The sequence below is a fragment of the Flavobacterium plurextorum genome (assembly GCF_024638035.1).
GTDB lineage: Bacteria > Bacteroidota > Bacteroidia > Flavobacteriales > Flavobacteriaceae > Flavobacterium > Flavobacterium plurextorum.
Map to the genome: position 1 here is coordinate 3,862,713 of NZ_CP100442.1, position 57,671 is coordinate 3,920,383.

The following is a 57,671-nucleotide window of genomic DNA, read 5'->3' on the forward strand; positions in this document are numbered from 1 at the left end:
CGTAATAAACTTTGGATGAATTAAATTTTCTAATGAATAAATTTCATCCCATTTTTCTTGTGTTATCAGCTTTCTTTCTAAAACAGCAATTTGATGTACACTTTTGTTTGTTTTCAAAGCTTCACCAGCAATACTTGCGCTTTCTTCGTAGCCAATAATTGGATTTAATTGTGTTACAATTCCGATACTGTTCATTACCATATTATAACAGTGATCAACATTTGCCGTAATTCCGTTGATACATTTATCAATTAAAGTCTGAATTGCATTTGAAAGATAATCAAGCGACGTAAACATTGCAAAAGCGATTACAGGCTCCATAACATTCAATTGCAATTGTCCTGCTTCTGCGGCCATCGTAACCGTTAAATCCTGACCAATTACATAAAAACAGGTTTGGTTTACTACTTCTGGAATTACAGGATTTACTTTTCCTGGCATTATAGACGAACCTGGCTGACGTGCAGGCAGATTAATTTCGTTTAAACCTGTTCTCGGCCCTGAACTTAATAATCTTAAATCGTTACAGATTTTAGAAATCTTAACTGCAGAACGTTTTAATGTTCCCATTATCTGTACGTATGCTCCAGTATCAACTGTTGCTTCGATTAAATCTGGAGACAGCGTTAATGCAATTCCAACTTCTTCAGCTAGATATTTCACGCATATTTCAGGATAACCTTCAGGTGCATTTACTTTCGTTCCAATTGCAGTTGCTCCCATATTGATTTCCAATAATAATTCCTGAGCATTTCTTAAACGCTGAATATCTTCACCAATCGTAGTCGCATATGCTTTAAATTCCTGTCCTAAAGTCATTGGTACAGCATCTTGCAGCTGCGTTCTTCCCATTTTTAGAACTTCTTTAAACTCCTCACCTTTCTTTGCAAAAGCGATTTCTAATCCAGAAAGCGTTTTAATGAAACTTTCCATTTTTAGAAACAATGCAATTCTAAATGCTGATGGATATGCATCGTTTGTAGACTGTGAACAATTTACATGATTATTTGGATGTAAAAAGCTGTATTCGCCTTTTTTATGTCTCAAATATTCAAGTCCAATGTTTGCAATCACTTCATTAGCATTCATATTTACAGATGTTCCTGCACCCCCTTGAATTAAATCGCTCACAAATTCGTCATTAAATTTACCAGCAATTACTTGATCACTTCCATAACAAATCGCTTCGGCAATTTTAGGATCTAATGCACCGCAGTCTTTGTTTGCCAAAGCAGCAGCTTTTTTTACATATCCTAAAGCTTTGATGAACAAAGGCTCTTTAGAAATAGGAATTCCTGTAATATTAAAATTCTCTACCGCTCTAAAAGTCTGGATTCCGTAGTATAAATGATTAGGTATTTCCAGCTCTCCCAGAAAATCATGTTCCTTTCTTGTTGATTCCATATAATAAAATTGCTATGTTTTTAACTTAAAAATAAATGTAAAGCTACATCAAATTATGCATTAAAAATGTGAATGAAATCAAAATGATTTACGATTTGCATAGAATATTTTATTCTAAATTATTACCTTTTCACTCTCAAACAATTATCAAAACAGAGTTGAAAAAAGAAAGCGAATATTTTCTTGATAAAGAGTTCAATACCATTATTTACGACAAAGACGATCTGAATTTTAAAGATTTTGAATGCTGCGTTTTTAATAATTGTAACTTTTCTGCCTGTACTTTTCTTGCTGTTACTTTTATTGACTGCGTTTTCAACGATTGCATTTTTAATGAAGCAAAGATTAATTATGTTGCTTTTAGAACTGCTTCTTTTAATCGATGTGAAATTAAAGAAGTAAACTTCGCCATGTGTGACAAACTGATTTTTGAAGTCAGTTTTACTGATTGCATTTTGGATTTTTCAAAATTTTATACTTTAAAAATAAAGGGGACTCCATTTGTCAATTGCAGTTTAATTGCAGTCGATTTTATGGCGGCCGATTTAACCAATGTTATTTTTGACAATTGCGATTTATACCGCTCCGAGTTTGATAGAGCTATTGCCAACAAAGCCGATTTTAGAACGAGTTATAATTATACAATTGATCCATCAAAAACGAAGCTTAAGAAAGCCGTTTTTGCTTTAAAAGAATTGAAAGGTTTATTGTTTAAATATGATGTACTTGTGAGTTAACTAAGTAACATTAATCTGTTTTTTTTTAGGAAGTACTGAATTTGGCAATAAGAATAAAATCAACAAAACACTTGTCAAACAGAATAAATGGATAAGCGTACCATAGAAAAAAGCATTATAAAAATGTAGAAAGTCTGTGTTTCCTTTTGTTAAATAGTAAAACACACTTCCAGTAATAGTAATTCCTAAAGCACCAAACAATTGCTGCAATGTAGAATAAACTCCTGAAGCATTTCCTATTAGATTTTGAGGTAAATCTTTCAAAGCAATATTAGCAAATGAGGGCAAAACCAATGCAACGCCGGCACCATGTAAAAACATTACAAAATATCCTCTAAAATCAAATGTTTGGCAATAAAAAAGTACAAGTTGTAAAATAAGTGCAACTATAAGCAGCAGTGCACCAATAATCAATACAACTTTTCCATAACGCAGTACTAGTTTAGCAGAAAAAAAAGAGGACAGAATAAAACCGCTCCCTTGAAATACAATAAAATATCCTGCGTGCATTGGAGAAAGTCGAATTCTTTCTTGTAAATAAATCGCAAGTACAAAAAAATAAGCATCGAGCATCAACATAAAAAGTGCAGATGCTGAAACTGCCATATTAAAATTTCTATTGGCAAAAAGTTCTAAGTTTAATAAAGGTTCTTTTTTCTTAGATTTTCTTCTTATTTGTCTAATAATAAAAATAAGAATTAATATAGTTGACACAGGCAGACTAATGACAGCCTGACTGCTTTGTTCTAATCCTACAGCCATAGAAAAAACCAGCATTGCAAGACCTGCGCATAATATACAAGCACTCAAATAATCCATTTGCAAGGAAGAATAGTCTCTAGAATGATTAAGAAAGCGAATCGCGAGCAAAATACCTGCAGCACAAATAGGCACATTTATTAAAAATATATAACGCCAAGAATGATCAATAAATAAAGGCTTTAGCTCTACAAGAAAACCTCCTAAAAATTGCCCCAGCATAGTACCAATACCAATTGCAATTCCGTACCAACCCATTGCGTACGTACGCTCCTTATGATCAGTAAAAAGAACTTGTATATAAGATAAAACTTGCGGCGACATTAAAGCTGCACTTATTCCTTGAAAAAATCTAAGTAAAATAAGTTGGTCTGTAGTTCCTGCAAAACCACATCCTGCAGAGCACACCATAAATAGAATCATTCCTATAATAAATAATCTTTTTCTTCCGTAATAATCCCCCATTTTACCTCTAATTATTAAAAAAGATGCAAACCCAACCATATACATCGCAACCACTAACTGAATTTTCGCATTACTGGAACCAAGTCCGCGTTGAATTGACGGAATAGCAATGTTAACAATAAAAATATCCAAAATGGTTAGCAAATGCCCAAGTAATAATATAAGTAATGAAATATATTTATTTTTCATAATATATAGAATGATCTATCTATTTAAGGTTAAAAAAAATTAGAGTAGCTGTTTTAAAGTGTTTTTTACAGCTTTGAGATCGTCAGTGTTTCCGTGTATACTTGCAGAAACTACTGCTCCTTCTATCATTAAAAAGATTGTATTCTGCAATGCATTTTTTTCTAACGGCAGATTTTTAACTACACTAATTTTAGTAATTAGAGTATCAATATAATCACTTTGACGCTTTTTATGCGAAATGATAAACTGCTTTATTTTTTTATCTTCCCGTCCAATTTCAGCATTTACTTTGATAAAATGACAACCGGAACAATTAGACTCGTCTTGCAATTTAATACGGTAATCTATTAGTTTAAGTAATTTTTGTATTGGGTCTTTCTCCTCTTTTAAGAAGTCATCGAGGTTAGTAAAATACTCTATTTCTTGCTGTTCAAGATAATGGTATAACAAATCGCTCTTTGATTGATAATGCTTATAAAGAGAACCAATAGCAATACCTGCTTCAGCAATAATTTGGTTAATTCCCGTGCTGTTATATCCTTGATGATAAAACAAACGAGAGGCCGTTTCAAGTATCCTTTCTTTTACGCTGATTTTCTGTTCCATTCTCTTTTTTTTCAAAGATACAACAAAATAGATAGATCTATCTATACAATGCTTTTCTAATGAATAAAAACTTGAAGTTTGAATTTAATTAATCAAAGATTGCAACGATTTTCCCATCACAAAATCTTCCATTAAATAGCCATTTCCAATTTCGATATCCACTTCTTCCTTCACATCGAAACCTATTTTTTTATAGAAATTCAATGCTGTGTTGAAGCGGTTTACATTTAATAAAAGCGCAGTAGAGTTATTTTCTAAAGCTAATTTTTCAATTAAATCGAAAACTATTTTCCCATAACCTTTTCCTTGAGTTTCTGGCAAAAGATATACTTTATGAATTTTAGTTACAGTTTTATTTTTGTAATTATGCTCAATTCCAATGAATCCTATTGTTGATTCTGAATCTAAAATTAAGTAAAACAATTGTTCTTTATCTTCTATTTGTTTGATTAAAGCTTCATCTGAATAAAACAATCCTAACATGTAGTCTAACTGTGTTTTAGATAAAATACTGCCGTACGTAATTGGCCAAGTGATATTTGTAATTTCTTGAATTATTTTAACATCGTTTATTCCTGCGTCTGAAATTGTAATCATATTATATTCTGAAAATTCTTTTAAATTGTAAAAACTTGATTTTCCTGTTCGCTTACTCTAATAAATGTAGTTCGCTTAGAAAGTTCTTTTAATCTTGGAGCTCCTACATAAGTGCAAGTGCTTCGTAATCCTCCTAAAATATCCAAAACAGTTTGAATGACATTCCCTTTAAAAGGCACCTGAACTGTTTTTCCTTCGCTTGCTCTATATTCTGCAACACCTCCAACGTGTTTGTCCATTGCGGTTGTTGAGCTCATTCCGTAAAATTGTTTAAATTTTTCACCATTTATTTCAATCAGCTCCCCTCCGCTTTCAGTATGTCCCGCGAGCATTCCGCCTAACATTACAAAATCTGAACCTGCTCCAAAAGCTTTTGCAACATCGCCCGGAGTTATACAGCCGCCGTCACTTATAATATGTCCGCCTAAACCATGAGCAGCATCGGCACATTCAACAATTGCAGAAAGCTGCGGATAACCAACACCCGTTTTTACTCGTGTTGTACAAACAGAACCTGGTCCAATACCAACTTTTACAATATCGGCACCAGCCAAAAGTAATTCTTCTACCATTTCGCCTGTAACGACATTGCCAGCAATAATAACTTTATCTGGATATTGTTTTCGTGTTTGTTTTAAAAACTGGACAAAATGTTCTGAATATCCATTTGCAACATCAATACAAATAAATTTTAAGAGCGGGTTTGCAGTAACTATTGTTCCAATTTTTTCGAAATCTTCTTTTCCTGTTCCTGTACTTATGGCAATATAATTATAGAAATCTGGAGTAACATTTTTTAGAAAACTATTCCATTCCTCTAAAGTATAATGCTTATGAATTGCGGTAAAAAGTTTTTCTTTTGCCAAAACCTGCGCCATTTCAAAAGTACCAACTGTATCCATATTTGCTGCCATAATTGGAATTCCTGTCCAATCTGCTGTACTGTGCAAAAACTTGAAATTTCGTTCGAGAGAGACTTCAGATCTGCTTTTTAGTGTAGACCTTTTCGGGCGAATCATTACATCTTTAAATCCTAGTTTCAGATCAGTTTCTATTCTCATAGTTCAAGATTTTGGTTACTCTCAAATATAAGGAATTTTAGATTGCAGGCTTTAGATTTTAGATTATAAAATCCTAAAATTCTGAATGCTGATTAACCTGATTCGCTATCGTGAAAACGCGGATGGAAACGGATTTTTTCTTTCTATACTTTTAATAGGTTTCTACTTCGTTCAGCCTGACAAACGTAAAAACTAAAAAAAAACTGCAACTGAACACTAAAATCTGAACACTGAATACTTAAAAAATCTACCCGTGAATAGTTTCTCCTTTTCCGTAATTGGTAATAATTGATTCTTCAAATTCCAACCATTCTCTCCAGCGTTTTTCAACATCTATTCCAACTCCGTATTTTCTTGCATAAGTAATAAAGGTTGTATAATGACCTGCTTCACTTTCCATTAATTCTCTGTAAAAAACGGCTAGTTCTTCATCTTTAATATTTTCAGAAAGCACTTTGAAACGTTCACAGCTTCTGGCTTCGATCATTGCAGAAAATAATAATCGCTCTACTAAACCTGAAACACGGCTTCCGTCGCCGCTTTTCTTCATATATAAATAAAGTTCATTTACATAATCGTCTTTGCGTTCTCGTCCAAGTTTTAATCCTCTTTTAATAATGATATTGTGAACTTGCTCAAAATGATCGATTTCTTCTTTGGCTAAAGCCAATAAATCCTGAACTAAATCTTGATGTTCTGAGTTATTGGTGATAATTGTAATCGCATTTGTTGCTGCTTTTTGCTCGCACCATGCATGATCTGTCAAGATTTCCTCTATATTTTTCTCAACAATATTTACCCATCTAGGGTCGGTTGGCAATTGTAATCTTAGTACGCCCATGGTTTTTTTGTTTTTTTTGTTTCAGGTTCTTTTAGTAACGAAAAAAGTTTAAAGTTCTAAACCGTCTTTTGAACAGTCCAAAACTTTAAACTTGAAACTTTAAACTTGAAACTATTTTTTAGTAAGCAAAAATTGGTCTTTCGCTCATCATTTCGTTTACTTGTTCAGCAACTTCTTCGATAACATCTTCATTTGTATGATCTGTAAGAACTTTATCAATAAGTGCAACAATAGTTTCCATGTCTTTTTCAACTAAACCACGAGTTGTGATTGCAGCTGTTCCTACACGGATTCCAGAAGTTACAAATGGTGATTTATCATCAAATGGAACCATATTTTTATTTACAGTAATTTCTGCTTTTACTAATGCATTTTCAGCTTCTTTACCAGAAATATTTTTATTTCTTAAGTCAATAAGCATCATGTGATTATCTGTACCGCCAGAAATAATATTGTAACCTCTTTTTACGAAAGCATCAGCCATTGCATTTGCATTTTTTTGTAATTGCATTGCGTATGTAAAGAATTCATCTTTAAGAGCTTCACCAAAAGCAACTGCTTTTGCTGCAATAATATGCATTAAAGGGCCTCCTTGATTTCCAGGGAAAACAGCTAAATCTAATAATGAAGACATCATTCTGATTTCTCCTTTTGGAGTTTTTAAACCTTGTGGGTTTTCAAAATCTTTCCCCATTAAGATCAAACCTCCACGAGGTCCGCGTAATGTTTTGTGAGTTGTTGTTGAAACAATATGACAATGAGGGATTGGATCATTCATCAAACCTTTTGCAATTAAACCTGCAGGGTGAGAAATATCAGCAAATAAAATTGCTCCTACGCTGTCTGCGATTTGTCTGAAACGAGCAAAATCCATATCACGAGAATAAGCCGAAGCTCCTGCGATGATTAATTTTGGCTGTTCTTTTGTAGCAATTTCTTGGATTTTGTCATAATCTAAACGACCAGTTTCAGCATCTACACCGTAGAAAACTGGACGATACAAACGACCAGAAAAGTTAACTGGTGAACCATGAGTTAAGTGACCACCATGAGATAAATCAAATCCTAAGATTGTATCACCAGGATTTAAACAAGCATGATATACAGATGTATTTGCTTGTGAACCTGAGTGAGGCTGTACGTTTGCATATTCAGCACCAAACAATTCTTTTGCTCTGTCGATAGCAATTTGCTCAATAACGTCAACTACTTCGCAACCGCCGTAGTATCTTTTGCCAGGATACCCCTCGGCATATTTATTAGTTAAAACAGACCCTGCTGCTTGCATTACTTCATCACTTACAAAATTTTCTGAAGCGATAAGTTCTAATCCGTGAATTTGTCTATCTTTTTCCTCTAGGATAAGATTAAAAATTTGTTCGTCGCGTTGCATTTTTTCGTTTTTCGTTAATTTCCTGCAAAAATACAAAAAAACGTTTGTGATACTGTTAGATTATGATATATTTGACAAGTAATTTTTCAACAAATAATTAACATTCAACATGCCAATAACCGCCAACGATACCAAAAGAAAATCATGGTTAGAAGTACCAGAAAATAGCGACTTCCCTATTCAAAACATTCCTTTCGGTGTATTTCTTACTAAAGAAAATATCGTGACTGTAGGAACAAGAATTGGCGATTACGCTATAGATTTAGGGGCTTTACAACAATTGAACTATTTCGCAGGAATTGATTTGACTGACGATATGTTTATACAAGATACGCTTAATGATTTTATTTCTGACGGAAAAAAAACATGGCGTTTAGTTCGAAATCGCATTGCAGAGATTTTCGACGAAACTAATCCACAACTTAGAGATTCAACAAAAGACAGAGATATTGTTATTTTTAACATCGATGATGTAGAAATGCAGCTTCCAGTTTTAATTGGTGATTATACTGACTTTTACTCAAGCAGAGAGCACGCTACAAACGTAGGTAAAATGTTCCGTGATCCTGAGAATGCACTTCTTCCAAACTGGTTGCATATTCCAGTAGGTTACCACGGTAGAAGTTCAACAATTGTTCCGTCAGGAATTCCGGTTCACAGGCCAATGGGACAAACTTTACCGGCAGGTGAAAAATACCCTGTTTTCGGACCGTCTCGTTTAGTGGATTTTGAATTGGAAACTGCTTTTATTACGACTGACGTGAATGTAATGGGTGAAAACATTTCAACCTATGAAGCCGAAGATTATATTTTTGGTATGGTTTTACTAAATGACTGGAGCGCACGTGATATTCAAAAATGGGAATATGTGCCACTTGGACCATTTCTAGCTAAAAACTTTGCGACTTCAATTTCTCCTTGGATTGTGACTATGGATGCTTTAGAGCCTTTTAGAACAAAAGGACCTAAGCAGGATCCTACTCCGCTTCCTTATTTACAAACAAAAGGAAAAAAAGCATTTGATATTCATTTAGAAGTTTCAATAAAACCTGAAGAGCAAGAAGAAACTGTCGTTTCTAAATCAAACTTCAAATATTTGTACTGGTCAATGAGTCAGCAATTAGCACATCATACTTCAAACGGATGTCGCGTTAATTCTGGTGATATGATGGGTTCTGGAACTATTTCGGGACCAACTCCTGATAGTTTTGGTTCTATGTTAGAGTTGACTTGGGGCGGAAAAAATCCTCTTAAGTTAAATGACGGTACTGAACGTAAATTTATTGAAGATAACGACACGGTAATTATTAGAGGTTTCTGCGAAAATAATGAAGTACGAATTGGATTTGGAGAAGTTTCAAGTCAATTATTACCTCCATTCATCAGACAATGAAGAGCGGATCAATCTGAAGATATACAGTAATAAAAAAACCTTGATGAGAGCCAAGGTTTTTTATGCTTTATATTTAATCTTGAAAAAAACGGAAAAAAAAGCAATTTATTCCAAGATCACCTTTACCCAAACCAAACGATGATCTGAACTTGACTCCCGTTTTTCGACTAATTCTGACATTGGTTCACCTTTTGCAGGCCAGAATACACCGCTATCGACAACCTTAAAACCAAGTCTGGATGGTAATACGTAATCAGCTCGCATTCTCCAAAAGGCTGTATGATTAACTCCAAAAGGGTTTTTAGGACTATATCCCGCACCACCTTTACTAGCAGGCGTAAAATCGTTATTAATTTTCGGGCTCTCTATTAATGACTTTATACCTTCTCTAATAGCATCCCTCTCAACTGGTGAAGCATTTTGATCACCCAATATCACAAATCGAGAATCCGGAGGCAAACCACCTTTTTTCCCTTTATCATCATAAATATACGAAGCTGAATTGTCTAAAATATAATCTCTCCAGAATCGGATTTCATCATGATTTCTTTTTCCATTTCGATCTTCATCACCATCAAAAGTAGGAGGAGTTGGATGACTGACTAAAAAATGAACTGTTTTATCACCAATCTCTACAGGAACATCCCAATGAGATTTTGAAGATAATGGAAATTCCTTCCATGCTTTCTTACTGTACCAATCCGATCCATCGGCTTTTTGAGTAAGCAATGCTCCTGGCATATCTTTCCATTTAAAATATTGAAAAGTACGAACCGCCTTAACATCAATAGGATATTTAGACAAAAGCACCATCCCATATTGCCCAGGATACATACCATATCCCCATGCATCATTTCCAAAATTGTTAAACTTTCCATCATTGTTCAAATCGTACGGACTTGGCTGACCAGTATTTACTGTGGAATAATAGTAGTAAGGATAGTCAATAGCCGTTGCTCTGCCTTGGCTCACATTTAAATAGTTTTTTATAAACGCCTTTACACCAGGTTCAGGATCTTTAATATAGTCAAATTCGTTTAGTAAAATAACGTCCGGCCGAACAGTCTGAATAATCTCGGCAATATTTCTGATTTGAGTATTAAGCCCTGAATTAAGCTGATAAATCAATATTTGCTCCGATTTTCCCATTGCGCCTTTGGGAGAATAATTATCAGATTCCATACTCACATTGTAGGTCGCAAATGTAAGCTCAGTTTTTTTCTGCGATTCTGACTGTGAAAATAGAACTTCGGAAGAAAGTATGAGAAGGATGAAAAATATTTTCTTCATATAAAATTAAATCTGCATTTCTGCATTGTTAAACATAAGTATAATAAGAAGGATACTGAGACACAGAACAAATTTGTCTCTTAAAAATACAACAAAAAAAGCTGCCACTTTTGATGACAGCTTAAATAATATAAGAAAGTCTCTTTGTATCTGATAATTTCATCACAGATAAAAAAAACAAAACGATTATTTTAGAATCTGTGGCTGCTATTTTTATGCAGGAATCTGCTGACTTAAGCAATGCAAAGTTCCAAATCCCCAAATAAAATCAATACAGCTTATTCCGATTACTTCTCTATCAGGGAAACATTCGGCTAAAATATTTAAAGCCACGCGATCGTTGCTGTCGTTAAATGTTGGTACTAAAACGCAATTATTTAAGATTAAGAAATTAGCATAACTCGCAGGCAATCTTAAATCCTCGAAATCTACACGTTTTGGCATCGGAAGCGCCACAATAACAGGAGATTTTCCGTTTTCTAATTTTGCATTTTGCAAGCGTTTCAAGTTATCCTGTAAAGGTTTGTAATTTGAATCATTTTTATCTGTTTCGACAATGGTTACAATCGTATCTTCATTTACAAATCGGCATAAATCATCGATATGACCATGAGTATCATCGCCTTCGATTCCGTCACCCAGCCAAATTACATTCGTAACACCTAGATATTCTTTAAAAACAGCTTCGTAATCTTCTTTTGTAAAACCTTGATTTCGAACCTGAATAGTAGGATGCATCAAACACTCTTCGGAAGTAAGTAAAGTTCCTTTTCCATTTACATCAATTGCACCACCTTCTACAATTACTGGTTTTCCTTTGTACGTAACTTGAGTTAAAGGCACGTCAATAAAATCAGCTATTTTACCAGGAACAAACTTATCCAATTGATAGTTTTTGTATTTCGCCCATCCATTGAAATTAAAGTTCAATGCTTCTCTTTTTGAACCATTTTTCACAATAATCGGCCCAGAATCACGCATCCAGCTTCTGTTGGTTTTATGAATGATAAATGAGACATTATTAATGTTTACACGAGCTCTCTCAAGCATATCGGCAACTTTTTCTTTTAGTTTTTCATCGGCCACAACTAAAAAAACAGTTTCAAATGTTGCTGCTTTTTTTATAAATTCTACAAAAGCCCATTGAACAGCTTCATATTTTCCCGGCCAGTCATTACCATTATGAGGAAAACACAATACAATTCCTTGCTGCTTTTCCCATTCTGCTGGAAATCTTCTATTATTTGTTGACATAAAAAGGTTCTATTTTGAAAGAGTACAAAGATAAACATTCGTTAGGATTTTAAAACATTTGAATAGAAATCATCTGATATTTCATCATTATTATCTTCTAAAAATTAAGTTAAAGATTAAATAATGAAGGCTTAATATTCTGCCGAGATTCGCTAATTACATTTGGCGAAACTAAAAAACTAACAAATGAAAAAATTAAGTATCACATTATTAGCAGCATTAGCTCTTATGACAAGCTGTAATAACGATGAAAACTCAAAAAATGAAGAAAACGAAATTGTTGCAAATGAAAACCCAGCAACCTTTAAAGAAATTGGGTCAATCACAATAGGTGGAGAAGCTGCTGCAGAAATTTCTGCTTACTGCGAGAAAACTAAGAAACTTTTTACGGTAAATAATAGTGGAACAAATCAAATTGATGTAATTGATTTATCAGATCCAAGTAAACCTGCAAAAATTGGAAAAATTGATTTAACACCTTACGAAGGCGCATCAAACAGCGTTTCTGTGTATAATGGAAAACTTGCTGTTGCTTTAGAATCAACAACAAATAAACAAGGAAACGGAAAAGTTGTAATTTTCAATACAAGTGATTACAGCTTAATAAAACAAGTAACTGTTGGAGCTTTGCCAGATATGATTACATTTTCTCCTGATGGCAAATATATTATGACTGCAAATGAAGGAGAGCCAAATACAGATTATTCATTGGATCCTAATGGAACAATCTCGATTATAGATACTAGCACTTATAATGTTACAACCCTTGATTTCAGCTCGTTCAGCAGTCAAGCTGCAGCATTAGCAAAAGATGGATTTAGGATTTCTAAATTTGTAAAAAGTTTCGCTCAGGATATTGAACCAGAATATATTACCATTTCTGATGATTCAAAAACTGCATGGGTGACTCTTCAAGAAAATAATGGTGTTGCGAAGGTAGATTTAACTTCAAAAACAATTACAGCTATCTATCCGCTTGGTTTAAAAGATTTTAATACTGCTGAAAATGCGATTGATGTAAGCGATAAAGATGATAAAATTGCCTTTAATCCATGGAAAGTAAAAGGAATGTATATGCCAGATGCAATTAGTCATTTTTCAGCAAACAACGTTCCTTACTTTGTTACAGCTAACGAAGGAGATGCGAGAGAATATGCGGCTTACTCAGATATTAAACGAATGAAAGATATGAAGCTGGACGCTGCTGTTTTCCCAGATGCTGCAACTTTAAAATTGGAAACAAATTTAGGAAGACTTAATCTTGTTACTGATATGGGTGATACTGACGGAGACGGCGATTTAGATCAAATGGTGAGTTTTGGTGCTCGCTCTTTCTCTATTTGGAATGGAAATACTGGAAAAATTGTTTACGACAGCAAAAATGATGTCGATAAAAAAACAAATGAATTTGGAACTTATGATGATAAACGAAGTGATGACAAAGGATCTGAACCTGAAGCTGTAGTTGTAGCTAAAATGGGAAATCAAAATATTTTGTTCGTTGGACTTGAAAGATCTGATGCTTTTATGACTTACGATGTAACAAATCCTGCTTCACCGCAATATTTGCAAACGGTAAAAACCGGAGATGCTCCTGAAGGGCTTCTTTTTATTCCAGCTTCAAAAAGCCCTAATAAAAGAAGTTTAGTTGTAGTAAGCAGCGAAGGTGATGGAACCATAAAGATCTATCAGCCAGATCTTAAGTAGTTAATTTTAACAAATTTATTAAGAGGGTGAAATATTAATTTTACCCTCTTTTTTTATCAAAAATTGAGTTTTTATTAACTAATTTACATAATTAAATGCCAAAATATGGGAATTATGTAAGACCTAATAGAACACAATCTAAAACATGAAGCATAATTTTGTCAGGAGTTTAATAATAAAAACAACTAAATTTTTGATATCATGAAAAAGAAATTAGCTTCCTTATCACTTTTATTCTTAGCATTTGCGGCAAGTGCTCAAAATATGGCAACGACCTCTGCGCAGTCAACTGTTGATCAACCTGCTTATAACAAATGGTCTATCGAACTTAATGGCGGTGTTAATAAACCAACACGAACAATGACTTCTGGTTATTCTACATCAACTTTGAACCCATTTCATGCTGATTTAGGCGTTCGATATATGTTTAGTCCAAAATTTGGTGTTAAACTTGATGTTGGATACGATCAGTTTACAGAACGTGACAATACTCCGAATTTTGAAAGCAGATATGTTAGAACAAGTTTACAAGGTGTTGTAAATATTGGACGAGCTTTAAATTTTGAAACCTGGACTAATACTATCGGAATCTTAGCTCATGGTGGATTTGGTGTTTCGCAAATAAGCACTGAAACTGGTTTTGGTGGTCAAGATTATATGGCACACGGAATTATTGGTTTAACGGGACAAATTAAAGTAAGTAACAGAGTTGCTTTAACTGGTGATCTTACGGGAATTGTAAACGGAAGACAAAATTGGAATTTTGACGGAATGGGCAATACTACAACTGGATCTTTTGACGGTGTTTTATTAAATGCTTCTGTAGGTTTGACGTTTTACTTAGGTAAAAATGAAAAACATGCAGACTGGGTAAGCGAAGAAGATCGATACGGAAAATTGGAAAAAAGAGTGGACTTGATAGAAAGCGGTCTTTTGGACACGGACAAAGATGGTGTTGCTGATTTATACGATTTAGAGCCAAATTCTATTGCTGGTGTTGCGGTAAACACAAAAGGACAGTCAATTGATACAAATCAAAATGGAGTACCTGATGAAATGGAAAGTTACTTAGACAAAACTTACGAAAAGAAAGGCAATGGAACTGCAACTAATAATACTGTTGAAGAACTAATTAACGGTGGTTATGTAAATGTTTACTTTGACTTTAATTCGTCTAAACCGACAAACGCTTCATTATCTGGTGTTGATTTCTTAGTTAAATATCTAAAAAATAATCGAGGAAAATCAGCTGATATTATTGGTTATGCTGACGAAATTGGAAACACAAGTTACAATCAATCACTGTCTCAAAAAAGAGCTGAAGCTGTCAAAAAAGTAGTTATTAACGCTGGTATTGATGCTTCAAGATTAAATGTAATTGGTAATGGTGAAGACACTTCTGTAAATAAAAAATCAAAAGAAGCACGTCAAATCGTGAGAAGAGTTACTTTCCAAGTAAAGTAATTTACCTATAAAGCTAAAAACCAGAAAAGGAGCTGTATCATTTTTGATACAGCTCCTTTTTATTATTTTAGAAAAACTCCTTACGAAGCTTTTCACAGCAAATTTTTGTTAATTAAATGCACAATTTGATAAAGCTCCACAGGAGTAAAATAGTTATAGCAAAGGATATACATTTGCACTATAAAGCTCCAGAGGAGTTAAATATTTATAGCATATCAATAAGACAAATAAAAAAAGCTCCAGCGGAGCGACATTTGTTAGGTAAAAAAAGATGTCACTCCGCTGGAGCTTTATATTGTAACCATTAATTCTTTGTTATAAATATTTCGCTTCTCTGAAGCTTAAAAAAGGGCAAAATAATATTATTTTGCCCTTTTTATATTTATGATAAATCTAATTATCTATCTATTGCTCTTTTTGTAATATCTCCGAAAGCATCAATTCTTCTATCTCTAAAAAATGGCCAGTTTTGACGAACATTTTCTTGTAAATCTAAATCAACTTCGGCAATTAGAATTTCTTCTTGATCGTGAGAAGCTTGCGCTAAAATTTCACCTTGAGGGCCAGCAATGAACGATGCTCCCCAAAACTGAATTCCTTCTGTTCCTTCAATGTACTTTTCAAGACCAATTCTATTTGCTGCCGCAACAAAAACACCATTTGCAACTGCATGCCCTTTCATTACATTCATCCAAGCGCCATATTGATTTTCACCATATTGTTCTTTTTCTTTTGGATGCCAACCGATTGCAGTTGGATAAAATAAAACTTCTGCTCCTTTTAAAGCTGTAATACGTGCTGCTTCTGGATACCATTGATCCCAACAGATTAAAGTTCCTACAGTTCCTTTTTTAGTTTCAATTGCTTGAAAACCTAAGTCTCCAGGTGTAAAGTAGAATTTCTCATAAAAATGCGGATCGTCTGGAATGTGCATTTTACGGTATAAACCAGCTTCTGTTCCATCAGTATCAATAATATAAGCACTATTGTGGTAAATACCAGCCATTCTTTTTTCGAAGAATGGAACGATAATAACTACTCCCAACTCTTTTGCCAATGCGCTAAAAGCAATAAATGAAGTGCTGTAAAGTGGTTCTGCTAATGCAAAATTATCTACATCTTCGCTTTGGCAGAAATAATGACTGCTATATAATTCTGGAAGCAAGATAACCTCTGCTCCTTTTCCGGCAGCATCTCTTACCCAGCTGATACATTTTTTAAGATTATTTTCGGCTACGTCATTCAAATTTAATTGAATAACCGCTATTTTATACTTTCTTTTCGGCATGACATAAAATTTAGAGTGCAAAAATAGTAAATTTTAGAGGAATGACAAACCAAGCGTATCGGGCGTTTCTAGAAAACTACAATCAAACTTTTCTAAAATTAGAAACTTTGTAAAGTTTATTTAAAAAAGAAAACCATTTCACATCAACTTAAAAAAATTAAATCTCTGCAAAATGGCTTCTCAACCTATTTTTCTTATTAGAAACTATTCAATAACCACTTTTTGAGTCAGGAATTCAGTTTCAGATTTTTTGAATTTAATTTCAAAAGTTCCTTTTGCGGTAGATTTAAATTTATAAACAGTTTTCTTTGGTTCTGGAACTTGTAGTGTACAAACTCCTGTTGGGTATTTTACATCTATCTGCAAACCTTTTACTTCACCAATAGTTGTTTCAGAAATTTTTACAAATTCACCACAAGCATTATCGATAAGATAAGTTACATCATAACTTAATTCTTCATTTACTTTTCCAGTTTCTGGTCCTTTAATTTCTGTTGCAAATGCCGCTTTTGTTTTTTCTGGAGCTGTTGCTTTATCGTCATCGTTACTACATGAAACAAATGCAGTTGTTAAAAATAATACTACTAATGCTGATGTTAATCTAATACTTTTCATATAAAATAATAATTAATTGTTAATTACTATGAAGATGTCTCAAAATTGAGATGGTTGCTTTTATAAAATGTTAAAAAACGCACCAACAAAATAATACACTAGTAATCAAGTATTTATTTTGGAATAATTTTTTGAAAAATAATGAGATTTTCTAATAAAAAGCTAAATATCTCGCATAGCCCCGGTAGAAACGGCATCCTTTTTATCCGCTTTTTAGCGGCTGAAAAGATACAGTGGATAACGGGACAAATGGTCTGGAATAAAACTTAGAACTGCTTCAAAAAAAAAACATCAGCCTTTCGACTGATGTTTTTTATGATAACTAATCTAAATTTTATTTCTTCTTTTTAAATATCATTTTAAAAAGATTCACAACACCTAAAACAACAAGTCCTAAAGCAAGTCCAATTACAAACTCTTTTATAATTGTTGGGATATTTATTGTTTCTGATAAATGGTGAAAATATGGAATATAGTGTACAAAGATACCGCCGGCAACTAATAGCAAGGCTATTGTACCAATTACGGTTAAACTCTTGATCACTAATGGAAGTCCTTTTACTAAAAGATTTCCAATGAAGTTTGATATACTTTTTTCTCCTTTGCTAAATTTGATCAGTTTATAGCCAGCTTCATCCATTCTAACGATAAGAGCAACAATACCATAAACTCCAATTGTTGCCACCAAAGCGATTATTGACGTTACAGCGATTTGCTGTGAAATTGGTTTTCCTATAACAGTTCCAAGTGCAATAATTACGATTTCAACTGATAGAATAAAATCGGTTACGATTGCTGATTTTATTTTGCCTTTTTCGGCTTCTATAATTTGTTCTTCTGTAAAAGTTTCTTCTGTAATTCCTTCAGATTCTTCATGACTGTGAGGGAAAATAAATTCGTAAATCTTTTCTGCACCTTCATAAGCTAAGAAAAGTCCGCCTAGAACAAGAATTACAATGATTGCAATAGGAAAAAATGCACTTAACAAAAATGCAATTGGCAAAATGATAATTTTATTAAGAAGTGAACCTTTACTGATTGCCCACAATACAGGAAGTTCTCTTGAAGAAGCAAATCCCGATGCTTTCTCTGCATTTACAGCTAAATCATCGCCTAAAATTCCTGCTGTTTTCTTTGCTGCAACTTTACTCATTACGGCTACATCATCCATAATTGCTGCAATATCGTCTAGTAATACGAAAAAACCTGATGCCATTGATATTTGTTTTTGTTTAAATTTAGTTGTGCGAATCTAAGACTTTTTATGCTAATCTTAATGATGTAAAATCACAATTAATTCCTAACTGCACTGTCCTAACAGCACCCAAATAATTATAAAAATAAATACTGTGCTAAAACAACCGCATCCTAATTTCTTAGCACCATAACCTGCAATTAATCCTCTAACTATATTATTCATATCTTTTATTTTTAAACTACTGTAAATTTGATAATTAAAGATGAGATTGACTTACATTACTTATAAAAAAAGTTTCATTATTTTATGGACATAAAAAAAACACCAGCATTTCTGCTGGTGTTTTTCTGGTGAGTAAAAAGATGCAAATATGCGCATCTCTTCATTATTTTCAACTACTAAATTATTTTACTTCGTGGGTTTGGTTTCTGAAAACCAATTTTCCATCGAAAGCATCAATTAAAATAATACTGTCTGTTGTAATATTGTTTGCCAAGATTTCTTTTGACAACTGGTTCAGCACTTCTCTCTGAACAATACGTTTCACTGGTCTTGCACCAAACTGAGGATCATATCCTTTTTCAGATAAGTAAGCAACAGCTTCTGGCGTAGCATCCATTGTGATACCTTGCAAAGCAAGCATTTTTGTAACACTCTTAAGCTGCAAGCCTACAATTTTCGAAATATTATCAACTGTTAATGGCGTAAACAATACAATTTCATCAATACGGTTTATAAATTCCGGACGAACTGTTTGTTTCAATAAGCCTAAAACTTCAACTTTAGCAGCTTCAGTAGTATCTTCAATACTTCCTTTTAGATTCTCAAACTTTTCTTGTATAATCTGGCTTCCCATGTTAGAAGTCATGATAATAATTGTGTTTTTAAAATCGGCAAGACGACCTTTATTGTCCGTCAATCGACCTTCATCTAAAACTTGCAATAAAATATTGAAAGTATCTGGATGTGCTTTCTCTATCTCGTCTAATAAAACTACAGAATATGGTTTCCTGCGAACAGCTTCTGTTAACTGACCACCTTCATCATAACCTACATATCCTGGAGGTGCACCAACCAAACGGCTCACGCTGTGACGTTCTTGATACTCACTCATATCGATACGAGTCATAGCATTTTCATCATCAAAAAGATATTCAGCCAATGCTTTTGCAAGTTCTGTTTTACCAACACCGGTAGTTCCTAAAAATAAGAATGTACCAACAGGTTTTTTCAAATCTTGCAAGCCTGCACGACTTCTGCGAACAGCATCACTTACTGCTTCAATTGCCTCTTCTTGTCCTACAACACGTTTGTGCAACTCGTCTTCAAGATGTAAGAGTTTCTCTCTTTCAGTCTGAAGCATTTTCATTACAGGAATACCTGTCCATTTTGCTACAACTTCGGCAATATCTTCTCTTGTTACTTCTTCTTTAATTAAAGAAGTTCCTGATTGAAATTCTTGCAGTTGTTTTTGCAATGCTTCAAGACGTTCTTGCGCTTCTTTTATTTTTCCGTAACGTATTTCAGCTACTTTTCCATAGTCACCGTCACGTTCAGCACGTTCAGCTTCATATTTAAAATCTTCAATTTCTAATTTTACAGCCTGAATTCCGTCCACAATATCCTTTTCAGATTTCCATCTTGCATAGATCTCGTTACGTTCTTCTTTCAGATTTGCTAAATCCATGCGAAGGATTTTCAGCTTACTTTCTTCTTTCTCACGCTTTATCGCTTCAATTTCGATTTCAAGCTGCATAATTTTACGATCCAAAACATCTAATTCCTCAGGTTTTGAATTGATTTCCATACGCAGTTTTGAAGCAGCTTCGTCCATTAAGTCAATAGCTTTATCTGGTAAGAAACGGTTTGTAATATAACGCTGCGAAAGTTCAACAGCCGCAATAATAGCTTCGTCTTTAATTTGAACTTTATGATGCGTTTCGTACTTTTCTTTAATACCACGTAAAATTGAAACTGCACTTTCGGTATCTGGCTCATCAATTAATACCTTTTGGAAACGTCTTTCTAAAGCTTTATCTTTTTCAAAATACTTTTGATATTCATCTAAAGTAGTTGCTCCAATGGCTCTTAACTCACCACGAGCCAAGGCTGGTTTCAAGATATTAGCCGCATCCATTGCTCCTTCTCCTCCACCCGCACCTACAAGTGTATGAATCTCATCAATAAATAAAACGATATCACCTTCGGCAGATGTAACTTCTTTTACCACCGATTTTAAACGTTCTTCAAATTCTCCTTTAAACTTAGCTCCTGCAATCAAAGCTCCCATATCTAATGAGAAAACGATTTTATCTTTTAAGTTTTCAGGAACGTCTCCATCAACAATTCTGTGCGCTAAACCTTCTGCAATTGCAGTTTTACCAACTCCGGGTTCTCCAATCAACATTGGATTGTTTTTCGTTCTTCGAGTTAGAATCTGCAATACGCGTCGAATTTCTTCATCGCGCCCAATAACTGGATCTAATTTTCCTGTACGAGCTAATTCGTTTAAGTTTTTTGCGTACTTATTTAATGAATTATAAGTTTCTTCGGCAGATGCTGATGTTACTCTTTCACCTTTTCGAAGTTCTTCGATAGCAGCTTTTAAGCCTTTTCCTGTAACACCTTGATCTTTTAAAATTTGTGAAACTTTGCTTTTTGAGTCGAAAATAGCTAAAATTAAATGCTCGATCGAAACATATTCATCGTTCATTTTTTGTGCTATAATTTCGGCTTCATTCAAAGCTTTGTTTGCGTCTCTTGAAAGCAGAATATCGCCTCCTGAAACTTTTGGAAAGCTTTCAATTGTGCTGTCTAATATTTGTAAAAACAACGGCACATTTACATTGAGTTTTTTCAAAATAAACGGTGCAACATTTTCATCTACTTCAAAAATAGCTTTAAAAATGTGTTCGTTTTCTATTTGCTGCTGACCATTTCGTTGTGCCAACTGTTGTGACAGCTGAATGGCTTCCTGCGATTTAATTGTAAACTTGTTTATGTTCATATTTTTTCGATTTGATTGATTTATTTGCTTGATTTTCAATAGGATTAAAGTTACAATTTATTAAGTTACATTTTTAACCTAAATAATTTAACTTTGCATTTTAACAAACAAATTATATTCCATAGTAAAAAAGCAGACAAAACGACATGAAAAACAACTAAATCGCTTATTTTAAATGTCAAAAAGTCATAAAACAAGTCAAATATGAGTTTTTTAAATTCAATCTTCGGAAGTTCAGAGAACTCAGAAGCACCAAAAAGTAAAGTAAACTGGACAGAATTAACAGATATTCTTCAATTAATGGAGATCGAAGCGATCTCAAATGAAAAACCAGTAGTTATTTTTAAGCATAGCACAAGATGCAGTATCAGCCGTATGGCACTGAAACAATTTGAAAGAGATTTTGATCTTGAAAATGTAGTCGATGCTTATTTTCTTGATTTAATTGCACATCGTGATATATCAAATGAAATTGCAAGCAAATTTGGTGTTTATCACGAATCTCCACAATTGATTTTAATCAAAAATGGAAAAGCCGTTTATGATGTTTCGCACAGCGATATTGATGCTGAAGCATTGAAAAGTAAAGTATAAATTGATGTGAAATGATTTTTGTAAAAAGTGAAATGTGAGATGCAAACTTATTGTTACATCTCACATTTCACTTTTTACATTTAACAAATAACACAATTAAAAACTTTCCCCAGATCCACCGCCGCTAAATCCACCGCCGCCAAAATCCATCGGAGAATCTGTTTTTACTTCTGGTTTCATACCAAAAGTTGAAGCCACAATTAAAGCTTCGGCATTTAAAATTGCATTAGAATTATTTATTCTGTCTGGTTTAAAAGTTAATCCTTCTTCTTTATTTTTCAACTTTTGAATAGATAAATACGCTATCGCAAACATCACTAATCCGCCAAGCGTTAATGCCACTTCGATTGGTAAAACAGAGTAATAGAATCGAATCGTAAAAATAGAAAATCCTATTGCCGCAAAGCTAATCCAAAGCATGATTCTGTCTCTTGTTCTCAAAGCTTGAACCAAGTAAACAATTGGCACTATAAAAGTAAAGGCATAAAAGAAGAAAGCAAACGGAATATCCTGACCAGGAAGAACATCTACTCCTAAAAGCTCAAAAGAAAGCTCTCTTACAACTAAATAATTGCAAGAAAGATAAAATAGAATCAGACAAAAGCTGTTTGCTAAGATGAGTCCATCACGAAAATAAACTTCGGTTAGATTTTTTATTTTTCCTTTAGTTAAGAAATAAAAACCAGCCGAAACTAACATTGCAACGAAAGGCAAGATCGTTTTTCCAATATCGCCAATTTCAAACATTCCATAAAATAAAACGGCGGTACTTGCGATACAAAAAACCAGCATAGAAAGTGGATGCAAGTATCTTCTATAGGTTAAAAATGAAGCAATAGCAACAAAAACAGCAATACTAATTTCTTGCCCTTCTGTGCTGATTGCGACTGCAAAACCAATATTTAATGGAATTCCCAAAATAAAAGCATCATCTAAACCATGTCTGTAATAATTTTGATTACCCAAAAGTTCTGCTCCTGCAATACCAACTCCTGCAAAAAGATAACAGCAAATTTTAAAATAGAAATCTTCACCGCTGAGTCCAATTAATGAAATGGCGCCGCAAATCGACGAGTACAAGAATGATCCTAATAGAAAAAATCCTAATCGAACCAAAATATTACTTTGACTTCTAAATGCCGGTAATACATTCTTAATTATCTTTTTTTGCTCTTTACTAATAAAACCTCCGCTTTCCAAAGTTTCCGCTTCTTCAACTAGAGCTAAATTATTCAGTAGATTTTTGTTGTGTAGTATCATTCGGCTATTTCTTTATGGAAGTTTTTAATCAGTTTTATAAATAGCACAATTGAACCAATGAAATAGGCCGGCAAAAGGAAAATAAAAAGTTCCCAAATGTCTGAAAAATCTATGTGTTCAAAAATTCTAAATAAGACAATATTCAATCCGATATAAGCGTAAACAATCATAAAAACATACAATGACATTGCTTTTAAATCATGACTGACTTTATAAAAATAATACGATGAAGCCGCTAAAATACAGGCAAAAATCATCCAGAAAAATTCGTGATTAACTAAATTACTTATTGAAGCAATTGCTATAATATGCAAAGCAAATGTTTGATAAATTATAGCAAAATGAGTTTTTAAACTGATTCTAAAGCTATAAACTGCCCACAAAATAAGCAGAACTCCAAGCATAATTGCCGAATAACTTAAGGTTTGATTGTCATAGAAACTATTATTCTCATTAAAAATATCCTGCGGTGTTACCGAAAGCCCTACGTAAGCAGCTAAACCAGTCACTGCAATCGTTAAAACACTTTTATTATCAAAATAATAAGCACAAACAAAGCTGACAATCGTTGGTACTAAAGTTGCCAAACCATAATGTGTTCCAAAAGTTTTATATTGAAACTGAAGATATCCAATAAAAATGCAAGTCAAAATATTCGCCAATAGAACCAAATACTCTAAAACAGGATTATCAAAAGTAGTTTCTGTTTTTTGAAAACCTTTTGAATTTTTAAAACAGTAATAAAAACAACCTGCTATAATTATGAGCAAGATCGAAAGAAGAGCAATATGCCCAATAGTATCAATATTATTATAAATCAAAATTCCAATTCCAGAAGTAAAAAGCAAAACCGAAAAATAGAGCAATAATTTTAACTCTGCATTTAGAGAAAATATTTTCAAACTTCGATATTTATTAATCTCCTGAAACTGATTCTCAGTAATAAGATTTTTCTCAAGAAGAGCTTGAGCAGCCTGTTCATCAAATCGCGTCATATCTTTAATTTAAAAATAATAGATTCTCAAATTTAAAGAATTAGGTCGAAATTTCTTAAATTTCAAAAATATATTTTGCTGCATAAAAAAAACCGATTTGTAAGTTTTACAAATCGGTTCTATTATTTTGAAAGAAGATCTTTTAAAAAGCATTTTTCATTTTATCTTTAATCGCATCTAAACATAAATTATTGATGCTTCCTTCATGTGTGTGTTTGGTCTCTTTTGGAGATTTATACGTTCCTGCTTCCAATTGTTCGGCAACAGCTTTGTAAGCGTCTCTAAAAGGCATTCCTTCTACAACCATTTCATTTAATGTATCGACAGTAAACAAGTAATCGTATTTTTTATCTTCTAAAATATGATCTTTTACAGTAATGTCTTTTATAGAGAAAATAGCAATATCTAAACAAGATTTTAAAGTTTGAATTGCAGGAAACAATCCTTCTTTTAAAAGCTGTAAATCTCTGTGATAACCACTTGGAAGATTATTGGTAATTAAAGTAATTTCGTACGGAAGCGCCTGAATCTTATTGCATTTTCCTCTTATTAATTCGAAAACATCAGGATTCTTTTTATGAGGCATAATGCTTGAACCTGTTGTAAGATGTGCTGGAAGACCAATAAAGTCAAAGTTTTGACTCATATACAAACAAACATCCATAGCAAACTTTGATAGTGTTCCTGCAACGCTTGTCATAGCAAAAGCAACTGTTTTCTCTGCTTTTCCGCGGCTCATTTGCGCAGCAACGACATTGTATTTCAAGGTTTCAAAACCTAATTCCTGCGTTGTAAATGTTCTGTTGATTGGGAACGAGCTTCCGTAACCTGCAGCAGATCCTAACGGATTCTGGTCTACAATTTTTGAAGCTGCGTTCAACATCGTAACATCATCAATTAAGCTTTCGGCATAAGCAGAAAACCACATTCCGAATGATGATGGCATTGCGATTTGTAAATGCGTATAACCTGGCAATAATACATTTTGATGTTTCTCTGCTGATTCCATCAACAAGTCAAACAATGTTTTTACTTGCTCTTTTATCGCTTTTAACTCGTCTTTTAAATACAAATGAACATCTACTAAAACCTGATCGTTACGAGAACGTGCGGTGTGGATTTTTTTTCCAGCATCGCCTAGTTTTACTGTTAGAAGATATTCGATTTTAGAATGTACGTCTTCGAAACTGTCTTCGATTTCGAAATTTCCAACTGCGATATCTGCGATGATTTCGTTTAAAGCATCAACTAAAGAAGTTGTTTCTTCTTGAGTTAGCAAACCAATCTGTCCCAACATTTTGGCATGTGCAATAGAACCTAGAGCATCGTATTTTGCTAAAACCAAATCTAGTTCACGATCGTTTCCAACGGTAAATTGTTCGATTTGTTTATCTGTTGGTATTCCTTTTTCCCAAAGTTTCATAAGATGTATGTTTTTTTGCTTCACAGAGATACTCAAAGTATGCTCAGAGATTCACAAAGTTTCTTTTTTTTCGTTTCTTTCTTAGTTTCCGAATGCCCTAGCCCCGATAGTAGTGGAAATCCTTTTGTGTCCGCCGCGGCGGATAGAAAAGATTGGAACGGATAGCGGGATTAGCTCCTAATCTTTCGACTAAGCTCAGGATTCTTTATAATTTAAAGAAATCTGTTAGTATTTTTATATACAAGTCGACTCCTTCTTCAATTTCATTTACAAAAATAAATTCGTCTGCTGAATGTGAACGCAATGTTTCTCCTGGTCCTAATTTTAAAGACTGACAACTTAAAACTGACTGATCTGAAAGTGTTGGCGAACCGTATGTTGTTCTTCCTAAAGCAATCCCTGCCTGAACTAAACCGTGTGCAACTGGAATAGAAGATGCGTTTAAATGCATGGATCTTGGTGTTACTTCGGCGTTTACATTTGCTTTTACCACTTCAAGAATTTCTGCGTTTGTATAACGATCTGTTACACGAATATCAACTACTAAATCACATTCTGAAGGCACTACATTATGTTGCTTTCCTGCATTAATCTGTGTTACGGTCATTTTTACAGGACCTAAAACATCTGAGATTTTGTCGAATTTATAGTTTTTAAACCATTCCATTACCGGAATTGATTTGTATAAAGCATTATCGTCGTTTTGATGTGCGGCGTGGCTTGCGGTTCCTTTTACTTTTACATCAAGAACCAAAAGACCTTTTTCGGCAACTGCTAATTGCATTAAAGTTGGTTCTCCAACAATGGCGCAATCTAATTCTGGTAAACTTTTTAAAACGCTGTTTAAACCGTTTTTTCCGCTGCTTTCTTCCTCGGCGGAAGCCACAATTACGATATTATGCGATAAGTTTTGATTTTCGTAAAAATGCACAAATGTTGCTAGTAATGAAACCAGACAACCGCCTGCGTCGTTGCTTCCTAAACCAAATAATTTGCCGTCTTTTTCAATGGCTTTAAATGGATCGTTTGTATAAGCTTGGTTTGGTCGTACAGTATCGTGATGTGAATTTAGTAAAAGTGTCGGCTTCTTTTCGTCGAAGTATTTGTTGAAAGCCCACACATTATTGTTTTCTCTTTTGAAAGGAATCTCGTTTTGATTGAACCAATTTTCGATTAACAGAGCCGTTTGATCTTCTTCACTTGAAAATGAAGGGGTTTCGATAAGACTTTTTAATAAACTAATTGCTTCTTGAGTAAGCGTTGCAATATTTTTCATAGTTATGGTTTCTTTGCCACGATCCCGATAGCTATCAGGACGAAGTCACAAAGTTTTTTTAATTAAATCGTGACATTTTTAATTTGCGCAAATTTCTTAAATTAAATTTTAAAAGCACTGCGCAGTCATGTTTTTTTGCCACTAATTGCACGAATTTTCACAAATTATCTTTTTGTCACAGATTTAAAATCAAAATAAACTTTTTACTGTACTTCTAAAATTATTTTCTCTTTTAACAGAAAAAATTAATGTCAATTTGTGTAATTCGTGGCAATACGTTTTATAATGTTATGGTTGTATGCAGAACATCTGGATTTTGGAGCATTTTGTGATGCCCAATTTTGATTTTCTGTACACCTCTTGATAAACTATTGAAGCAATTGTCTAATTTTGGAATCATTCCAGAATGGATTACTTTTTCTTCTTTTAGTCTATTATATAATGCTTCGTTGATTTCTTTTATAACGGAAGAATCGTCTTCTGAATCTTGCAAAACGCCTTGTTTTTCAAAACAATACGCGAGTGTAACATCAAAAAATTCAGATAAAGCAATTGATAATTCACTTGCAATAGTATCAGCATTTGTATTTAGTAATTGTCCGTTTTTGTCGTGTGTGATTGCACAGAAAACAGGTACAATTCCAGCTTCCAATAAAGTCGCCAGTAATTTGGTATTAACTTGTTTTACATCGCCTACAAATCCATAATCAATAGTTGGATGATTTCTTTTTACGGATTGAATTAAATTTCCATCGGCTCCAGAAAAACCAACTGCGTTATTGTCTTTTGCCTGCAATTGAGCAACAATATGTTTGTTGATTTGCCCTGCGTAAATCATGACCACGACATCAAGCATCGGAGCATCAGTGATTCGGCGTCCGTCAATCATCTGCGGAACCAAACCAATACTCTGCGCCATTTTTGTAGCCGATTTTCCACCACCGTGAACTAAAACTTTATAACCTTCGATTTTAGAAAAATCGGCTAAGAATTGTTCTAATTCTGCTGGATTATCAATGATGTTTCCACCTATTTTTATTACTGATACGTTCATTTCTTTTAAGGTTCAAAGAGACAGAGGTTCAGAGGAACAAAGGCTTTGTTACGGTTTTAAAACCTTTGAACCTTTGTCGCTTTGTACCTTTGCGTCTAAATTTACAATTTCTTAAGAATCTTCTGTAAAACTAATTGTGCTGAATACGTTCTGTTATTTGCCTGTTCAATTACGATTGAACTTTCTCCGTCTAGAACTTCATCGCTTACAATTACGTTACGACGAACTGGAAGACAGTGCATAAACTTTCCGTTATTGGTTAAAGCCATTTTTTCGGCTGTTACAGTCCAATTTGAATCGCTGTTGGTTACTTTTCCGTAATCGTTGAAGTTACTCCAGTTTTTCACGTAAACGAAATCAGCATTCTCAAAAGCTTTGTTTTGATCGTATTCTATTTTGCACTCTTGCGTGATTTCCGGGCTTAATTCATAACCTTCAGGATGTGTGATTACAAAATCCATATCTTTTTGCATCTGCATCATTTCTACGAATGAATTAGCCACTGCCTGAGGCAAAGCTTTTGGATGTGGTGCCCAAGAAAGAACCACTTTTGGTTTGTGTTTCGTTTTGTGTTCTTCCATTGTAATAGCATCTGCCAAAGATTGTAACGGGTGACGAACTGCACTTTCCATATTCACAATTGGCACGGTAGCATATTTCAAAAATCCTGAAATTACAGTTTCTTGATAATCTTTTTCTTTATCAATTAATCCTGCAAAAGCACGGATTGCAATAATATCACAATATTGAGAAACTACTTCTGCAGCTTCTTTAATGTGCTCTGAAGCACCAGAATTCATAACTGCGCCGTCTTCAAACTCTAATGTCCATCCTTCGTTGGTAAAATTCATTACCATAACGTTCATTCCTAGATTTAAAGCCGCTTTTTGAGTACTCAAACGCGTTCTTAAACTCGGATTGAAGAATAACATTCCCAGAGTTTTGTTTTTACCTAATTTTTTATTTTTAAGCGGATCCTTTTTGATTTTGATCGCACTTTTAACCCATTTTGATAATGAGTCGATATCTTTTATTGAAATATAATTCATTTGTTTTCTGTTTAATCGGTTAATCGTTAAATTGTTTAATCGGTTTACCCACTTAACAAATCTAACTTATATACTTTTATTAAAAATAGTTCTGGATTGTTTTTCATTTATATCGATTAACCGATTAAACAAATAAACAATTAAACAATCTTTGTAAACGGAATTTCATCTTTTAATGCTTTTAAAATAAAATTATCATTTAATCCGTTGACGATCCAGGTTTCAATATTAGCAGCTTTTGATATTCCTGCCGCTTCTATTTTTGATTGCATTCCTCCTGTTCCGTGCGATGATTTCGATTCTCCGATTTCTTTTTCCAATGTTTTTAAATCAGTCACTAATTTAATCGTTTCCGGAACTTCATCATAAATCGATTCTTTGGTGTAAATTCCGTTTGTATTGGTCGCGATTATCAGAATATCAACATTTAAAAGAACCGCTGTTAAAGCTGCTAATTTATCGTTATCCCCAAACCGAATCTCATCTGTGGCAACAGTATCATTTTCATTAATAATCGGAATGTAATTGTTTTTAACCAATACATTAATTGTATTTACAATGTTCTTTTTGGTCTGCTCTTTTTCAAAATCAGAATATGAAAGTAAACACTGTGAAGTATTTAACCCTAAATCCTTAAAATTTTCATTGTAAATCCGCATTAAATGAGGCTGTCCAATAGAAGCTAAAGCCTGTTTCACAAAAACATCTTTATCTTGATTATCCAGTTTTACAAATTGTTTTGCGGCTGCAATTGCTCCTGAACTAACTATGATAAATTCATATTTATCGTTTAGCGCTGCAATCTGTATTCCAAGGTCTTCAATCTTTCCCCGCGAGATATGATTGGTTTCTTTGGTTAAAGTATTACTTCCTATTTTTAATAAAATCCTTTTTTTGCTCATTTTTTTTAAGGTGCTAAGGTTCTAAGATGCAAAGATTCTAAGTTTTTTCACTTAGAATTTTCTAATTATCTAATTGCCTTAATTTTCACATTATTTCAATTACCTAATCTGTCCTTCTCCGTAAACATACCATTTATTAGTAACCAAATGCTGCAAACCAATTGGACCTCTTTGATGCAGCTTATCTGTGCTTATTGCAAGTTCTCCACCTAAGCCAAATTGTCCGCCGTCTGTAAAACGGGTTGAAGCATTTTGGTAAACTGCCGCCGCATCTATGGCTTCCATAAATTGCTGTGCAGCATCATTATCTCTTGAAATAATAGCAGCAGAATGCCCGCCGCAGTATTTATTTATTTTTTCAATTGCATTTTCCTGAGAATCAATTGTTCCAATTACGATTTTATAATCTAGAAATTCTTCATACCAAATATCTTCATTTTGAAGTGTTTTCGTATTTTCAAAATTCTCTAAGGACTTATCAACAATAACTTCAACTTTTGCTTCAATCAAGGTTTCAATCAACATTGCTGTAAAACCTTCAAAATTTGGCAGTTTAGAATCTATTAAAACCTTATCAACTGCATTACAGGCCGAAATTTTTGCTGTCTTTGCATTCAAAATAACTTTTAAAGCTAAATCTGTGTCTGCTTTCTCATGAACGTAAACAAAATTATTTCCGCGTCCGCTTACAATAACTGGACAAGTTGCATGAGCTTTTACGAACTCAATTAGTTTCTCTCCGCCTCTTGGAACTATTAAATCAACTTTTTGAGTTGGTTTTTCTAAAAACGCCTGAGTTTCTGTTCTATTATAATTCAGATATTCTACCCAGTCCTTTGAAACTTCATTTTCTTCTAAAGCTTGATGCCAAAGACTTACGATTTTCAAGTTTGACTTTAAAGACTCTTTTCCTCCTTTTAATAAAATCTTATTTCCGGACTTAAAAGCGATTCCACCGGCTTCTATGGTAACATCAGGACGTGATTCGTAAATAATTAAAATCGTTCCGAAAGCAGCGGTTTTATTAATAACTTTAATTCCATTATCGTGAGTAAAATGAAAACGCTCAACGCCAACAGGATCTTCCTGAGAAGCTAGTTGGTTTAACGATAAAATCATTTCGTCGACCTTTTTATCATCTACTTTTAAGCGTTCTTCCATAGCTAAATCTGAGCCGTCGTAATCAGCAAGATCTTCTTGATTAGTCAAGATAATTTGATTCCGCTCCTGCTCGACCAGCTTTGCCATAGATCGCAAAACGAGATTGCGTTTTTCAATTGATAATGGATTCATTTTTTTGGTTTAATTGGTTAATTAGTTTAACTGTTTAATCGTTAATTCGTTTAATCGATTAAACGAATTAACATTATAGTTCTTCCAAACTTTCTTTTAACGCTTTCACAAACGTATCAATATCCGCTTTTTTCACAGTCAAAGGCGGTAAAATTCTTAATAGATTTTTATTGTTTGCGCTTCCTGTAAAAATGTGTTTTTCGATAATTAACTTCTTTCTTAAAGCAGCTACATCAAAATCAAACTCTACTCCAAGCATTAAGCCTTTTCCTTTTACTTGTTTGATACCTTCAACTTCTTTGATTTTTTCTAAGAAATACTCATAAACTTCGTTTACATTTTTCTGTAAATCCAGTTTTTCAATTACATCTAAAACGGCAATTCCTGCTACACAAGACAAGTGGCTTCCGCCGAAAGTAGTTCCCAATAATCCGAAACTTGCTTCAAATTTTGGAGAGATTAAAATCGCTCCAACCGGGAATCCGTTCCCCATTCCTTTTGCAACTGAAATAATATCAGCGTTGATTCCGTGATGTTGGAATGCGAAGAATTTTCCGCTTCTTCCATATCCTGATTGTACTTCATCTAAAATCAAAACAACATCGTGTTTCTTACATGCTTTTTCTAAAGCCTGAAAAAATTCAGTTGTTCCTTGATCTAAACCTCCAACTCCTTGAATTCCTTCGATAATTACTGCTGTAACATCGCCTTTAGCCAATTCAGCTTCAACTAATTCAATTTGGTTTAGTGGTAAAAAAGTAACTTCTTGCTGTGCATTTAGCGGCGCAACGATTTTCTTATTATCTGTAACGGCAACTGCTGCAGAAGTTCTTCCGTGGAAAGAATTATCAAAAGCGACAACTCTCGATTTTCCGTTATGAAAAGACGCTAATTTTAAAGCATTTTCATTTGCTTCAGCACCTGAACTGCATAAAAACAATTCGTAATCTTCAAGACCAGAAAGCTTTCCTAATTTCTGAGCCAATTCCACCTGCAAAGGATTCTGAATCGCATTTGAATAAAATCCTAAATGGTCTAATTGATTTTTAAGTTTTGCTACATAATCCGGTTGAGTGTGTCCAATAGAAATCACACCATGTCCGCTGTATAAATCTAAATATTCTACTCCTTTGTCGTCAATAATTGTACAATCTATTGCTTTTACTGGAGTGATGTTGTATAATGGGTAAACGTTGAATAAGTTCATTTTGTTTTTTGTTTATTTTGTTTCAGGTTTCAGGTTTCAAGTTAACTTGCAACATGAATCTTTAAACTTGAAACTATTATTAAAATCCGCTTGGTTTCAAATGTAAACCTGTGGTTTCTTCTAATCCGAACATTAAATTCATGTTCTGAATCGCTTGTCCTGAAGCACCTTTGGTTAAGTTATCTATAATTGATGTTATGAGAACCCGGTTTCCTTTTTTCAATAAACTAATTATACATTTATTCGTCTGCACCACTTGTTTCATATTGATGTTTGCTGTGGTAACGGTTACAAAAGGCTCATTTTTATAGAAATCCTCATATTTAGCAACCAATTGCTCTAAACTATCATCAGAAAGTGTATATAATGTTGCAAAAATTCCTCTTGGAAAATCTCCTCTATTCGGAATAAAAAGCAATTCGCTGTCAAAATCGTCTTGTAACTGAACCAAACTTTCTGAAATCTCTCCTAAATGCTGGTGTTCAAAAGCTTTATAGTGTGACATATTATTGTTTCTCCAGCTGAAATGAGAAGTTTCTGAGAGACTTACTCCTGCTCCTGTACTTCCAGTTGTAGCATTAATATGAACGTCGTTATTCAACAAATTATGTTTTGCTAATGGTAATAAAGCTAATTGAATAGCTGTGGCAAAACAACCTGGATTTGCGATATAATTTGCTTTTTTGATTTCAGCTTTGTTTATTTCAGGCAATCCGTAAACAAAATCTTTTCCTTCGAAATGAGCGTCTTTGTTCAATCTAAAATCATTTCCTAAATCAATGATTTTAGTATGGCTTGCGAATTTGTTTTCTTTCAAAAAAGAAATAGACTTTCCGTGACCTAAACACAAGAAAACAACATTTACATTTGGATTTATTTCATCCGTGAAATTCATTTCAATATCTCCCATCAAATCTTGGTGCGCCACAGTAAGTGGTTTTCCAGCATTTGTTGTGCTGTAAACAAAATCAATGTTTACTTTGGGATGATACATTAAAATTCTGATGAGTTCTCCGGCCGTGTAGCCCGAACCACCAATTATTCCGACATTAATCATGATCTAATTGATTTACAGATGAAAATATGTTTTGTGCATTACCAAGAATTTTGATAAATCCTTTTGCATCATCAGATGTCCATGCATTGTTCATTTCTCCATACTGACCAAAACCTGTGTTCATCAAATCATTTTTAGATTCAATTCCGTCAAGTGAGAAATGATATGGTTTTAATGAAACTGTAACAGTTCCATTTACTGTTTTTTGAGTGTCTTGCAAGAAAGTTTCAATGTTTCTCATCACTGGATCTAAGAATTGACCTTCATGAAATAACATTCCGTACCAGTTTCCTAATTGTTCTTTCCAGTATTGCTGCCATTTTCCTAGAGTGTGTTTCTCTAATAAATGGTGTGCTTTTATGATAATTAAAGGCGCAGCCGCTTCAAAACCAACTCTTCCTTTAATTCCGATAATTGTATCTCCAACATGAATATCTCTACCAATTGCGTAAGCATTTGCTAGTTTTTCAAGAACTACGATATTATTAGATGGTTTATCTGTTTTACCGTTTATTCCAACTAATTCACCTTGTTCAAAATGAAGTGTTACTTTTTCTTCTCCTTCTTTTTTTAATTGAGAAGGATAAGCTTCACTTGGCAACGGCTGACCTGAAGTTAGAGTTTCTTTTCCTCCAACACTTGTTCCCCAAAGTCCTTTATTGATAGAATATTGCGCTTTTTCCCAAGAATAGTGAACTCCGTTTTGAGCCAAATAATCTACTTCTTCTTGTCTTGATAATTTTAAATCTCTAATTGGAGTAATGATTTCAATTTCTGGAGCAATAGTTTGGAAAATCAAATCAAAACGAATTTGGTCATTTCCTGCACCTGTACTTCCATGTGCAATCGCGCTGGCTCCTACTTTTTTAGCATATTTTATTGCTTCAATCGCCTGAAAAACACGCTCCGCACTTACTGATAATGGATAAGTATTATTTTTTAATACGTTTCCAAAAATCAAATATTTTATAGCTTTATCATAATATTTGTCAACGATTGTAAGATTTGCGTGTTGCGCACTTCCTAATTCGTAAGCTCTTTTTTCTATTGCTGATAATTCTTCTGCATCAAAACCTCCTGTATCAACAAGCACAGTATGAACTTCGTATCCTTTTTCGTTCTTTAAATATTTCAAACAATAAGAGGTGTCTAATCCTCCGCTATAAGCTAATACTACTTTTTTCATAATGTTACTTTTTTAAAAATAAGGCTTGTTTAATGGTTCTCAGTCTATTAAGAACTTTTTCGTTAAAAGGGTGTTTTGGCGGTATTTTTTGTTTTTCCTTTGGATCATACAACATACCTGTGCATAAACACATTTTGTTTTCTTTACTTTGTAAAATTTGATAATTGGTACAGGTTTTACAGCCTGCCCAAAAACTAGGATCAGTTGTAAGTTCTGAGAAAGGAACTGGTTTGTAACCTAAATCCGAATTGATTTTCATTACAGCTAAACCAGTTGTAATACCAAATATTTTAGCGTCTGGATACCTTTGCAGTGAATAATCAAAAACTTTAGACTTGATTTTTTTTGCCAATCCTAAACTTCTATAATCAGGATGAACAATTAAACCAGAATGCGCCACGAATTTTCCGTGCTGCCAGCTTTCGATATAACAAAAACCTGCAAATTTCCCGTCTGCCAGAGCAATCATTGCATCACCATTCGACATTTTTTTCTGAATATACTCAGGAGTTCTTTTAGCAATCCCCGTGCCTCTTAACAAGGCCGATGATTCTATCGTATCGCAAATTTCTTGTGCGAATTTGAAGTGTTCTTCCTGAGTAACAACAATAGAGATCTTCATTTCAATAATTGAAGTTAGAGTTAAAAATTAAAGCATACTGTTTGGTTTGAAATTCAGAATTGAATCCAATAAAATTAAGCAAAATAGAAGTAACATTCTCAAAATCAAAATATTGATTAAGAAAATTCACAAAATAATAAATACTTTTAGGATATGTTTGTCCAATGGACAAATTATGTAATTTCAAAATGAAAAAGGAGTATGAATAAATATACGGCTAAAAACTCAATGAATACTATATAGATAGTATCCGTACTTCGGGAGAAGTACTAGGTGAGTTTGTCCGTGACAAAGAAGTTATATGTAAACTTATTTTATTCATTGGGGCAAAAGTACACAAAAAATTAATTCACAAAACAAAATTTTTAAAATATAACATTTTTTTAGCGAAATGTTAATTACCTAAAATAAAAAACCCGATAGCCATTAATAACTATCGGGTTTTAAACATTTTAACTTTTACGTTCTTTAGTCCTTAGTAAACGGTATTACTTGTCCGTTAGCCAAAAGTATCATATCAACTCCTGTTCTAGCTTCGTTAAATTTAAATTTTACTCCCGCACCAGTAGACTGAAATGAATCTTTTTCATTTTCAACTGCTGTTAAAGGAAATTTAGGATAATTAGTAATTTCAACATTTAAGGTATTACTTTTTTCGCTGAAAATAAGTTTTAATGGTGCTTTGCTTGTTGAGAAATTCCCTAAATAACTATCTAAAATTACATCTTTCTCAATTTTACCTTTTCCTGCTGTCCAAACATTGTTTGCATCGTTGTTATCTGGAAAAAGATGTTCTGGATCAAGTGTAATACTCTCAATTTCTTCTGTAGAGTTATGTTTAAAAGTCCACACGTTATTACGCTGCCAAACTTCGACAGGCAATTGCACTCTTGAAACTTTACCGCTTTTTGTTTTTACATCTAAAATAATAGGCATTGGCATTTTATCGAAGTTTTCAACGGTAATTGCAATTCCTTTTGAAGGATCGTTTTTGATGTATTTTACCGAATTAATTCCTTGATCGAATCTCCAGTTATTTACAAACCAGCTTCTCCAGAACCAGCTTAAATCTTCACCTGTCACATTTTCCATTGATCTAAAAAAGTCATCTGGCTGCGGATGTTTGTATGCCCAACGTTGGATATAAGTACGGAAAGCATTGTCAAAACGCTCTTTTCCTAAAACTTGCTCTCTTAAGATAATTAAAGCAGAACTTGGCTTAAAATAACATAACATACCAATATTTGCTTCTTTCATATTATCTGGAGAACTCATTACAGTTTCTAAATCTGCACGTGTAAATGATTCTGCTCTTTTATGAAAATCTGTTGGTTCTTCTTTATATTCACCATTATTAAATGCCGCTGTACTTAATGAATTTATAAAAGTATTAAATCCTTCATCCATCCAACCGAACAATCTTTCATTTGAACCAACAATCATCGGAAACCAAATATGTCCGAATTCATGATCTGTAACTCCCCATAAATCTTGTCCTTTCGATTCCCATCCGCAAAAAACAATTCCTGGATATTCCATTCCGCCCTCATTTCCTGCAACGTTTGTTGCTGCTGGATAAGGATATTCAAACCATTGTTTAGAATAATGTTCAATCGATGCTTTTACATATTCTGTCGAACGTCCGTAAGCACCTTGACCAGCACTTTCTACTGGATAAGCTGATAATGCTAAAGATTTTTTACCGCTTGGTAAATTAATCTTTGCTCCATCTAAAATAAAAGCAGGAGAAGATGCCCAAGAAAAATCACGAGCATTTTTAATTTGGAAATGCCACGTTTTTTCACCTGCAGCATTTTTATTCGCAGTTGCAGCAACTTCTTCGGCAGATCTAATGGTAACCGTTTTATCACTCAAAGACGCTTCTTTATAACGCTTAAACTGATCTGCTGGTAAAACTTCAGCTCCATTTAGTAATTCTCCAGAACCTACAACATAATGATTAGCTGGCACGGTAAGTTTTACATCAAAATTTCCGTATTCTAAATAAAACTCAGAAGCTCCTAAATAAGGTGCAGTATTCCAGCCTTTTACATCATCATACACACACATACGAGGGTACCATTGTGCGATCGTGAAAATTTTACCATTTTTAGTTTCTAAAACTCCCATTCTATCTGATCCTTCAAAAGGAGAAATGAATGAAAACTCGATCTTAATTTTTACTGTTCCTCCTTTAGACGCTAAAGCTTCTGGAAGAAACACTTGCATTCTAGTGTCGGTAACTATATATTTTGCATCAACCGTCGTTGGTTTCTTACCTCCAGTAATTACCTTTACAGATTTTATTTTATTTCCTCCTTCGAAAACCTGACCTTGAGCACCGTTACGACTTCCCGTTAAAGGCACAACTGAATTTCCTCTAGAATCTTCTTTAAATAAGTTTTGATCTAAATTCAACCAAACAAATGATAATTTATCAGGGCTGTTGTTGGTATAGGTGATTTCATCTGTACCTACAATTTCGTTTGTGATTCCGTTTAACTTTGCTGTTATTTGATAGTCAGCTCTATTTTGCCAGTATTCAACTCCAGGCTGCCCGCTTGCCGAACGGGTTGCAGTACCATTTTTAGTATAAAAATTTGGCCCAAATGCATCATGGTAATTGTAATTATTAACCGGATTTACTGCTGTTGTTGCCGGCGTTTGTTGCGCCCAAACAGAAGAAATCCCAACAAATAAAGCCATGGTTAATAAGGCTTTTGAAGATTGTATTTTCATATTTTTTAGCTGTTTATGTAGCAAATTAATGAAAAAAAAAGCTATTTATCGAGAAAACTATATGCCTAAATTTAATTTTAGTAAAACTTTATCAAAAAAAATATTTTAAGGTTTTTTCTTAAAAAAACGAATTTTATAAAATACATTTACATCAAGATTAAGTTTAATTTTATTCAACATTATTCCATTGAACACAACCATCTCAAACTCAACACTTAAAGCTTCTATCAATCACGCGGGAGCAGAATTATTTTCATTAAAAAATAATCAAGAGAAAGAATACATATGGGAAGGCAACCCTAATTTTTGGGGCAAACACTCTCCTATTCTTTTTCCAATTGTTGGAACATTAAAAAACAACACTTATACGATTGATCAAAAAGAATATCAGTTGTCAAGACATGGTTTTGCACGGGATATGGAATTTCAATTGATTGAAAAAACAGAGAACAGTGCAGTGTTTTCATTAGAATCAAACCACGAGACTCTAAAAAAATATCCTTTCGAATTTGAATTGCAACTTATTTATTCACTGGAAAAAACATCATTGAATATTGAATATATCGTAATTAATAAAAGTGAAAGAAAAATGCCGTTCTCAATTGGCGCACATCCAGCGATTGCTTTGCCCGAAAATTTTGAGAACTATTCTTTTAAATTTGAAAAAGAAGAGCTTTTAAAATTTAATCTTTTGGAGAATGATTTAATTTCTAATAAAACTGAGGTTTTAAAAACCTTAGACAATTTAGTTCGATTGAATTATAAACTTTTTGAAAATGATGCTTTAGTTTTCAAAACATTAGAATCGAATTCACTAACTATTCTAGAAAATGAAAAACCTTATATTGAGGTTGACTTTGAAGATTTTCCCAGTTTAGGAATCTGGACAAAAGATCAAGCACCATTTGTTTGTATTGAACCTTGGTTTGGTTATTCAGATACAGCCGAAAATTCTGGAGATTTATATCAAAAAGAAGGCATCTTACTTCTAGATGCAGATCAAATATTTCACTCAAAATTCAGTATAAAAATTTTATAAAAAATGTTAGAATTTAACTTTCACCCTTTTCCTATAATTGAAACTGAACGTTTAGTTTTAAGAAGAGTTACAAATGATGATGTTAATGAGGTTTTCGAATTACGATCGAATCCTGAAACAATGAAATACATTCCCCGACCTTTGGTAAAAAACCAAGAAGATGCACTTAACCACATCGCAATGATTGAGGAAAAAATCATTAATAATACAGGTATCAATTGGGGAATTTCGTTTAAAGACAATCCAAAGCTTCTTGGAATCATAGGTTTTTACAGAATGCAGCCTGAAAACTATCGCGCTGAAATAGGTTATATTTTATTACCCGAATTTCACGGAAAAGGAATTGTTCCAGAAGCTGTTAATAGATTAATAAAATATGGTTTCGACGACTTAAAACTACATTCAATTGAGGCAGTTATTGATCCTGAAAACTACGCATCTGAAAAAGTACTTCAAAAATGCGGATTTGTTAAAGAAGCTCATTTGAGAGAATCTGAGTTTTACGATGGTAAATTCCTGGACAATGTAATATATTCATTATTAAACAAGTAAAGCAATGAATTTATTTTAACAATAATTACCCTTGTTAAAACCAAGCTTAGTTGCAATAGTAAAGTACTTGTTGCGTTATATTTGTGCCGAAAATAAATTAAGCCCTTTTGATCTTAAAAATTCCATGAAAAAAATACTCTTTTTAGCCGTTCTTCTCTTCTCGATTCAATCTCAAAGTCAAACTTTTATCAAATTCAATGGTGCAACAGCATTATTAGCTGTTCCAAATATTGGAGTAGAAACTAGTATTGGCGAGAAAACTACTTTTAGTTTTGATGTAATGGCTTCGTTTTGGGAATCATTCAATAGGCATAGTCCAATGAAATTTTACACCTTTACACCTGAAGTTCGTTACCATTTTAAAGAAAAATACAATGGATTTTATGTAGGTGGTCATGCGGGTGCAGATATGTATGATATTCAAAAATGGAACTATTGGGACACAAACAAATATGAGCACGGATTTGGTTACCGTTTTGGAGTTACTGTAGGATATAATCTAAAATTAAGCGATAAGTTTTTACTTGATATTTTTGCAGGAGGCGGATGGCACCAAGGTTTTTATCATGGATATTATAATGATGGAACTCCAGGCAGATATGAAAAAGCAGAACACTGGAATAAAAGCGGCGAATGGCTTCCTTATCGTGGCGGCGTAATGATTTCTTATAAATTGTAATTAATTTGAAAGTTTAGGAAGTGTTTTTACATACAAATCTTCTACTTTTTTTCGAGCCCAATCTGTTTTTCTTAAAAAAGTAAGACTTGATTTTACACTAGGATTAGAACTGAAACATTTTATTGGAATCAATTCTGCCAACGTGTCAAATCCATAAAAATCTACTAGAATTTCTAGGATATTTTGAAGTGTAATACCGTGAAGCGGATCTTTAGATTTATTTTGCATTTCTATATAATATTTTAAAACAATAATAAAAAGACCGTACTTAAAAAAGTACGGTCTTTCTTTTTTACAAAATTAATGAATTGATTTAAAACAATTCAATATAATTAGAATACAAATTTAAATCCAACAGAAAGTGGAGTTGTTAAATTTGGTGCACTTCCAGCTAATGCAGTATTGTAATAAGAATCAACATTTGCAACGTGAGCCAATCCAAAATTTGTAACAGTTGTTTTCTCTCCATTCTCTGGTTTTAGAGTTGTAGAAGTAAAGTTTGCCAAATCATAAGAAAACTCAACTGAGAAATTTTTTGTTACAAAATAATCAAAACCTCCTGATACAGATAGTCCAACTTGATTTACTTTTAAGTTACTTTCTTTTTCTTTCCCTGTAATAACCGGCAAAGCTAACTGTCCAAAGAAGTATAAAGATCCAGCTACATTCCAATATTTTCTTACTAAAGGCTGAATAACAAACAAGTTAGTATTCGCAGCGGTTTTAGCATCTGTTTCTGATTTAATATTAATGTAACCCAATCCTGCTCCAACGGCGATAGATGGTGTAACAAATGTTCCTACAATAGGCAGTACCGTAAGATTTGTGCCTTTTGTATCTCCACTTTTTGTTTGCTGATAACCAAATTGTGAGGTTGCAAACCAAGCTCCTTTTAACCCTTGACTAGCATCTTGTGCTTTTACTGATAATCCAAATAATACAATGGTTGCGATAGTTAAAATTTTCTTCATTTTTAATAATGTTTTTAAATTATGAAGCAAACTTATGAGTAAGTTTTTTCCTTAAAACTGATTAAAATCATTGTTTAAAAGAAATCTTTATTTATTTTAGATTGCATTAAAGTTTTTCAATTTTGTTTACATTTGCACTTATGTTAAAATCAGTCAATATACTTAATAAAAGAGCTAGGTTTGATTATGAAATAATCGATACTTATGTTGCGGGAATTGTCTTGACAGGAACCGAAATTAAATCTATCCGATTAGGAAAAGCTAATATTACAGAAAGCTTTTGCGAGTTTAATAACCTTGAACTTTTTGCTATCAATACTTACATTGAAGAATACTCTTTTGGGAATCAGTTTAATCATAAATCACGAAGTGAACGAAAACTTCTTTTAAATAAAAAGGAGCTAAAAACCCTGCATAAAAGTGTTCAAGCAAAAGGTCTTACTATTGTACCTTTAAAATTATTTACCAATGAAAAAGGTCTTGCTAAACTGCAAATAGGTCTTTGCAAAGGAAAAAAGAATTACGACAAACGTGAATCGTTAAAAGAACAAGACACTAAACGTGATTTAGACCGTATTAAAAAAGCTTATAATTAAACGCTATTTTATTTTTAATCTGCTTTATTATTAATTTTTTATAGTTATTTTTACTACAAACAATATAACTATACCATATGAAAAAGCACTTAATTATGTTAATCGTTATTCTGTCACTTTCAAGCTGCGGCAGTAATACCTCTATTGTTAACAGTTGGAGAGATCCAAAGATAACAGTAGCTCAAGAACAATTTAAAAAAGTTTTAGTTGTTGCGTTGGTAAAAGATGAGGCTTCTAGAAGGGTTGCAGAAAACAGAATTGCAGCCAGTAATCCAATTTTTAAAACTTCTTATCAGTATTTAAATGAAACAACTAAACAGCTTTCGCAAGAACAAAAACTAAAAATTTTACAAGACGAACATTTTGATGGTGTTGTAACAATGCGATTGGTTAGTACTGAAAAAGAAACTAATTACGTTCCGGGAACTTATACAGGAATGTACTACGGTGGTTTTGACGGCTTATACACTGGAATGTATGGTTATGGTTTTGGAAATTGGTACGGAATGTATTCGCCAAATTTCTACGATCCAGGATATTATCAAGAAACAACCTCTTACATGGTCGAAACCAACATTTTTTCATTAAAAGAAAACAAGTTAATTTGGACAGGAACTACAAAGTCTGATTACGTTACAGATTTAGGGCAAACAGTAGATGCAATTATGCAGACAGTTGTTAAAGAAATGAGAAAAGATGGTTCTCTTCCTCCAAAATAAAAAACACTTAAAAAAGCAACATCTAATTGTTGCTTTTTTTACGACTGAAAAAATGACTAATTTTGTCAAGACTTAAAATTTCATTTATATGAAATCACTTTTAAAAAATGCACGAGAACAAAAAGAATTAAAAACTCGTGAAGTAGCTCAACTTCTTGGTATTGATCAAGCTTTAATTAGCAAATTTGAATTTGGAACACGAAAACCTACAAAAGAACAAATTTCAAAACTAGCTGCTCTTTTAGAGATTGATTACGAAACCTTGATGATTGCGTGGTTAAAAGAAAAAATTCTTTATGAGATTGGCAACGAAGAGTTCGCCTTGAAAGCTTTACTTTTAGCAGAACAGGAAATTCAGAACAATAACAAAAAACTAAATCCTGAAACTTTCCCATCTATAAAATCATTATTAGATGAAATTGAGACATTAAAAAATAAGATTTTATCTTTTCAGCACTTTGATCTGCATCGAATTTCTAAAATTTTGGAGCTTGAATTTATTTCAGAGATTAATAAAATGAATGGAAATTCTTTGACATTTCAAGAAACTAAAGCTGTAATAAATGAAGGTTTAATGATTGCCGGTAAAAATATGCAGGAACATCTTGAGGCTGTAAATCTTAATGATGCAATTGGATATATAAAAGATATAAACCAGAAGAAACTTCCAATATCAGAAAAAGATCTTCTTGCAGTTCATAATCTTATTTTTAGAGGAATTAAAATTGAAAACTCTGGAAAATATAAAGAGGAACCAATAATTATTAAGGAAATGAATTTGTTTTTCAATTGGTATGAAACCAATAAAAATAACATGCATCCTTTATTATTAGCTACCGAAGCGCATCTTAAAATAATGTCAATCGGTCCTTTTGAAAATGGAAATATTCAAATTGCAAATCTTTTAATGAATTGGATTTTATTGAAAAGCGGTTTTGTTTTTGCCGTAATAAAAGGAAATGAAGAAGAAATAAACGATTATTTATCGACATTAGAATTCGCTCAAAATAAAAACGACAAATCATTATTCATCAATTATATCCTCCAAAAAGAAAAAGAAAATCTAATTCATGCCATAACATTAGTCAATTAAAAAAGGCCCGATTTAATCGGGCCTTTTTTACTAATTTTTATCTTCTAATAAAGGAACAAATCTAAACTCTCCAAATTCATGTTTTTCAAATTGAGTTTCGTTTTTTCTTATCAACAAGGTCATGATTTGAACATCTTCGCCTAACGGAATAACAAGTCTTCCTCCTATTTTTAACTGCGCCATTAATGGCTGTGGAATAAACGGTGCGCCTGCAGTAACAATAATACTATCAAAAGGAGCATAACTTGGCAGCCCTTTATAACCATCTCCAAAAGACAAGTGTTTAGGACGAATATTTAATTTTGGAAACAAATTGGAAGTTTTCTTAAACAATTCATTTTGTCTTTCTACACTAAAAACTTTAGCTCCCAGCATACACAAAACTGCCGTTTGATAACCAGAACCCGTTCCAATTTCTAAAATTTTATGTTCTTTTTTTACTTCCAATAACTGTGATTGAAAAGCAACGGTGTAAGGCTGCGAAATGGTTTGTCCTGCGCCTATAGGAAATGCCACATCTTGATAGGCATAATCTTCAAAACTTGAATTAAGAAAAAGATGTCTTGGAATTTTTTTTATCGCCTCTAAGACCGCTCTATCAGTAATTCCTTTTTGTTCTAAAGTGCTTACTAATTGATTACGAAGTCCTTGATGTTTGGCAGTGTCTTTCAAAATGGGTGGGTTTTATTTTGGCAAAAATAAGAAAACAAATCATCAATTATCAAGTACTTTTTAATCATTTAATTTCTATTTTTGATTTATTCTCTAACTCAAATGAATTCTAATATTTTATGAAAAAAAATATACTTGTTTTATCTCTAATTTTTTCAATTTTGGGCTTTATTAGGTCTTTTTTTTTCGTTTTTTATGATTTTGACGATGTAACAGAGTTTATAAATCTTTCCTTATTTAGCAGTCAGCCGTACTATTATACAGGATTGGAAATTTACATTCCTAGATACTTAATTCATGGAAATTCTGTGGGCAGCAGTACTTCTCTGGATCTTTTAAACTTTTTTTTCTTTCTTACTTTTCTTTCGGGAACTGTTATTTATTATTTTTCAAAGTATAAAGAAACCAAATTATTAGAATTTAATTACAGCTTAATATTTTTAAATTCAATACTGCGAATAATCACTTTCCTACTTTATATAAATATTGAAAAACTAAGCTTTTACAATATTCTATTTTTAGTAATTTTTGTATTATATACTTTTACCTCATATTATATTATCACCAAACATCTAAATCCTATTAATGAAGATATTATTAATGATGATAATTCTATTATAGAAAATCATCTTGAAAACGCATCAAATTATAAGCGTTTTTTAAACTTTGTGATTGATTCATTTATTATAGCCAGTATTGCCTTTGCGTATATAGCTTACGCAGAACAAAACATTCAGTCAGCGACTTTTTTCAGCCATTTTAAAAGCACTTTTGGATATAATCTTGGTGTGCTGATTTTCTTTTCTATAATTAAATTTGTTTACTATTTAATCTTTGAATCTATCTTTAAAACTACGCCTGCAAAATTTCTAACAGCATGTTATGTAACTGATGAAGAAGGAAACTCACCCGCCTTTTCAATGATTCTAAAACGAACAATTCTGCGATTTATTCCTTTTGAAAGCTTGTCGTTTTTAATGTTAAAAAATCTACATGATGATTACTCAAATACCTATGTTATAAATAAAAAGAGAGATTTTAAAATAGAGAAAAGATATTTACAAGTTTTATCCCTTAGTTTTCTGACAATACTAGCAATCTATTTTTATCATATATTTAGAAGAAATCATTTTTAAATGTTAAAAAACAGGAAATTGTATTTACAAATGTTTTTTTCTAAATATTAAATCGCTAAATCTTTATTGCATTAACTTTCACTTTAAACAAATAAATTATATTTTTGTTTAAAATACATTCTCATGTTAAAAGTAGGAGTTTTAGGTGCTGGTCATCTTGGTAAAATACATTTACGCTTATTACAACAATCTGACAAATACGAATTAGTTGGATTTTACGACGAAAATCAAGAAAATGCCGAAAGAATTTCAAAAGAATTTGGCTATACAAACTTCAGTACAATTGCAAAACTTATACACGCTGTCGATGTTATCGATATCGTAACACCAACACTTTCGCACTATAAATGTGCAAAAGTGGCAATAAAATCTGGTAAACATATCTTTATTGAAAAACCAATTGCCAATACTGTAGAAGAAGCTGAAGAAATTATTGCTTTAGCCAAAGAATACAATGTAAAAGGGCAAGTTGGGCACGTAGAGCGTTTTAATCCCGCTTTTATTGCTACAAAAGGAATGATCGAAAATCCGATGTTTATAGAAACACATCGTTTAGCCGAGTTTAATCCTCGCGGTACAGATGTTCCTGTAGTTTTAGATTTAATGATTCATGACATTGATGCTATTCTAAGCGTTGTAAATTCGAAAGTAAAAGATATTCATGCAAGCGGTGTTTCTGTAATCAGTGACACTCCTGATATTGCAAATGCCAGAATTGAATTTGAAAATGGCTGTGTTGCAAACTTAACGGCAAGCCGAATTTCAATGAAAAACATGCGTAAAACACGTTTTTTTCAAAAAGATGCTTATATCTCAGTTGACTTTTTAGAAAAAAAATGCGAAGTAGTCCGCATGAAAGATGCACCAGAAGTCCCAGGAGATTTTGATATGATCTTGCAAAATGCCGAAGGCGTAAAAAAACAAATCTATTTTACAAATCCAGATGTTGAACAGAACAACGCAATTCTAGATGAGTTAGAATCATTTGCAAATGCAATCAAAACAGATACAACTCCAGTGGTAACGCTTGAACAAGCAACTGATGCTTTGCGTGTAGCGTACCAAATAATTGATTGTTTCGATAAATAAAATAGTAAATAAATTTTAAAACTTAAATTAGCCACGTAATTTGCTTCAAATAGTGAATTCGTGGCTAAAATCATAAATATAATATCAAAATTCAAATGAAAACGATAGCTGTAATTGGTGCTGGAACTATGGGTAACGGAATCGCTCATACTTTTGCACAGAGTGGTTTTGTTGTAAAACTAATTGATGTTTCAGAAAAATCATTAGATAAAGGAATGGCAACTATTGCGGCCAATTTAGATCGTATGCTTGCTAAAGGTTCAATAACTCAAGAAGACGTTGCAAAAACCATTACTAATATTATTACCTATACTGATATTAAGGATGGAGTTGTTGGTGCTGATTTAGTAGTTGAAGCTGCTACAGAAAATGTAGAATTAAAACTTAACATTTTCAAACAGTTAAACGAAGCTTGCTCTCACAATACTATTTTAGCAACGAACACTTCTTCTATTTCAATTACACAAATTGGCTCCGTTGTAGCACATCCTGAACGTGTTATTGGAATGCATTTTATGAATCCTGTGCCTATTATGAAATTAGTAGAAATCATTCGTGGATACAATACGAGCGATGAAGTTACTAAAATCATCATGGATTTATCTGTAAAACTGGGAAAAACTCCTGTTGAAGTAAATGATTACCCTGGTTTTGTTGCTAACAGAATTTTAATGCCAATGCTAAACGAAGCAATTGAAACGTTGTATAATAAAGTTGCGGGAGTTTATGAAATTGATACTGTAATGAAATTAGGAATGGGACATCCAATGGGACCGCTTCAATTAGCTGATTTTATTGGTCTTGATGTTTGTCTTGCTATCTTAAATGTAATGTACGAAGGTTTCAAAAATCCAAAATATGCACCTTGCCCATTATTAGTGAATATGGTTAGAGCAGGAAAATTAGGAGTAAAATCTGGTGAAGGTTTTTACGATTACAGCGAAAGCAAAAAAGCAGAGAAAATCTCTAAGCAGTTTTTATAAAAAAGAATTATCATGTCGATTCAATCGAATTTAAATACAATCAAAGAAAGCTTACCTGAACACGTAACTCTAGTTGCTGTTTCAAAAACAAAACCTGTTTCAGATTTGATGCAGGCTTATGAAGCTGGACAGCGCATTTTTGGAGAAAACAAAATTCAGGAAATGACTGATAAGTGGGAAGAAATGCCAAAAGATATTCAATGGCATATGATTGGTCATGTTCAGTCTAATAAAGTTAAATTCATGGCGCCTTATGTGAGTTTGATTCATGGTGTCGACAGTTTGAAATTATTGCAGGAAATCAACAAACAAGCTTTAAAAAACAATAGAATTATAGACTGCCTTCTTCAAATATACATAGCTGAAGAAGAATCTAAATTTGGTTTAGATGAAGATGAATTAAATGAACTCTTAGCGTCTTCAGCATTTAAGGAATTAGAAAATATTCGAATTTTAGGATTGATGGGAATGGCTACTTTTACAGAAGATCAAAATCAAATAAAAAAGGAATTCACCCATTTGAAATCAATTTTTGATTCATTAGAAAAAAATGAAGCATATGGTAAAGGCGCACTGCAGTGCGTCTCTACAATCTCAATGGGAATGTCGGGCGATTACCAACTTGCGATCGAATGCGGCAGTACAATGGTACGTATAGGAAGCAGTATTTTTGGAGGAAGATAAAAAAGACTAAAAAAAACAATAATTCTTAACTAAGAAAGAACAAACGAATTAAACACAAATAAATGAAATCGATCATTTTACGAGAAATAAAATCTTTTTTCGGCTCACCTATCGGCTATTTGGTCATCGCAATTTTCCTGATAAGCAACGGCCTTTTTTTATGGGTTTTCGAAGGAGATTACAACATCTTAAATACTGGTTATGCTGATCTGACTCCGTTTTTCACTTTAACTCCATGGATTTTAATTTTCTTGATTCCAGCCATTACAATGAGAAGTTTCTCTGACGAAAAAAAACAAGGAACACTAGAATTACTCTTAACTAAACCGCTGTCGATTTGGCAGATTGTAAACGGAAAATTCTTTGGTTCTTTAATTCTTATTATTCTGGCAATCATCCCTACTTTTATTTATGTAAAAGTAATTTCAAGCTTAGGTTCTCCAGAAGGAAATATTGATATGGGAAGCACAATTGGTTCTTATTTTGGATTGCTATTTTTAATAGCTTCTTATTCTGCAATTGGAATCTTTACTTCTACCCTTTCAGAAAATCAAATCGTTGCATTTATTATTGCCGTTTTTTTATGTTTTTTCTTCTATTTTGGATTTCAAGGCTTAGCAGGATTACTTCCTGGTTCTTCAAGCATCATTGCTGCATTTGGTATGCAGGATCATTTTAAAAGTATAAGCCGAGGCGTTATTGATACTCGTGATGTTATTTATTTTTTAAGCATCACAATACTATTTTTATCCTTTACCGTTTACCAATTAAAATCATTTAAAGCGTAATGAAGCCATATACTCAAAAAAACCTCAAAGCGTTAGGCATTACAATTTTTGTTTTAATTGTTTTAAATGTTCTCGGAAGCTTATTTTTTCACCGTTTCGATTTAACTAAAGACAAAAGATACACTTTATCTGAGACCTCTTTACAAATTGTAAAACAGGTTAAAAATCCATTATCCATTAAGATTTATATGCAGGGAGATCTTCCTGCAGATTTTCGTCGTTTACAACAAGAAACTAAACAGTTACTAGAGGAATTTCAAGCTTACAATAACAATATTGTTTTTGAATTTGTTAATCCAATGGAAAACGAAGAAGAAAGCATGGACGTTGTAAAATCGCTTTACCAAAAAGGTCTTACGCCAATAAATATTACTGTTGATGACAAAGGAAAACAATCTCAAGCGATGGTTTTTCCTTGGGCAATTGCAGTTTACAACAGTAAAGAAGTCAACATTCCTTTATTAAAAAATATAATGGGAGCTTCAACTACTCAAAAAGTAATTGGTTCTATCCAGCATTTAGAATATTCGATTGCCGATGCAATTAATAAAATCACTAAAGACAGACAGAAAAAAGTTGCCATTATTAAAGGAAACGGTGAATTATCAGAAATTCATATTGGCAAATTACTAAGACAAATTAAAGAAAGCTATTACATTGGTCCTTTTACTTTAGACTCTGTTGCTAAAGATCCAAACGGAACATTAGCTGCCCTTAAAAAGTATGATTTAGCGATAATCTCAAAACCAACTGAAAGATTTTCAGATGAAGAAAAACAGGTTTTAGATCAATTTATCATAAACGGTGGAAAAACGATATGGCTTATTGATCAAGTTGCTGCAGACATGGATAGTTTATACAATCAATCCGGCGCAATTTTAGCTTATCCGAGAGATCTGAATTTAAATGATATGTTCTTTAAATACGGATTTAGAATTAATCCTGATTTGGTAAAAGATGAGCAAGGAAGTCCAATAAAACTGGCGACAGGAGAACAAGGAAGCGCAACGCAATACCAAGATTTTATCTGGAAATTTGCTCCGCTTGTTCGCCCTAACACCGAACATCCAATTGTAAAACATTTGGGAGGTATAAAATTTGATTTTGCCAGTCCAATTGATACTTTGAAGAACGGAATTAAAAAGACTATTTTATTGCAATCTTCTCAATATTCAAGACAAATTGGTTCTCCAGCTGAAGTTAATCTGAACGTTGTTGCCGAAAAAACATCTCCGCAAGATTATATCAATAAAGGATACTTAAACTTGTCTGTTTTACTTGAAGGAAATTTCCGTTCTGCTTTTGAAAATCGCGTTTTACCATTCAAAGAAGACTCATTTCAGTCGAAAGGAAAGCCAACCAAAATGATTGTTATTTCTGATGGAGATTTGGCAAGAAATCAATTAGACAAAAACATGATGCCGGTTGAATTAGGTTATGATCAAAGAACTGGGAATCTTTATGACAACAAAGATTTTATGATGAATTGTATTAATTATCTGCTGGACGATACTGGACTTATTAACATTAGAAGCAAAGATGTTGAACTGCCTTTATTGGACAAAGAAAAAGTTTATGAAAATTATACCACAACACAATTCATAACTATCGGACTTCCAATTCTAATTTTACTGGTTTTTGGACTTATATTTACATTTATAAGAAAAAGAAAATACAGTAAATAGATGTTGATAAAAAAATTGGAAAACTAAGAATGTTTACGATATATTTGTAATCTGTATCTTCAGCATATCAATGCTGATGAATACTTCAAAAAATAAAACAAAAGACGATGAAATTTATAGTATCGAGTTCGTACTTATTAAAACAATTACAAGTTTTAGGCAGTGTTATTAACAGCAATAATACACTTCCTATTTTAGATAACTTTTTATTTGAACTAGACAATAATGAGTTGACAGTTTCAGCATCAGATCTTGAAACGACAATGTCAGCTACATTAACAATCGATTCTACAAGTAAAGGAAGTGTTGCAGTACCTGCAAAACTTTTACTTGAAATTTTAAAAACATTTCCTGAACAGCCTTTAACTTTTACAGTTGAAGATAATAATACGGTTGAGATCAGCTCTAACTCAGGAAAATATGCTCTAGCATATGCTGCTGGAGAAGAATTTCCTAAATCTGTAAATCTTGAAGAGCCTTCAGTAACTTTAGTTCCTGCTGATGTTTTAGCAACTGCTGTAAGTAAAACTATTTTTGCTGCTGGAAATGATGATTTACGTCCGGTAATGTCTGGAGTTTTCTTCCAGTTTTCGCCAGAAGGATTGACTTTTGTTGCTACAGATGCTCACAAACTTGTAAAATATGCACGTACAGATGTAAAAGCATCTCAAGTGGCAGATTTTATTATGCCTAAGAAACCTTTAAATATTTTAAAAAGTATTTTAGGAGCTTCTGATGCTGAAGTAAAAATTGAATACAACGATTCAAATGCAACTTTCTCATTTGACAATTATATTTTAACATGCCGTTTAATTGATGGAAAATACCCTAATTATGAAGCGGTAATTCCTAAAGAGAATCCAAACAAATTAATGATTGATCGTTCATTATTTTTAAGTTCTGTTAAGCGTGTTGCGATTTTCTCAAATAAAACGACACACCAAATTCGTTTAAAAATTGCTGGAGCTGAATTAAATGTTTCTGCAGAAGATATAGATTACTCAAATAAAGCTGAAGAGAGATTGACTTGTGATTATCAAGGAGATGATCTTCAAATTGGTTTTAACTCGCGTTTTTTAACTGAAATGCTTACTAACTTACAATCAGACATGATTATGTTAGAAATGTCATTACCTAACAGAGCAGGAATCCTTACTCCAGTTGATGGTTTAGAAGAAGGCGAAACAGTTACTATGCTGGTAATGCCTGTAATGTTAAATAGTTAACATCAAAACTTCTTTTTGTTACAAGGATTTTTTTTAATTTCAAATTAAAGCCATATCATTGTAAAAAAAAATAATATCGCTATTAACCAACCATTTTTTATACCTAGAAACCGCAATTCTTTTTGAGAGTTGCGGTTTTTTAGTTTTAAAATATTTTCTATTCAAATTTCACTTTACTGGATTGTATTGATTTAATCGCAAAGCACGCAAAATTTTCTTGAACGCAAAGTTCGCAAAGCTTTGTAAAAAACGTAGCGATCCTTTGCGCAAATCTTTGCGTGCTTTGCGGTTAGATTTCATCCTTAACTTAAAACTCGAAACTTGAAACAAATATTTCTTATTTTTGTAATATGAAAATAGAAATTTGGTCGGACATCATGTGTCCGTTTTGTTATATCGGAAAAAGGCAATTGGAAACGGCTTTAGAACAGTTTCCTAATGACGAAATTGAAATTGAGTGGAAAAGCTTTCAGCTTGATCAAACAATTGAACCACAATCAGGTAAAGATGTTTACTCTTTTCTAGCGGAACGAAAAGGTATTTCTGTAGAACAATCTATAGAAATGCATAAAGGTGTCGTAGAGCGAGCTAAAAGTGTTGGTTTAGATTATCATTTTGATAAAGCAATTATCTCAAACTCTCTAACAGCGCATAGAATTATTCATTTAGCAAAAAAGAATAATCTTGGCGACGAGATGGAAGAAATTTTCTTCAAGGCTTATTTTACAGAAGGACGAGATTTAAATGATGCTCAAACTCTAATCGAATTAGGAACAAAAGCAGGTTTAAACTCAGAAGAAGTTAAAGAGGTTGTTGAAAATGAAAATCTTTATTTAAACGATGTTCATTCTGATATTCACGAAGCTAATCAAATTGGTGTACAAGGAGTTCCGTTTTTTGTTTTTGATAGAAAATATGCTGTTTCTGGCGCACAACCGGTTGAAGCTTTTGTTCAAACCATTAAAGAAGGACTTAAATAATGATTTTAGATTTTTTATTTTAGAATGTAGATTTTAGATTATTTCCCATATGGTAACGTTGTGCTCTTCGACTTAGCTCAGAGCAGCAAAATCTAAAATCTACATTCTAAAATCTAAAATTAAATAACTCCCATTTTCTGCATTAAGAAAGTAGCACTTTTATTTTTGCAAATTCCAGAGCGAAGTTTATAATCAAAATGAAGTTCGTTATTTTTAATTTCAACTTCAAAACATTGATTTGTTAAAATCTCTGGATATTCATTTGTTGTTAAACAAACCTCAATATCGTGTGTCGCAATTGCACCAATTGCTTTTCTAGCAATTACTTTCTTCACTACCTCGATAGTTCCATTTCGTTTATCGTCAGAGTTTGTTCCTCTTAAAATTTCATCGAGCAATACAAATGCAGGACGTTCTTCTAAAGCATCCATAATTTGTTTTAAACGCTTAATTTCAGCAAAAAAGTACGATTCGCTGTCTGCTAAAGAATCAGACAATCGCATTGAAACTAAAACTGGAAGTGGATGAATATTTGCCTTTGAAGCACAAACAACTGAACCAATTCCGCCAAGAACCATATTAATTCCTAAACTTCTCAAAAAAGTACTTTTTCCAGACATATTTGACCCTGTTAAAATCATAAATGATTCAGGATAAAAGTGCGTGTCATTTCCTACTCTGCTTACCGGATTTAGTAATGGATGGCTTAGATTTTCGAAACCTATTTTGTATTCCGTATTAATTTCAGGATACACAAAGTCTGGATTATTGTGTGCTAAATTTGCTAAGCTGTTCAAAGCTTCAAATTCTCCAATAATCGAAATCCATTTTTCAAGTTCTTCAGAATAATTTTCTTTCCATTTTAAAAGTGATCTTAAAACATGAAGGTTAAATAAAAAGGTACCATTAAAAACAATTGCGGTTACCAAATTATTAATCGTATCCATTCTTGAAAACAATTCAGATAATTGTTTTAAATGTGTACTGGCAGTCGCATTTTTAAAAATCAACTGTTTCTGCAAGTCGATTAATTTCTTAGATTGAAAAGTCTCTTTTTCTATTTTTTCAACTAATAAACTATATTGTTTTATGATTTTATCAACGTTATCGGCTTTAGCAATTTCTGAATGAATTCGCTTGAAAGATTTCCCCATAACCATCATATTGAATATAAAAATATAGGTCAAATAGGACAACAAAATTATTTTAGACGTAATAAAATACGCAATCAAAAAGCCGAAAAAAAGAGTTGGAAGAATAACTGAAAGTGCAATTAAAACTTTAGGTAAAGTATTATTTTTAAATGAATTCCAATGAAGTAATGATTCATAAGAACTTTTAGAATCGTTGCTGACGATTGCTAAAGCATGAAATTCCTGACGCCAATCGATCTTTTTATTTAATTCATGAATTGCCTCCTGATTTTCAAGAATTGTTTCATTAGGAAACAGAACTAATAATTTTTCTGCTAATGTTTTCTTACCAATAAAAGTGGCAGTTCGGTTTAAGTTTTGAAATAACGAATGATCTCCAAAAACATCTAAATCGTAAGCATACGGATGATGAAAATCATTGAATTCTATTCCGTTTTCGAAAGGAAGCTTCTCTCTTTTTAAAAAAGAAATTTCATTTTCATTGATCTTTAATAATGCTTTTGTAAGCTCTTTTTCAAAGGATAATTTAGAATGGATTCTCATTAAAATAAGAAAACCAACAAAAGATAAAAAAGCAAAACCAACATAAAATAATTGATTTGTTTTGATGTAATAAAACAACATAAACAAGCATAAAAAAACGCTTAACAGTCTTAAAATACTGATGCTGTTGTATCTTTTATTGATTTTATTAAAAACTTTTGTGAAGTGTTCAACTTTATTCTGATATAATTCCATCTTTATTGTTTAATGAAATACAAATATAGGTTTTACACTTACAAAAAGCTTGAGTTTAAGAACGAATTCAATTTTCGTGCATTATCAAAACAGGTATAGAAACTTCTTTTGTAATTTTTTTACTAAAACTAGATTCAAAAATCGATTCAAAAAAAGATCTCTTGTGCGTGATAGTTGTCAGAATATCAATGTCTTTATAAAGAATAAAATCAAGAATAGTTTCTTTTATTTCGTCACTTGGCAGCACTAAAAATTCTACATTCTCAGTTGCAAATTCTTTTTCCCATTCCTTAATAGTTGCATCAGCAACATCAGTATCAGATGATCTTACATATAAGCTTTTTACTTTTGCATCTGTTTTCTTTGCAATTTTCAAAATCTTTTTAAGTACTACTTTGTCTTTCTCACGATAACGGGTTGTAAAACCAATTGTTTTGATTTTCTTAAACTTAGCATCGGCAGGAATACACAAAACCGGCACATCAACTCCTGAAATTACAGAATTAGTATTTGATCCTGTAAAGAATTTTGTCCAGTCAGAAGCGCCGCTTGTTCCCATTATCACAAAATCTATCTGATCTTCTTCTACTGCATTTTTTAGATTGTAGATTAAATCGCCATCCATTAAACGGTGTTTAATAACAATATCTTCTAAATTTCGTTCTGCTGCAATAGCTCGAAGCTTCGGAATTTCATCTTTAAACATTTCAAACTTTGCCAATTCTATCGAACTATAAATCGAGGCATAATTCTCTGGAAAGAACTGGCTGTCATAAACCGGAATCTCAAATGTATGAAGCAAAACAAGCTCGGCTTTGACAATCTTAGCAAATTCTAAAGCGTGTACAAACGCATTTGTTGCTGCTTCAGAAAAATCCGTGGGAAATAATATCTTTTTCATTTTATTTGAGTTTTATAGGTTTGTTACTCAAATTTAAACATTATAAAAACAAAAAGGCCTGATAATTATCAGGAATTTAACACTTAATAATTTCTTAATAGAACAAATAAAAGAAGTTATTCTCTGCCATAATTCAATCACTAAGCTCTTTTAATGATTTCTGCTTTTTTTATACCTTTGCACTATGATAAATCAAGATTCTATAGTTGCATTAGCTACTCCTTCTGGAGCTGGCGCTATTGCAATAATTCGTATTTCAGGTGCTGAAGCTATTTCAATTGGTAATTCTGTTTTTAAATCCATTAAAAATAAAGACTTAACGAAGCAAAAAACACATACTTTGCATTTAGGGCATATTATAGATAATGAAAAAACACTTGACGAAGTTTTGATATCTGTTTTTAAAGGTCCCAATTCTTATACAGGCGAAGACACTATCGAAATTTCTTGTCACGGTTCTACTTATATTCAGCAGCAGATTATTCAGTTATTATTGCGAAAAGGATGCAGAATGGCTGATGCCGGGGAATTTACTTTAAGGGCTTTTTTGAATGGAAAACTTGATTTATCGCAAGCAGAAGCTGTAGCCGATTTGATTTCATCAGATAATGAGGCTTCGCACCAAATCGCCATGCAGCAAATGCGCGGCGGATTTAGTAATGAAATTGCTAAACTTAGAGAGGAACTTTTGAATTTTGCTTCTTTAATTGAACTTGAATTAGATTTTGCTGAGGAGGATGTTGAATTTGCCGACAGAACGCAGTTTCATGAGTTATTAAACCGAATTGAATTTGTTTTAAAACGTTTAATTGATTCGTTTGCAGTTGGAAATGTAATTAAAAACGGAATTCCAGTTGCAATTGTTGGTGAGCCGAATGTAGGAAAATCGACGTTGTTGAATGCTTTATTAAACGAAGAACGTGCAATTGTCTCAGACATTGCAGGAACAACTCGTGATACTATTGAAGACGAATTGGTGATTGGCGGTATTGGTTTTCGTTTTATAGATACTGCTGGAATTCGCGAAACTAAAGATGTTGTTGAAAGCATTGGAATCAAAAAAACTTTCGAAAAAATTGATCAGGCTCAGGTTGTGATCTATTTATTTGACGGTTTAAAGTTCCAGGTTTCTAGTTCTGAGTTTGTTTCTGAAATTGAACAAATCAAAAATAAGTATCCACTTAAACCTTTAGTAATTGTTGTAAACAAAAAAGATGTATTGTCTGCTGATGAAGTTTCAAACATTACAACTAAGCTTGAAAATTTAAATGCAAAACTTTTATTGATATCTGCTAAAGAGAAAATTGGTGTTGAAGATTTAAAGAATGAATTGCTTTCTTTTGTAAATACTGGAGCGCTTCGTAACAATGAAACTATAGTTACAAATACAAGACATTACGATTCTTTACTTAAAGCTTTAGATGAGATACAAAAAGTAAAATACGGTCTTGAAACCAATCTTTCAAGTGATCTTATTGCGCTTGATATCCGTGAAGCTTTGTACCAATTTGGATTGATTACTGGTCAAGTTTCTAATGATGAATTGTTAGGGAATATTTTTGCTAATTTCTGCATCGGGAAGTAAATCAACTTTCTTTAAGTTTCTTATACTTTCTATTACTTGACTACCATTGATTTAACTTAATTTTTACTTTCTTGTATTATCTTTAGTTTGTACATTTGTTACACTCCATGTACACCTTATCAAAAATAAGTTGTAAAAATGTACACCTTATGATAATTAGTTTAAAGAAGAAAAAACTGCAAAATGGTAGATATAGTTTATATCTAGAATACTACAAAGGATCGACCGCTAACGCAGATGGCAAGCGTGTTCATTTGAGAGATTTTGAATATTTAAAATTATATCCACATCAAGAGCCTAAAACTGCAAACGAAAAAAAAGAGAATAAAGAGATTGAGGTTTTAAGCGAGCAAATACTTTCGATTAGAAAAGCGGAATACTTTCAAGGAAAATTTGATATTAAAAACAATACAAAATCTAAAACGCTCTTCTTAGAGTATTACAGTAATCAAGCAGAAGAGCGAGTTGACTCCCCA

Annotated in this window: 52 protein-coding genes (2 of these 52 cut by a window edge); 21 read left to right on the forward strand and 31 right to left on the reverse strand. The window is 32.7% G+C overall.

Going from position 1 to position 57,671, the window contains the following annotated elements:
- On the reverse strand, positions 1–1,404 hold the 5' portion of the coding sequence (gene aspA / locus NLG42_RS17155) for an aspartate ammonia-lyase (RefSeq protein WP_257681673.1). It extends 6 nt beyond the left edge of the window; only the first 1,404 of its 1,410 coding nucleotides appear in the window; its start codon is at positions 1,402–1,404; its stop codon lies beyond the left edge, outside the window.
- Positions 1,405–1,562: 158 nt separating this feature from the next.
- Between aspA and NLG42_RS17160 the strand changes: the two genes are divergently transcribed.
- Positions 1,563–2,141 (forward strand): pentapeptide repeat-containing protein, encoded by a 579-nt coding sequence (locus NLG42_RS17160; protein ID WP_257683995.1) that lies wholly within the window; start codon positions 1,563–1,565, stop codon positions 2,139–2,141.
- Here the strand turns inward: NLG42_RS17160 and NLG42_RS17165 are convergent, their stop codons facing one another.
- From NLG42_RS17165 to glyA, 6 genes are all read right to left on the reverse strand, one after another.
- Positions 2,142–3,554: an MFS transporter gene (locus NLG42_RS17165; protein WP_257681674.1), complete on the reverse strand. Its 1,413-nt coding sequence runs from the start codon at positions 3,552–3,554 to the stop codon at positions 2,142–2,144. It abuts the gene before it with no gap.
- 39 nt (positions 3,555–3,593) lie between these two features.
- Positions 3,594–4,160: a TetR/AcrR family transcriptional regulator gene (locus NLG42_RS24445; protein ID WP_307774281.1), complete on the reverse strand. Its 567-nt coding sequence runs from the start codon at positions 4,158–4,160 to the stop codon at positions 3,594–3,596.
- A gap of 84 nt (positions 4,161–4,244) precedes the next feature.
- Positions 4,245–4,757, reverse strand: coding sequence for a GNAT family N-acetyltransferase (locus NLG42_RS17175; RefSeq protein ID WP_257681675.1), 513 nt, complete (start codon positions 4,755–4,757; stop codon positions 4,245–4,247).
- A gap of 20 nt (positions 4,758–4,777) precedes the next feature.
- Positions 4,778–5,818: a GMP reductase gene (locus NLG42_RS17180; protein ID WP_257681676.1), complete on the reverse strand. Its 1,041-nt coding sequence runs from the start codon at positions 5,816–5,818 to the stop codon at positions 4,778–4,780.
- A gap of 247 nt (positions 5,819–6,065) precedes the next feature.
- The gene (locus tag NLG42_RS17185) at positions 6,066–6,659 is read right to left on the reverse strand and encodes a MiaE family protein (protein WP_089055797.1); all 594 of its coding nucleotides are present in this window, start codon (positions 6,657–6,659) and stop codon (positions 6,066–6,068) included.
- 118 nt (positions 6,660–6,777) lie between these two features.
- A complete protein-coding gene (gene glyA / locus NLG42_RS17190) occupies positions 6,778–8,052 on the reverse strand; it encodes a serine hydroxymethyltransferase (RefSeq protein WP_089057729.1) in 1,275 nt (424 codons plus the stop codon).
- A 109-nt stretch (positions 8,053–8,161) separates the two neighbouring features.
- Between glyA and fahA the strand changes: the two genes are divergently transcribed.
- Complete coding sequence (gene fahA, locus NLG42_RS17195; RefSeq protein WP_257681677.1) at positions 8,162–9,445, forward strand: fumarylacetoacetase; 1,284 nt, start codon at positions 8,162–8,164, stop codon at positions 9,443–9,445.
- Positions 9,446–9,550: 105 nt separating this feature from the next.
- Here fahA and NLG42_RS17200 read toward each other — a convergent pair whose 3' ends face one another.
- Together NLG42_RS17200 and NLG42_RS17205 are read right to left on the reverse strand one after the other, a co-directional pair.
- Complete coding sequence (locus NLG42_RS17200) at positions 9,551–10,735, reverse strand: endonuclease/exonuclease/phosphatase family protein (RefSeq protein WP_257681678.1); 1,185 nt, start codon at positions 10,733–10,735, stop codon at positions 9,551–9,553.
- A gap of 213 nt (positions 10,736–10,948) precedes the next feature.
- Complete coding sequence (locus NLG42_RS17205) at positions 10,949–11,989, reverse strand: agmatine deiminase family protein (RefSeq protein ID WP_257681679.1); 1,041 nt, start codon at positions 11,987–11,989, stop codon at positions 10,949–10,951.
- Positions 11,990–12,175: 186 nt separating this feature from the next.
- Here NLG42_RS17205 and NLG42_RS17210 point away from each other — a divergent pair, with 186 nt between their 5' ends.
- Both NLG42_RS17210 and NLG42_RS17215 read left to right on the forward strand, forming a co-directional pair.
- Positions 12,176–13,696, forward strand: coding sequence for a choice-of-anchor I family protein (locus NLG42_RS17210; protein ID WP_257681680.1), 1,521 nt, complete (start codon positions 12,176–12,178; stop codon positions 13,694–13,696).
- A 201-nt stretch (positions 13,697–13,897) separates the two neighbouring features.
- Positions 13,898–15,160: an OmpA family protein gene (locus NLG42_RS17215; RefSeq protein ID WP_257681681.1), complete on the forward strand. Its 1,263-nt coding sequence runs from the start codon at positions 13,898–13,900 to the stop codon at positions 15,158–15,160.
- Positions 15,161–15,557: 397 nt separating this feature from the next.
- Here the strand turns inward: NLG42_RS17215 and NLG42_RS17220 are convergent, their stop codons facing one another.
- From NLG42_RS17220 to clpB, 4 genes are all read right to left on the reverse strand, one after another.
- Positions 15,558–16,448: a carbon-nitrogen hydrolase gene (locus NLG42_RS17220; RefSeq protein ID WP_089057723.1), complete on the reverse strand. Its 891-nt coding sequence runs from the start codon at positions 16,446–16,448 to the stop codon at positions 15,558–15,560.
- Positions 16,449–16,652: 204 nt separating this feature from the next.
- Positions 16,653–17,063 (reverse strand): hypothetical protein, encoded by a 411-nt coding sequence (locus NLG42_RS17225; protein ID WP_257681682.1) that lies wholly within the window; start codon positions 17,061–17,063, stop codon positions 16,653–16,655.
- A gap of 334 nt (positions 17,064–17,397) precedes the next feature.
- Complete coding sequence (locus tag NLG42_RS17230; protein WP_257681683.1) at positions 17,398–18,279, reverse strand: DUF808 domain-containing protein; 882 nt, start codon at positions 18,277–18,279, stop codon at positions 17,398–17,400.
- Between the two features lie 385 nt (positions 18,280–18,664).
- Positions 18,665–21,268, reverse strand: a complete 2,604-nt coding sequence (gene clpB, locus NLG42_RS17235; RefSeq protein ID WP_089057720.1) for an ATP-dependent chaperone ClpB — start codon at positions 21,266–21,268, stop codon at positions 18,665–18,667.
- A 204-nt stretch (positions 21,269–21,472) separates the two neighbouring features.
- Between clpB and ytxJ the strand changes: the two genes are divergently transcribed.
- Positions 21,473–21,862 (forward strand): bacillithiol system redox-active protein YtxJ, encoded by a 390-nt coding sequence (gene ytxJ, locus NLG42_RS17240; RefSeq protein ID WP_089057719.1) that lies wholly within the window; start codon positions 21,473–21,475, stop codon positions 21,860–21,862.
- A gap of 96 nt (positions 21,863–21,958) precedes the next feature.
- Here the strand turns inward: ytxJ and NLG42_RS17245 are convergent, their stop codons facing one another.
- The 13 genes from NLG42_RS17245 to NLG42_RS17305 all read right to left on the reverse strand — a co-directional run bounded on the left by NLG42_RS17245 (position 21,959) and on the right by NLG42_RS17305 (position 37,925).
- Entirely contained in the window at positions 21,959–23,122 is a 1,164-nt protein-coding gene (locus NLG42_RS17245) for a hypothetical protein (protein WP_257681684.1), read from the reverse strand.
- Positions 23,119–24,117 carry a DUF2157 domain-containing protein gene (locus NLG42_RS17250; RefSeq protein WP_099718359.1) on the reverse strand — a complete coding sequence of 333 codons (999 nt, stop codon included), beginning with the start codon at positions 24,115–24,117 and terminating at the stop codon, positions 23,119–23,121. The genes NLG42_RS17245 and NLG42_RS17250 overlap by 4 nt, the downstream gene beginning before the upstream one ends.
- A 142-nt stretch (positions 24,118–24,259) precedes the next feature.
- Entirely contained in the window at positions 24,260–25,540 is a 1,281-nt protein-coding gene (gene argH, locus NLG42_RS17255; protein ID WP_257681685.1) for an argininosuccinate lyase, read from the reverse strand.
- Between the two features lie 205 nt (positions 25,541–25,745).
- The gene (locus NLG42_RS17260) at positions 25,746–26,816 is read right to left on the reverse strand and encodes a M20 family metallo-hydrolase (RefSeq protein ID WP_257681686.1); all 1,071 of its coding nucleotides are present in this window, start codon (positions 26,814–26,816) and stop codon (positions 25,746–25,748) included.
- Positions 26,817–27,096: 280 nt separating this feature from the next.
- Positions 27,097–27,870, reverse strand: a complete 774-nt coding sequence (gene argB, locus NLG42_RS17265) for an acetylglutamate kinase (protein ID WP_257681687.1) — start codon at positions 27,868–27,870, stop codon at positions 27,097–27,099.
- Positions 27,871–27,971: 101 nt separating this feature from the next.
- Complete coding sequence (locus tag NLG42_RS17270) at positions 27,972–28,919, reverse strand: N-acetylornithine carbamoyltransferase (protein ID WP_257681688.1); 948 nt, start codon at positions 28,917–28,919, stop codon at positions 27,972–27,974.
- A 140-nt stretch (positions 28,920–29,059) separates the two neighbouring features.
- Positions 29,060–29,821, reverse strand: a complete 762-nt coding sequence (gene proB / locus NLG42_RS17275; RefSeq protein ID WP_257681689.1) for a glutamate 5-kinase — start codon at positions 29,819–29,821, stop codon at positions 29,060–29,062.
- A 99-nt stretch (positions 29,822–29,920) separates the two neighbouring features.
- Positions 29,921–31,114, reverse strand: coding sequence for a glutamate-5-semialdehyde dehydrogenase (locus NLG42_RS17280; RefSeq protein WP_257681690.1), 1,194 nt, complete (start codon positions 31,112–31,114; stop codon positions 29,921–29,923).
- Positions 31,115–31,187: 73 nt separating this feature from the next.
- Entirely contained in the window at positions 31,188–32,321 is a 1,134-nt protein-coding gene (locus tag NLG42_RS17285; protein WP_257681691.1) for an aspartate aminotransferase family protein, read from the reverse strand.
- Between the two features lie 79 nt (positions 32,322–32,400).
- Complete coding sequence (gene argC, locus NLG42_RS17290; protein WP_089057708.1) at positions 32,401–33,378, reverse strand: N-acetyl-gamma-glutamyl-phosphate reductase; 978 nt, start codon at positions 33,376–33,378, stop codon at positions 32,401–32,403.
- The gene (locus NLG42_RS17295; RefSeq protein WP_089057707.1) at positions 33,371–34,564 is read right to left on the reverse strand and encodes an argininosuccinate synthase; all 1,194 of its coding nucleotides are present in this window, start codon (positions 34,562–34,564) and stop codon (positions 33,371–33,373) included. Before NLG42_RS17295 ends, argC begins: the two co-directional genes overlap by 8 nt.
- 4 nt (positions 34,565–34,568) lie before the next feature.
- Positions 34,569–35,186 carry a GNAT family N-acetyltransferase gene (locus tag NLG42_RS17300; RefSeq protein ID WP_089055819.1) on the reverse strand — a complete coding sequence of 206 codons (618 nt, stop codon included), beginning with the start codon at positions 35,184–35,186 and terminating at the stop codon, positions 34,569–34,571.
- 468 nt (positions 35,187–35,654) lie between these two features.
- Entirely contained in the window at positions 35,655–37,925 is a 2,271-nt protein-coding gene (locus tag NLG42_RS17305; RefSeq protein ID WP_257681692.1) for a M1 family metallopeptidase, read from the reverse strand.
- A gap of 187 nt (positions 37,926–38,112) precedes the next feature.
- Between NLG42_RS17305 and NLG42_RS17310 the strand changes: the two genes are divergently transcribed.
- The 3 genes from NLG42_RS17310 (at position 38,113) to NLG42_RS17320 (ending at position 40,195) form a co-directional block, all read left to right on the forward strand.
- Positions 38,113–38,964: an aldose 1-epimerase family protein gene (locus NLG42_RS17310; RefSeq protein ID WP_257681693.1), complete on the forward strand. Its 852-nt coding sequence runs from the start codon at positions 38,113–38,115 to the stop codon at positions 38,962–38,964.
- 3 nt (positions 38,965–38,967) lie between these two features.
- Positions 38,968–39,516 (forward strand): GNAT family N-acetyltransferase, encoded by a 549-nt coding sequence (locus tag NLG42_RS17315; RefSeq protein WP_257681694.1) that lies wholly within the window; start codon positions 38,968–38,970, stop codon positions 39,514–39,516.
- A 124-nt stretch (positions 39,517–39,640) separates the two neighbouring features.
- Complete coding sequence (locus tag NLG42_RS17320; protein ID WP_257681695.1) at positions 39,641–40,195, forward strand: DUF3575 domain-containing protein; 555 nt, start codon at positions 39,641–39,643, stop codon at positions 40,193–40,195.
- Here the strand turns inward: NLG42_RS17320 and NLG42_RS17325 are convergent, their stop codons facing one another.
- Both NLG42_RS17325 and NLG42_RS17330 read right to left on the reverse strand, forming a co-directional pair.
- On the reverse strand, positions 40,196–40,423 hold the full coding sequence (locus tag NLG42_RS17325; protein ID WP_099718371.1) for a VF530 family protein: 228 nt from the start codon (positions 40,421–40,423) through the stop codon (positions 40,196–40,198).
- A 104-nt stretch (positions 40,424–40,527) separates the two neighbouring features.
- A complete protein-coding gene (locus tag NLG42_RS17330) occupies positions 40,528–41,166 on the reverse strand; it encodes an outer membrane beta-barrel protein (RefSeq protein WP_089057702.1) in 639 nt (212 codons plus the stop codon).
- Between the two features lie 140 nt (positions 41,167–41,306).
- Between NLG42_RS17330 and smpB the strand changes: the two genes are divergently transcribed.
- The 3 genes from smpB (at position 41,307) to NLG42_RS17345 (ending at position 43,574) form a co-directional block, all read left to right on the forward strand.
- Positions 41,307–41,762 (forward strand): SsrA-binding protein SmpB, encoded by a 456-nt coding sequence (smpB, locus tag NLG42_RS17335; protein ID WP_089055825.1) that lies wholly within the window; start codon positions 41,307–41,309, stop codon positions 41,760–41,762.
- Between the two features lie 77 nt (positions 41,763–41,839).
- Positions 41,840–42,481 (forward strand): DUF4136 domain-containing protein, encoded by a 642-nt coding sequence (locus NLG42_RS17340; RefSeq protein ID WP_089057701.1) that lies wholly within the window; start codon positions 41,840–41,842, stop codon positions 42,479–42,481.
- An 88-nt stretch (positions 42,482–42,569) separates the two neighbouring features.
- Entirely contained in the window at positions 42,570–43,574 is a 1,005-nt protein-coding gene (locus tag NLG42_RS17345) for a helix-turn-helix domain-containing protein (RefSeq protein ID WP_257681696.1), read from the forward strand.
- 30 nt (positions 43,575–43,604) lie between these two features.
- Here NLG42_RS17345 and NLG42_RS17350 read toward each other — a convergent pair whose 3' ends face one another.
- Positions 43,605–44,246 carry a protein-L-isoaspartate(D-aspartate) O-methyltransferase gene (locus NLG42_RS17350; RefSeq protein ID WP_089057699.1) on the reverse strand — a complete coding sequence of 214 codons (642 nt, stop codon included), beginning with the start codon at positions 44,244–44,246 and terminating at the stop codon, positions 43,605–43,607.
- Between the two features lie 119 nt (positions 44,247–44,365).
- Here NLG42_RS17350 and NLG42_RS17355 point away from each other — a divergent pair, with 119 nt between their 5' ends.
- From NLG42_RS17355 to NLG42_RS17390, 8 genes are all read left to right on the forward strand, one after another.
- Positions 44,366–45,382 (forward strand): RDD family protein, encoded by a 1,017-nt coding sequence (locus tag NLG42_RS17355; protein WP_257681697.1) that lies wholly within the window; start codon positions 44,366–44,368, stop codon positions 45,380–45,382.
- Positions 45,383–45,505: 123 nt separating this feature from the next.
- On the forward strand, positions 45,506–46,471 hold the full coding sequence (locus NLG42_RS17360; RefSeq protein ID WP_089057697.1) for a Gfo/Idh/MocA family protein: 966 nt from the start codon (positions 45,506–45,508) through the stop codon (positions 46,469–46,471).
- A gap of 95 nt (positions 46,472–46,566) precedes the next feature.
- Positions 46,567–47,454 (forward strand): 3-hydroxyacyl-CoA dehydrogenase family protein, encoded by an 888-nt coding sequence (locus NLG42_RS17365; RefSeq protein WP_089055830.1) that lies wholly within the window; start codon positions 46,567–46,569, stop codon positions 47,452–47,454.
- 12 nt (positions 47,455–47,466) lie between these two features.
- Positions 47,467–48,138 (forward strand): YggS family pyridoxal phosphate-dependent enzyme, encoded by a 672-nt coding sequence (locus NLG42_RS17370; protein ID WP_257681698.1) that lies wholly within the window; start codon positions 47,467–47,469, stop codon positions 48,136–48,138.
- A 62-nt stretch (positions 48,139–48,200) separates the two neighbouring features.
- Positions 48,201–48,926, forward strand: a complete 726-nt coding sequence (gene gldF / locus NLG42_RS17375) for a gliding motility-associated ABC transporter permease subunit GldF (protein ID WP_257681699.1) — start codon at positions 48,201–48,203, stop codon at positions 48,924–48,926.
- Positions 48,926–50,611 carry a gliding motility-associated ABC transporter substrate-binding protein GldG gene (gene gldG / locus NLG42_RS17380; RefSeq protein ID WP_257681700.1) on the forward strand — a complete coding sequence of 562 codons (1,686 nt, stop codon included), beginning with the start codon at positions 48,926–48,928 and terminating at the stop codon, positions 50,609–50,611. The genes gldF and gldG overlap by 1 nt, the downstream gene beginning before the upstream one ends.
- 107 nt (positions 50,612–50,718) lie before the next feature.
- Entirely contained in the window at positions 50,719–51,837 is a 1,119-nt protein-coding gene (dnaN, locus tag NLG42_RS17385) for a DNA polymerase III subunit beta (protein ID WP_089055834.1), read from the forward strand.
- A gap of 350 nt (positions 51,838–52,187) precedes the next feature.
- Complete coding sequence (locus NLG42_RS17390; protein WP_257681701.1) at positions 52,188–52,817, forward strand: DsbA family oxidoreductase; 630 nt, start codon at positions 52,188–52,190, stop codon at positions 52,815–52,817.
- Between the two features lie 119 nt (positions 52,818–52,936).
- On the opposite strand, the gene NLG42_RS17395 is transcribed toward NLG42_RS17390, so the two are convergent.
- Both NLG42_RS17395 and NLG42_RS17400 read right to left on the reverse strand, forming a co-directional pair.
- Positions 52,937–54,709, reverse strand: a complete 1,773-nt coding sequence (locus NLG42_RS17395; RefSeq protein WP_257681702.1) for a MutS-related protein — start codon at positions 54,707–54,709, stop codon at positions 52,937–52,939.
- Positions 54,710–54,776: 67 nt separating this feature from the next.
- Positions 54,777–55,610 carry a universal stress protein gene (locus NLG42_RS17400; protein WP_257681703.1) on the reverse strand — a complete coding sequence of 278 codons (834 nt, stop codon included), beginning with the start codon at positions 55,608–55,610 and terminating at the stop codon, positions 54,777–54,779.
- 184 nt (positions 55,611–55,794) lie between these two features.
- Here NLG42_RS17400 and mnmE point away from each other — a divergent pair, with 184 nt between their 5' ends.
- Complete coding sequence (mnmE, locus tag NLG42_RS17405) at positions 55,795–57,195, forward strand: tRNA uridine-5-carboxymethylaminomethyl(34) synthesis GTPase MnmE (protein WP_257681704.1); 1,401 nt, start codon at positions 55,795–55,797, stop codon at positions 57,193–57,195.
- Positions 57,196–57,344: 149 nt separating this feature from the next.
- A protein-coding gene (locus NLG42_RS17410; RefSeq protein ID WP_257681705.1) for a tyrosine-type recombinase/integrase crosses the window boundary here: on the forward strand, positions 57,345–57,671 show its 5' portion. 801 nt of this gene lie beyond the right edge of the window; only the first 327 of its 1,128 coding nucleotides appear in the window; it begins with the start codon at positions 57,345–57,347; its stop codon lies off the right edge, out of view.

What these genes read in the sequence shown, in the direction of transcription:
- NLG42_RS17165 (WP_257681674.1), bottom strand. Translation starts at nt 3,554, where the DNA reads ATGAAAAATAAATATATTTCATTACTTATATTATTACTTGGGCATTTG.
- NLG42_RS24445 (WP_307774281.1), bottom strand. Translation starts at nt 4,160, where the DNA reads ATGGAACAGAAAATCAGCGTAAAAGAAAGGATACTTGAAACGGCCTCT.
- NLG42_RS17175 (WP_257681675.1), bottom strand. Translation starts at nt 4,757, where the DNA reads ATGATTACAATTTCAGACGCAGGAATAAACGATGTTAAAATAATTCAA.
- NLG42_RS17180 (WP_257681676.1), bottom strand. Translation starts at nt 5,818, where the DNA reads ATGAGAATAGAAACTGATCTGAAACTAGGATTTAAAGATGTAATGATT.
- NLG42_RS17185 (WP_089055797.1), bottom strand. Translation starts at nt 6,659, where the DNA reads ATGGGCGTACTAAGATTACAATTGCCAACCGACCCTAGATGGGTAAAT.
- glyA (WP_089057729.1), bottom strand. Translation starts at nt 8,052, where the DNA reads ATGCAACGCGACGAACAAATTTTTAATCTTATCCTAGAGGAAAAAGAT.
- fahA (WP_257681677.1), top strand. Translation starts at nt 8,162, where the DNA reads ATGCCAATAACCGCCAACGATACCAAAAGAAAATCATGGTTAGAAGTA.
- NLG42_RS17200 (WP_257681678.1), bottom strand. Translation starts at nt 10,735, where the DNA reads ATGAAGAAAATATTTTTCATCCTTCTCATACTTTCTTCCGAAGTTCTA.
- NLG42_RS17205 (WP_257681679.1), bottom strand. Translation starts at nt 11,989, where the DNA reads ATGTCAACAAATAATAGAAGATTTCCAGCAGAATGGGAAAAGCAGCAA.
- NLG42_RS17210 (WP_257681680.1), top strand. Translation starts at nt 12,176, where the DNA reads ATGAAAAAATTAAGTATCACATTATTAGCAGCATTAGCTCTTATGACA.
- NLG42_RS17215 (WP_257681681.1), top strand. Translation starts at nt 13,898, where the DNA reads ATGAAAAAGAAATTAGCTTCCTTATCACTTTTATTCTTAGCATTTGCG.
- NLG42_RS17220 (WP_089057723.1), bottom strand. Translation starts at nt 16,448, where the DNA reads ATGCCGAAAAGAAAGTATAAAATAGCGGTTATTCAATTAAATTTGAAT.
- NLG42_RS17225 (WP_257681682.1), bottom strand. Translation starts at nt 17,063, where the DNA reads ATGAAAAGTATTAGATTAACATCAGCATTAGTAGTATTATTTTTAACA.
- NLG42_RS17230 (WP_257681683.1), bottom strand. Translation starts at nt 18,279, where the DNA reads ATGGCATCAGGTTTTTTCGTATTACTAGACGATATTGCAGCAATTATG.
- clpB (WP_089057720.1), bottom strand. Translation starts at nt 21,268, where the DNA reads ATGAACATAAACAAGTTTACAATTAAATCGCAGGAAGCCATTCAGCTG.
- ytxJ (WP_089057719.1), top strand. Translation starts at nt 21,473, where the DNA reads ATGAGTTTTTTAAATTCAATCTTCGGAAGTTCAGAGAACTCAGAAGCA.
- NLG42_RS17245 (WP_257681684.1), bottom strand. Translation starts at nt 23,122, where the DNA reads ATGATACTACACAACAAAAATCTACTGAATAATTTAGCTCTAGTTGAA.
- NLG42_RS17250 (WP_099718359.1), bottom strand. Translation starts at nt 24,117, where the DNA reads ATGACGCGATTTGATGAACAGGCTGCTCAAGCTCTTCTTGAGAAAAAT.
- argH (WP_257681685.1), bottom strand. Translation starts at nt 25,540, where the DNA reads ATGAAACTTTGGGAAAAAGGAATACCAACAGATAAACAAATCGAACAA.
- NLG42_RS17260 (WP_257681686.1), bottom strand. Translation starts at nt 26,816, where the DNA reads ATGAAAAATATTGCAACGCTTACTCAAGAAGCAATTAGTTTATTAAAA.
- argB (WP_257681687.1), bottom strand. Translation starts at nt 27,870, where the DNA reads ATGAACGTATCAGTAATAAAAATAGGTGGAAACATCATTGATAATCCA.
- NLG42_RS17270 (WP_257681688.1), bottom strand. Translation starts at nt 28,919, where the DNA reads ATGAATTATATTTCAATAAAAGATATCGACTCATTATCAAAATGGGTT.
- proB (WP_257681689.1), bottom strand. Translation starts at nt 29,821, where the DNA reads ATGAGCAAAAAAAGGATTTTATTAAAAATAGGAAGTAATACTTTAACC.
- NLG42_RS17280 (WP_257681690.1), bottom strand. Translation starts at nt 31,114, where the DNA reads ATGAATCCATTATCAATTGAAAAACGCAATCTCGTTTTGCGATCTATG.
- NLG42_RS17285 (WP_257681691.1), bottom strand. Translation starts at nt 32,321, where the DNA reads ATGAACTTATTCAACGTTTACCCATTATACAACATCACTCCAGTAAAA.
- argC (WP_089057708.1), bottom strand. Translation starts at nt 33,378, where the DNA reads ATGATTAATGTCGGAATAATTGGTGGTTCGGGCTACACGGCCGGAGAA.
- NLG42_RS17295 (WP_089057707.1), bottom strand. Translation starts at nt 34,564, where the DNA reads ATGAAAAAAGTAGTATTAGCTTATAGCGGAGGATTAGACACCTCTTAT.
- NLG42_RS17300 (WP_089055819.1), bottom strand. Translation starts at nt 35,186, where the DNA reads ATGAAGATCTCTATTGTTGTTACTCAGGAAGAACACTTCAAATTCGCA.
- NLG42_RS17305 (WP_257681692.1), bottom strand. Translation starts at nt 37,925, where the DNA reads ATGAAAATACAATCTTCAAAAGCCTTATTAACCATGGCTTTATTTGTT.
- NLG42_RS17315 (WP_257681694.1), top strand. Translation starts at nt 38,968, where the DNA reads ATGTTAGAATTTAACTTTCACCCTTTTCCTATAATTGAAACTGAACGT.
- NLG42_RS17320 (WP_257681695.1), top strand. Translation starts at nt 39,641, where the DNA reads ATGAAAAAAATACTCTTTTTAGCCGTTCTTCTCTTCTCGATTCAATCT.
- NLG42_RS17325 (WP_099718371.1), bottom strand. Translation starts at nt 40,423, where the DNA reads ATGCAAAATAAATCTAAAGATCCGCTTCACGGTATTACACTTCAAAAT.
- NLG42_RS17330 (WP_089057702.1), bottom strand. Translation starts at nt 41,166, where the DNA reads ATGAAGAAAATTTTAACTATCGCAACCATTGTATTATTTGGATTATCA.
- smpB (WP_089055825.1), top strand. Translation starts at nt 41,307, where the DNA reads ATGTTAAAATCAGTCAATATACTTAATAAAAGAGCTAGGTTTGATTAT.
- NLG42_RS17340 (WP_089057701.1), top strand. Translation starts at nt 41,840, where the DNA reads ATGAAAAAGCACTTAATTATGTTAATCGTTATTCTGTCACTTTCAAGC.
- NLG42_RS17345 (WP_257681696.1), top strand. Translation starts at nt 42,570, where the DNA reads ATGAAATCACTTTTAAAAAATGCACGAGAACAAAAAGAATTAAAAACT.
- NLG42_RS17355 (WP_257681697.1), top strand. Translation starts at nt 44,366, where the DNA reads ATGAAAAAAAATATACTTGTTTTATCTCTAATTTTTTCAATTTTGGGC.
- NLG42_RS17360 (WP_089057697.1), top strand. Translation starts at nt 45,506, where the DNA reads ATGTTAAAAGTAGGAGTTTTAGGTGCTGGTCATCTTGGTAAAATACAT.
- NLG42_RS17365 (WP_089055830.1), top strand. Translation starts at nt 46,567, where the DNA reads ATGAAAACGATAGCTGTAATTGGTGCTGGAACTATGGGTAACGGAATC.
- NLG42_RS17370 (WP_257681698.1), top strand. Translation starts at nt 47,467, where the DNA reads ATGTCGATTCAATCGAATTTAAATACAATCAAAGAAAGCTTACCTGAA.
- gldF (WP_257681699.1), top strand. Translation starts at nt 48,201, where the DNA reads ATGAAATCGATCATTTTACGAGAAATAAAATCTTTTTTCGGCTCACCT.
- gldG (WP_257681700.1), top strand. Translation starts at nt 48,926, where the DNA reads ATGAAGCCATATACTCAAAAAAACCTCAAAGCGTTAGGCATTACAATT.
- dnaN (WP_089055834.1), top strand. Translation starts at nt 50,719, where the DNA reads ATGAAATTTATAGTATCGAGTTCGTACTTATTAAAACAATTACAAGTT.
- NLG42_RS17390 (WP_257681701.1), top strand. Translation starts at nt 52,188, where the DNA reads ATGAAAATAGAAATTTGGTCGGACATCATGTGTCCGTTTTGTTATATC.
- NLG42_RS17395 (WP_257681702.1), bottom strand. Translation starts at nt 54,709, where the DNA reads ATGGAATTATATCAGAATAAAGTTGAACACTTCACAAAAGTTTTTAAT.
- NLG42_RS17400 (WP_257681703.1), bottom strand. Translation starts at nt 55,610, where the DNA reads ATGAAAAAGATATTATTTCCCACGGATTTTTCTGAAGCAGCAACAAAT.
- mnmE (WP_257681704.1), top strand. Translation starts at nt 55,795, where the DNA reads ATGATAAATCAAGATTCTATAGTTGCATTAGCTACTCCTTCTGGAGCT.